Source organism: Kitasatospora sp. NPDC006697 (assembly GCF_042869935.1).
GTDB lineage: Bacteria > Actinomycetota > Actinomycetes > Streptomycetales > Streptomycetaceae > Kitasatospora.
In genome coordinates this window covers 54,262-111,661 of the sequence record NZ_JBIAGU010000034.1, presented here as the reverse complement: position 1 = coordinate 111,661, position 57,400 = coordinate 54,262, and the positions used below count along the sequence as shown (strand labels likewise).

Sequence of the window (57,400 nt, the reverse complement as noted above, 5' to 3'; positions counted from 1 at the left end):
CCCCGTCACCGAAGTTCCAGCTGTACGTGTACGGGGCCGTGCCGCCGGTGGCCGCACCGGTGAAGTTCTCCGCCAGCGGCGCGTTGCCGGTGCTCGCCGAGCCGGTGGCGCTCGCCGAGAGCGGGGTCGCGCCCTGCACCCAGAAGTCCTCCAGCGGGTCGCCGAGGGCGGACTGGTCGGCGGTGGTCATCGGGAAGGTGGAGGCGCCCAGGTTGTCGTTCGGGTCGATGACGCCGGAGTGCACGTTCTCCATCGTGCGCTCCATCGCCGCCAGCACGTTGGCCGTGTTGTAGGCGACGTGCGAGACGTAGTGCTGCTTGACGTAGGCCGGGTTGCCGATCACCAGCAGCGGCACCCGGTAGGTGTTGCTGACGTGGTCGGAGCCGTTGCTGCCGTTCTGGGTGTCGTCCTCGGTGACGACGATCAGGGTGTTGTCCTTGTACGTCGGGTTCGTCATGATCGAGTTGACGATGTTGTTCGTCGCGGTGTCGTTCCCGGGGACGTCCTGGTAGGTGCCCGGGTGGTCGTTGAACAGCTCGACGTAGTTGTAGGCCGGCATCCCGTTGGTGTTGATGAAGTTCAGGTAGTCGCCGGCGATGGTGCTGTCCGGGAGGCTCTGGTTCAGGCAGGTGTACTCGTTGGTGTGCAGTTCCTCCGGGATGTTGGTGCCCGGGCGGTTCGGCGGGAGGACCTCGGTCTTGCCGTCGGCCGGGTTCTTCCAGTAGCCGCTGCCGCTGTTGAGCATCCAGTAGATGTCACCGTTGATGATCATCGAGTACGGGCTGCTGCCGCTGCTGCTGCCGGAGGGCGTGGTGCAGGCGTTGGTGCCCTCGTCGGTCGGGCCGGCGTCGCTCTGCAGGAACCGGTCGAACTGGGTGCCGTTCGCCGGGTAGGACTGCTGCTGGCTGCTGGACGAGGACTGGCCGGAGAACAGGAACCAGTGGTTGGGGCCGGAGGGCGGCTGGACGCCGGTGCTGTACGAGTCGGACAGCGAGTAGGTCTTGGCCAGCGAGTGCAGGTTGGGCACCGAGCCGATGTGGTTGGTGCTCTGCACCTGGCCGTTGCAGCCCGCGGCGATGGTGGTCGCGCAGTCGCCCAGGTAGTCGTCGAAGGTGTGGTTCTCCCGGTAGATGATCACGAAGTGCTGGAACGGCGGGAAGTACGGCGCCGTCGGGTTCACCGCCGCGGTGGGCTGGGCGGTGAGGGCCTGCTTGCCGTCGGCTCCGGCCTGCATGACGGTCTTGTCGGTGATGTCGAAGTTCTTCGGCTGCGGGAACTTGGTGAACTCCACGCCGGGGGCCGCGAAGGTCGCGCCGGAGCAGTCGAAGTCGTCCGGCTTGTAGGTCATCGGCCGCTGGCCGACCGGAAGGTTCTTCGCGTTGGCCGAGGTGGTCGCCGGGTTGTAGCCCTTCAGCGTGCAGGACCCGACGCCGGTCTTGGGGTGGCCGGCCCCCTGGGCGGTGGCCAGCGAGGCCCCACCCAGGGCCACGGCGGCGAGCAGGGCCACACTCGCCGTTCTCTTCTTCCACTTCCTCATCTTTACATCTCCGCTCGATGACGGTGCATGGTCAGACGACTGCCGCCCGTATGGTTGCGGCGATACTGAAGTGGGGCAAGTAGATGCGCGTAGATTTTTGCCGAACCGGGGTCTTTTTCGTCCCGCATTCGCCGGCTGTTGCCCAGGGGTTCGGCGCTCCATGGGGCCGCACCCGGAATCCTCACCGACACCCCGGAGCGCACTGACACACCGTCAGCCGCAGCGCAACGTGAGCAACGCCTCACCGGAGGTCCGCGGGCCCGCCCCGGGCGGGTCCGGCGGCGGCCCGCCCGCGGGCCCGCCCACAGCGCTGGCTCCGCCGGTCCCAGGGCAGTTGGCCCCTCTCACGCGTCCTTCATCTCCGTACGGTTCGGGTATCCAACTCGAACTGCCGCACGGGTCCTTCGGACACCGGCTTCACAGTCAGCGCTCATGCGGGTCGGATATCGTGGCAAGCCTCGTCTGGGCCGAGGGGCGGTCCGGGCCGTCTCTATCAGGGGGTGCCGTCCCGGTGCGGAATGCTGATCGGCCACACTGGGACAGACCGGACGGGGGGCGGGGCGAGCCGGACAGGACCGGCGGCCCGGGCCGGCACTCCGGGGTCGCGGCAGCCGCCTGCACAGCCGCCGTCTCGCTGCTCGCCTTCGCGCTCCGGCGGCACGGGTTCGGCTTCTCCATGGTGGACATGCTGGTCTACCGGGCCGAGGGCGCCGCCGTGGTGCACCACCAGGACCTGTACGCGATGCGCCTGCCGGGCTGGGACCTGGTCGCCACCTACCCGCCGTTCGCGGCGATCCTCTTCGCGCCGAGCGCCTGGTTCGACGTTCCCGTGCTGCGGGTCGTGGTGACCCTGGTCAACCTGGCGCTGCTGGCGCTGACCGTGCACCTCTCGGTGAAGCTGGCCGGCTGGCCGCGCCGCCGCTTCCACCTCGCCGCCGTGCTGCTCGGCACCGGGCTGGGCGTCTGGCTGGAGCCGGTCTGGACCACCTTCCAGTACGGCCAGATCAACCTGGGCATCGCCTGCCTGGTGCTCTGGGACATGACCCGGTCGGACCGCGACCGGTACAAGGGCGTCGGCATCGGACTGGCCACCGCGATCAAGATCACCCCCGGGCTCTTCGTCGTCTACCTGCTGCTCACCCGCCGGCTGCGGGCCGGCGCGGTGGCGGCCGGCACCTTCCTGGCCGCCGGGCTGGTCGGCGCGGTCGCGCTGCCCAGCGGCTCCTGGGGCTTCTGGACGAACTACCTGTGGGACTCCAAGCGGGTCGGGATCGTCGAACTGGTGGACAACCAGTCGGTGCGCGGCGTGGTGACCCGGCTGATGCACACCCCCGGCCACCCCGGCACCATCGCGGTGGCCGCCGCCGGCCTGGCCGGGCTGCTCGGCCTCGGGGCGGCCGTGCTGGCCGGCCGCTCCACCCGGGAGCTGCGCCGGGCGGAGGCCTGGGGCACCGTCGCCACCGCGCTGACCGGCCTGCTGATCTCGCCGATCAGCTGGACCCACCACTGGGTGTGGTGCGTGCCACTGCTGGTGCTGCTGGCCGCCGAGGCGCGCGGCTGGCGGACCCGTACCCTGTTCGGGGTGGTGCTGGCGGTCTTCCTCAGCTACTCCATGTGGCTGGCGCCGAACCAGGACGGCCAGGGCGTGCCCTGGTACTGGCAGCTGCCGACCGCGGGGTACGCGACGGCGGCCGTGGCGGTGCTGCTCCACCTGGGCCTGAAGCTCCGTCAGGCCCACCGCCGCGCGGCCGACGCGGGGGCCGACGCGGACCTGATCCTCCAGCAGGCCGAGCTGGAGTCGATCCACCGCTGACCGACCGACCACCGCAGGACCAGGACCAGGCAGGGATGAGTTGAGCACGCAAGCAGAGCCCCGGCTCGCCACCGACGGCGCACCGGGCACCGAGGGCGCGGTGCTGCGCCGACTGGCCCGGCTGCCCCGCCCGTCCCGGCGGACCCTGCTGCTGACCCTGCTCTGCTTCGCGGTGACCTTCGGCACCGGCATGCGGGCCTGGTCCTCGGTCGGGCTGGGCGGCTTCGACCTGGGCATCTTCGACCAGGGCGTGCGCGGCTACGCGCACTTCGGGCTGCCGGTCTCCACCCTGAAGTGGTACCACCACGAGTTCCCGCCCGGCTTCTCGCTGCTCGGCGACCACTTCTCTCCGGTTCTGGCGCTGCTCTCCCCGCTCTACTGGATCTGGGACGACCCGCGCTCGCTGCTGCTCGGCCAGGCGCTGCTCTTCGCGGCCGGCGTGCCGCTGATCCGGCGGATCGCCCGGCACAGCTTCGCCCACGCCGACCAGCCGCTGCGCGACCGGGCGGCCGACCTGGCCGGCCTGGTCTACGGGCTGGGCTGGCCGCTGCTGGTCGCCTCCCAGGTGGGCTTCCACGAGGTCGGCTTCGCGGTGCCGCTCACCCTGCTGATGCTGGAGCGCGGCCTGCAGCGGCGGTACGGCGCGGTGCTGGTCGCCGCGGTGCTGCTCTGCTGCACCAAGGAGGACCTGGGCCTGTCGGTCAGCGCCTACGGCGCCGTGCTGCTCTGGCGCAACCGGCGCGACCCGCTGCGGCGCCGGGACCGGCTGGTCGGCGCGGTGCTGGCGGTGCTGGGCGTGACGGCCACCGTGGTCGCCGTGCAGTGGGCGATCCCCGCGATGGGCGGTGAGCCGGGCTACTACTGGAACTACCAGACGCTGGGCCCGAACGCCTCCGGCGCGGTGCGCAACGTGCTGCACGACCCCTGGCTGCTGGTGCACGCCTCGACCGACCACGCGCTGAAGCCGCTGCTGGTGCTCTGGCTCTTCGGCACCCTGGCGGCGCTGCCGCTGCGCTCGGCGACGGTCTGGTGCGCGGTGCCGCTGCTGGCCGAGCGACTGCTCTCCACCAACCCGAACCACTGGTCGGTGGCCCGGCACTACGACGCCTTCCTCTGGCCGGTCCTGCTGACCGCCGCGCTGGAGGTGCTGGGCCGGATCCACGCCCGGGGCCGGCAGAAGCGGGCCCGCCGGCTGGGCGTCTCGCTGGCCGCGGTCAGCCTGCTGGCCTCGATCCCGCTGGGCCTGGTGGAGCTGGCGATCCCGTCCAACTGGACGGCGCAGCACGACGAGAAGTCGCTGATCAAGGCCGCCTCGCTGATCCCGGACGGCGCCTGGGTGGAGGCCGACAACCAGATCGCGCCGCGGCTGACCCCGCGCACCCACGTGGTGCTGGTGGACCAGACGCCGCGCGGCTGCGAGTACGTGCTGATCCGCTCGAAGAACCGCTCCTTCCCGTTCGCCAGTCCGCAGGAGCAGGCCGAGCGGGTGCAGCTGCTGCTGGCCAACGGCTACCAGCAGGTCTGGTCGAGCGCGGACGGCGGGGTGCTGCTGCTGCACCGGGTGGGCGACCAGCCGATCCCGGGCGAGCACGTGCCGGGGCCGGGCAGCCGGCCGATCCAGGACGTCGTGCCGGGCGACGTGGGGCACGACCTGTTCAAGGGCTGAGCCTGCGGTCAGTCGGCGGGGGCGAGGGCTGAGCCCGTGGTCAGTCGACGGGGGCGAGGGCGAGCAGCGCCAGGTCGTCGTCGGCCGGGCCGGTGTGGTGGGCCAGGTCCTCGGTGACGAAGGAGACCAGCTGCTCCGGGCTCACTCCGCTGCGGCTGTGGAACCGGGTGGCCAGCCGGGCGGTCAGCGGATAGAACTCGCCCGCGGCGTCCCGGGCCTCGGTGACGCCGTCGGTGTGCAGCAGCAGGGTCTGGCCGGCGGTGAACGGGATGGCGTGCGGCGCCGGCGCGGGCTGGCCGCGCAGGTGGCCGAGGCCGAGCGGCAGGTCCTCGCGGCAGTGCACCGTCCGCACCCGGCCGTCGTCGAGCAGCACCGGGTCCAGGTGGCCGCGGTTGACCACGGTGAGTTCGCCGCTGCCGGGCCGGTGCTCCACCAGCACGGCGGTGACGAACAGCTCCTCGTCGCCGTACTCCTGCGCGCAGCGGCGTACCTGACGGTCCAGCAGGTCGGCCAGGTCGCCGAGTCCGGCCACCTCGTGGGCGGTGGCGCGGAAGGCGCCGAGCAGGTCGGCAACGGTGCGCACGGCCTCCAGGCCCTTGCCGCGCACGTCGCCGAGCAGGGCCCGGGTGCCGAACCGGGTGCCGGTCAGCTCGTAGAGGTCGCCGCCGATCGCCACCTCGGCCTGTGCGGCCTGGTAGCGCACGGCGGTGCGCAGCCCGCCGACCTGCTCCGGCACCGGGTGCAGCACGGTGCGGCGCAGCGCCTCGGCGACGGTGCCGGCCAGCACCAGGTGGCGGGCCTGCCGGGTGCGCTGCAGCGCGAGCATCACACCGGCCAGCGAGGCGAGCGCGGTGGAGAGGTAGACCCAGAGGTGGTGGTGCTCGTAGAGGTGTCCGGCGTGCGCGGCGAGCAGCAGCTGGAGGAGCAGCGCGCCGACGCCGGAGCCGGCGGTGACCCACGGGCCGGCGCCGAAGGCGACCAGCACGGGCAGCGCGGTGAGCAGGAAGCCGGCGGCGGTGGCCTGCGGGAAGACGACCTCGATCACCAGGTCGGTGAGCACCAGCAGCAGCGGCAGGCCGCGCACCCACTGCGGCGGCGCCCCGGCCTCGTCGGTGCGGCGCGCTTCGGCCGTTCCGGACACGGCGGGACCTCCTCCTCTGGGTGTCCCACCATGGTCGCCGAGCCGGGCTCCGGGCACCCGGGGTCCTTGGCCTCCCGCACCGGGGACCAAGGTCCCGTTTCCGGGGGCGGCGGGCCCTAGGCTGGGGCCATGGAGATCTGGATCAACCCGCGCTGTGGCAAGTGCCGGTTCGCGCTGAAGGAGCTGAACGCGGCCGGGCTGGAGTACACCGTCCGCCGCTACCTGGAGGACCCGCCGACCGCGGCCGAGCTGGAGGCGGTGCTCGGGCGGCTGCACCTGGAGCCGTGGGACATCACCCGGCTCGACGAGGCGCCGGCCAAGGAGCTGGGCATGCGCGGCTGGGAGCGCACCGACGCCGAGCGGGCGCGCTGGATCGCGGCGCTGGCCGAGCACCCGATCCTGGTGCAGCGGCCGATCATCACGGCGGACGACGGTCACGCGGTGGTGGCCCGCTCCGAGGAGGCGCTGCGCTCGGTGCTGCCGTCGTGACCTGGGTGGCGCTGCTGCGGGCGGTGAACGTCGGCGGCCGGACGGTCAGGATGGAGCGGCTGCGCGAGCTGTTCGCGGAAGTCGGCCTGACCGACGTCCGCAGCTACATCCAGAGCGGCAACGTCTTCTTCACCGACCCGGCCGGCCTGGACCGCGCCGAGCTGGCCCGGCGGATCGAGGCCCACCTGGGCGAGGCGCTGGGCTGGGAGGTGCCGGTGATGCTGCGCACCGTCGAGGAGCTGGCGGCGGTGCTGGCGGCGGACCCGTTCCGCGGGATCGAGGTGACGCCGGACGTGCGGCTGATGGTGGCCTTCCTCTCCGAGCCGCCGCCGGAGGGCTTGGCACTGCCGGCCCGGAGCACCCGGGGCGATATCGAGGTGATCGCCGTGACGCCCGGCGAGGCCTTCGCGGTCGGGCGGATCATCGGCGGCCGGCCGGTCGGCAGCCAGTGGCCGGGCCTGGGCAAGGCGTGGCCGGGCCAGGCGACGGTGCGGTTCTTCCACACCACGGCCAAGATCCTGGCCGCCGCGCAGAAGGGCTGACCGCTCAGGCGATCCCCGGCACGGTGGCGGCGAGGCCCGCGACCAGGACGGCGATGCCGCGTTCGAAGCGCTCGTCGAAGCCGGTGAAGAGCCCTTCGCCCGCCCGGGCCGCCAGCGGGTACGCCCCGCCGATCCGCTCGGCGCGGGCGGCCGGGTCGTAGCGTGCGTCCACCTCGCCGGGCAGCGGGTGGACGCACTGCTCCTCGATCACGAAACCCACCGTGTAGGCGGCCCCGGTGGCGTACGCCTGCACCGCCTCGTCCAGCGGGAAGCCGGCCGCGACCAGCGCCGCGAAGACGCGCTCCAGCGTCGCCGCGTGCTCGCTGCCCTGCAGCTGGGTACCGCTGAACACCTTGGCGCCGTCGCGGTAGCGCAGCAGCACCCGCCGCTGGTTGCGACAGGACCCGGCGACCCACTCCCGCCAGCCCGCCTCCGGCGCGGGCCACGGCTCCGCGCTCATCTCCTGGAACAGCTGGGTGGCCATCGCGTCCAGCAGCGCCTGCTTGGAGCCGAAGTGCCAGTACAGCGCCGGGGCCTGGACCTTGAGCTCGGTGGCGATCCGACGCAGCGTCAGGCCCTCCAGGCCGGTCTCGTTGAGCAGGCGCAGGGCGGTTCGGACGACCTCGGCGGGGTCGAGTTTGGGAGGCACGCTTGACAGTTTAACAGCGTTAAGCGCAGACTCCGGGACATGGAACTTAACAGCGTTAAATCAGCTGCCTCCGCCGTCGACGTGCTGATCATCGGCGCGGGCGCCACCGGTCTCACCCTGGCCTGCGACCTCGCCCGCCGGGGCGTCCGCGCCCTGCTGGTCGAGCGGCTGCCCGAGCTCTTCCCGGGCTCCCGTGGCAAGGGCATCCAGCCGCGCACCCAGGAGGTCTTCGACGACCTCGGCGCGATCGACGGACTGCGCGCGGCCGGTGCCGCCTACCCGCGGATGCTCAACTGGACGGCGGACGGGCCCGGCGAGCCCTGGGACCTGGTCGCACCGTTCGACCCGGGGATCGGCGCGCCCTACCCGGTGCCGTGGCTGGTCCCGCAGTACCGCACCCTGCGGGTGCTCCACCAGCGGCTGCTCGAACTCGGCGGCGAGGTCGAGTTCGGTACGTCCTTCCTGGAGTTGACGCAGGACCAGGACTCGCTGAGCGCCGTGCTGCGGGCCGCCGGCGGCACCGTCCGCACCGTCCGCGCCCGCTACCTGGTGGCAGCCGACGGCGGCCGCAGCGCGGTGCGCGCGGCGGTCGGGGTGGCGCTCTCCGGCGAGCGGCTGGACTCCCCGCCGATGCTGGTCGCCGACGTCGAGGTGGCGGGCCTGGACCGCGAGCACTGGCATATCTGGCCGCAGGCCCCGGGCGGGCGGCTGGCGCTCTGCCCGCTGCCGCACTCCACCTTCTTCCAACTGGTGGCCGACCTGCCGCCGGACGCCACCGAGCCCACCGACGAGCAGGTGCGCGAGCTCGTCGCCGCTCGTACTCCGTACCCGGCGACCACGGTCGGCGCGATCCGCTGGCGCTCCCACTACCGCGCCAGCGCCGCCCTCGCCGACCGCTACCGGGTCGGCCGGGTCCTGCTCGCCGGCGACGCGGCCCACATCCACTCCCCCGCCGGCGGCCAGGGCCTCAACACCGGCGTGCAGGACGCCTACAACCTCGGCTGGAAGCTCGGCCGGGTGCTGCGCTCGGGCGCCCCCGACGCCCTGCTGGACACCTACGAGGAGGAGCGCCGCCCGGTCGCGGCGGACGTGCTCGGCCTGAGCAGCCTGCTGCACCGCAATGCCCTGGGAATCCAACGCGGCCGGGACACCGCCCAGTTGGACGTCGGCTACCCCGACAGCCCGCTCAGCGCGGAGCTCCGCGGCGCCCCCGCCCCGGATGCCCTGCTCGCCGGCGACCGGCTCCCCGACCTGCCCCTGCCGGACGGCGCCCGCCTCTTCGACCTGCTGCGCGGCCCGGAGTTCGCGGTCCTCGCGGTGGAGCGGCCGGCACCGGGCCTCGACGCGCACCACCTCCCGCCGCTGCCGGGGCTCCCGGCGGGCGTGTACGTCGTCCGCCCGGACGGCTACCTGGGGTTGGCCGCGGAGGAGGCCGGGGAGGTCGCGAAGTACCTGGCGCAGTTCGGCGAGGGCTGACCCGCTGCTGGGGACGGGGTGGCGGGACACGCGGTGTCCGCCGGCTTCGAGTGCTTTCGCGACCCGTCGTGCCAGGAGAGCGGGAAGCAGAGCACGACGGTGGCCTCCAACGCCTCGGCCTGCGCCGCCCGGTCCGGCACAGCGCGGCGGACCGCCCACGTCGTGGGCGGCCCGCCGCGCTGTGCCGGTCTGTGCGTCAGATGTTGTACCAGCCGGACCACTGGCCGGCGGTGAAGTCGCCGTTGACGCCGTGGACGTTGCCGTCGGTGGCGGAGATGGTCACGTGCACGCCGTTGCCGGAGGGGACGGCGGTGACCTGCTGCACGCCCGAGCCGCCCGGGACATCGCTGAAGCCCGACCAGGTGCCGGCGGAGTAGTCGCCGCTGTCCAGGTGCAGGTTGCCGTTGCTGTCCGCGGCGAACAGGCGCACGGTGGAGCCGGTCTGCGCGGCGGCGATCTGCTTCACCCCGGTGCCACCCGCGATGTCGTACCAGCCGGACCAGGCCCCGGCACTGAAGTCGCCGTTGTCACCGTGCACGTTGCCGTTGGTGTCCAGCGCGAACAGGTGCACGCTGTTGCCGTCCGGCACGGCGGCGATCTGCTGGATGCCCGTGGCGCCCGCGATGTCGTTCCAGCCGGACCAGCTGCCGGCCACGAAGTCGCCGTTGTCGATGTGCACGTTCCCGTTGGCGTCCAGACCGAACAGGTGGACCGTGCCGCCGATCTGAGCTGCCGTCACCTGCTTGATGCCCGAGGCGCCGGGAACGTCCGACCAGCCGGACCAGGCGTGCGAGTCCCAGTTGCCGGTGTCGATGTGCACGTTGCCGTTGTTGTCCACCGCGAACAGGTGCGCGCTGTTCAGGTCCGGCACGGCCGCGATCTGCTTGATGTTGGTGCCGCCGGCGATGTTGTTCCAGCCGGTCCAGGTGCTCGCGCTGAAGTCACCGTCGTTGATCTGGATCTGGCCAGAAGTGTTGATCTTGAAGGCGTGCTCCACCGAGCCGATCTGCGCGGCGGCCACCGGGAGCGACGGGGGCGGCGGGGTGGTGGGCGTGGGGGTCGGAGTGGGGGTGGGGGTGGGGTAGGGGTTGATGCCGTCGTTGGTCAGGCCGGCCTTGGGCCCGCAGACCGGCCAGGCGCCGGGGCCCTGGGAGGCGAGGACCTTCTCGGCGATCAGGATCTGCTGCTGTTCGGTGGCCTGGTTGGGGTAGGCGGCGTACTGCTGGCCGCCGAACGACTGCCAGGTGCTCAGCGAGAACTGCAGGCCGCCGTAGTAGCCGTTGCCGGTGTTGATGCTCCAGTTGCCGGAGCTCTCGCAGTTGGCGACCTTCTCCCAGGTGGCGACGGTGGCGGCGCTGGCGGGGCCGGCGGACAGGGCGGCGGCCGAGCAGGCGAGCGCGGCGGTGGCGGCGACGGCGACGGCGGACTTCTTCCAAGCGGACATGGACCTGCTGCTCCTCGGTATCGGTTTGGTGGTGGGGGCGGGCCGCCCGTGGTGGGCGGCCCGACCCGGTGGCGCCATGTGCTCGGAAGGTCAGATGTTGTACCAGCCGGACCAGGTACCGGCCGTGAAGTCGCCGTTGATGCCGTGGATGTTGCCGTCGGTGGCGGAGATGGTCACGTGCACGCTGTTGCCGGAGGGGACGGCGGTGACCTGCTGGATGCCCATGCCGCCCGGCACGTCGCTCCAGCCCGACCAGGTGCCGGCGGAGTAGTCGCCGCTGTCCAGGTGCAGGTTGCCGTTGTTGTCCACCACGAACAGGCGGGCGGTCGAACCGGTCTGCGCGGCGGAGATCTGCTTCACACCGTTCCCACCGGCGATGTCGTACCAGCCGGACCAGGTGCCGGCGGTGAAGTCGCCGTTGTCACCGTGCACGTTGCCGTTGGTGTCCAGCGCGAACAGGTGCACGCTGTTGCCGTCCGGCACGGCGGCGATCTGCTGGATGCCGGTGGCACCGGGGACGTCGTTCCAGCCGGACCAGGTGCCGGCCACGAAGTCGCCGTTGTCGATGTGCACGTTCCCGTTGGTGTCCACACCGAACAGGTGGACCGTGCCACCGATCTGAGCCGCCGTCACCTGCTTGATGCCCGAGGCACCCGGCACGTCCGACCAGCCCGACCAGGCGTGCGAGTCCCAGTTGCCCGTGTCGATGTGCACGTTGCCGTTGGTGTCCACCGCGAACAGGTGCGCGCTGTTCAGGTCCGGCACAGCCGCGATCTGCGCCACGCCCGCGCCGCCGGCGATGTTGTTCCAGCCGTTCCAGGTCCCGGCGTTGAAGTCACCGTCGTCGATCTGGACCTGGCCCGAGGAGTTGATCTGGAAGGCGTGCTCCACCGAGCCGATCTGCACGGCTGCCACCGGAAGCGAGGGCGGCGGCGGAGTGGTGGGGGTCGGCGTCGGGGTCGGGGTCGGGGTCGAGCTGCCGTAGCCGCTCGGAGTGACGTACGCGGTGACGGTCATGCCCACCGCGCTCTGGTAACTGCCCGCCGGAACCTGGGAGGCGGCGATGCTGACGTTGACCACGCGGGAGGTCTCCGCGAAGTAGGCCTCGCCGTTCTTGCTGGTGCCGTGGAAGTCCCCATTGGTCGTCTGGATCGAGCCGTCGCCGTTGACGGCCGTGACGATGCCGACGTGGCTGCTGCCGTAGACGATGGCATCGCCGAGCTGCGGCACGTAGCTGCTGCTCCTGTGCACGGTGCTGCCGTTGGATGAGGCGGCGCTGACGAACGAGGCGGCCGCGGCGTTGATCCCGGTGGTGTTGAGACCGCTGTTCTGCCAGACCCACTTGGCGAAGTCCGCGCACCAGTACTCGGGCACCCCGTTCCAGCCCACGCAGCTGCCGTTGAAGGCGGACCCTCCGAGGCTGTTGTTCGAGGAGTTCACGGTCGAGCAGGAACCGGCGCCCTTGCCGACGTTGGCCAGGGCCAGATTGGCGACATCGCTGGGAGCGGCGGCGGATGCTGCGGTCGAACCGGCAGCGAGCGCGACGGCCGGGGTGAGGATCGCGCCGGCGGCGAGCAGACCGAGGGAGCGACGGAGCGTGTGACGGGACATGGCGAAGCCTCCGATGGCGTGGAAGGAGAAGAGGGGCACTGCGAAGTCATGGGCGCTGTCGCATACGGGACAGCGGGAGCGAGCCGGCTGTGGCTCGGCGGCCGATCAGAGGCTGTACCAGTTGGTCCAGGTGCTGGTGCTGTAGTTGGCGTCCTCGCTGTGGGTGAGGCCGTCGGTGGTGTGGGCGTACAGGTGCACGGTCTGGCCGTCTCCCAGGGCGTTGAGCTGGTCGACCAGGCTGCCGGACTGGGTGGCCCAACCGCTCCACTGGCCATTGCCGGTGGAGTCCACGCTGTGGAACGAGCCGTCGGTGGTACCGGCGTACAGATGGACCGTGGTACCGGTGGTCGCCGCCGCGAGAGTCGAGATCTGGCTGCCGCCCACGTTGTTCCAACCCGACCAGGTACCCGCGTCGTAGTTGCCGTCGTTCTCGTGCAGCAGACCGTCCCCGGTCACCGCGAACAACCGGACGGTGTCCCCCACCGCGGTCCCGACCAGCTGCTTCACACCGCCCCCGGTCAGGTCGTACCAACCAGTGCTCAACGTGTCCGTCGCCGGGTCCAGATCCGCACTGCGCGGAGACCCGTTGGCATCGTTGAGCGTCGCGTACAACCGCACCTTGCCCGCCACCGTCACGGCACTCAACTGCGCCACATTGCTACCGGGCACCACATGCCAACCACCCCAGGTGGCCGTGGTGTAGTCACCGACCGTCTCACGCAGCGTCCCGTCACTCATCACCGCGAACAGGTGCACGGTGTTACCCACAGCCGCAGCGCTCAGGCCGACCACCCCGCTACCGTCCAACGGCACCCACCCACGCCACCCACCACTCGGGTAGTAGCCGTCATTCATCCGGATATGCCCGTCCGACGTCACCTGGAAGATGTGCGCGGTGCCGTTGATCACCACCGACGCCACCTGCCCGTTCGCCACACTCGGCGTCGCGACGGGGGTCGAAGTCGGCGCGGGCGTCGAGCTCGGGTAGGGGTTGACGCCGTCGTTGGTCAGGCCGGCCTTCGGGCCGCAGACCGGCCAGGCGCCCGGGCCCTGCATGGCGAGGACCTTCTCCGCCACCAGGATCTGCTGCTGTTCGGTGGCCTGGTTGGGGTAGGCGGCGTACTGCAGACCGCCGTAGCCCTTCCAGGTGCTCAGCGAGAACTGCAGACCGCCGTAGTAGCCGTTGCCGGTGTCGATGCTCCAGTTACCCGTACTCTCGCACTGGGCCACCGACTCCCAGGTGCTGACGGAAGCCGCCTGGGCGGAGCCGGTCAGGGCTGTGGAGCAGGCGACGGCGGCGAGGGAGGCGCCGGCGACAGCGGTGAGCAGCTTGTTCCGGTACTTCTTGGGCATGGCGAAAGTCCTTGTCCGGGAGGGAAGTCGGGGGGTCACAGCGAGTACCAGCCGTTCCAGGTGAACTGGCCGTAGTCGGCGTCCTCGCTGTGCGTCATGCCGTCCGTGGTGGAGGCGAGGAGGTGCACGTACTGCCGGTCGGCGGAGGCGGCGAGGTGGGCGACCAGGCTGCCTGACTGGTTGGACCAACCGCCCCACTGGGCGGTGGCGCTGGAGTAGTCGCCGTCGGCGCTGTGGAACAGGCCGTCCTGGGTACCGGCGTACAGGTGCACGGTGGTACCGATGGCGGCGGCCGCCAGCGAGCTGACCTGGCTGCCGCCCAGGTCGTTCCAGCCGGTCCAGGTCCCGGCGGTGTAGTTGCCGTCGTCGCTGTGCAGCAGGCCGTCCTGGGTCACCGCGTACAGGTGCACGGTGTTGCCCGTGGTGGCCGCGACCATCTCGGAGATCTGGGTGCCGCCGAGGTCGCGCCAGTCGGTCCAGGCGTTGCTGTCGTAGTTCTGGTCGGCGGTGCGCGGCACGCCGTTCTGCCGCAGCACGGCGTACAGGTGGACGGTGTCCCCGGTGGCCGCGGCGGTGAGGCTCTCGATCTGGCTGCCCGGCAGGTAGCGCCAGCCGTTCCAGCCGCCCCCGGTGGCGTAGTTCCTGTCCGTGGTGTGCAGCATGCCGTCCTGGGTCACGGCGTAGAGGTGCACGGTGCTGCCGGTGGCGACGGCGGTCAGCGACACCACCTGGCTGCCGCCCAGTTGGTTCCAGCCGCTCCAGGTCCTGGCGTCGTAGTCGCCGTCGTTGGTCTGCAACAGGCCGTCGGGGGTGACGCGGTAGACGTGCACGGTGTCGCCGGTCATCGCCGAGGTCAGCAAGGGCCCCTCGGGGAGCGGCGCACCGCCGGTCACCCAGCCCTTGGAGTAGGCCTGGTCGAGCGGAGTGAAGAAGTTCTGCGCCATCCTGGCGTAGCCGAGGTCGTTGGGGTGCAGCCCGTCGGCCATCTCCGGGTTCGGGGCGTTGTACGGCACCAGGGTGGGTGCGTCGACGAAGGTGAAGTGCTTGCCCTGCTGCTGCTCGGTCGAGGCCAGTGCACTCAATTGGTTGTTGTAGGACGCTATCTGGCTTGTCGTCAGCTGGTTGTTCAGGCCGGGCGAGGTCGGCACGATGCCCTGCATGATGACGGTGATGCCGGGCCGGTCGGCGAAGATCTGGTTGATCAGCGCGGTGGCCCGGTCGCCCGCACCGGCCTGCACGCCGTGGTCCAGGTCGTTTGCGCCGATGTGCAGCAGTACGACGTCCGGCCGGTCCATCGCCAGCCAGCGGTCGACGCCGGCCTGGAGCGAGGCGATGCTGTAGCCGCTGTGGCCTTCGTTCTGCGAGTCGCTCATGCTGCCGTCGCGCATGGTGCCGACGAAGTCCACGGTGTAGCGGGACTGTCCGCCGACCAGGTCGGCGAGTGGGCCGCGGTAGCCGTTGCCGGTGGCACTGCCCACGCCCCAGGTGATCGAGTCGCCCAGCGGCATGACCCGGATGACCGGCGTGGTGGCGGCGGTCGCGGACCCGGCGGCCGGTCCGGCGGTGGCACCGATCGCGGCCAGCAGGCAGGTGGCTGCGAGGGTGGCGAGGCGCTTCACTGCTTCTCCTTCAGGGCGTGGCGGGGCCTCGGGACGGCCCGGTCCGGTGGGCCGGGCCGTCCCGATCAGGGCAAGGTGGCAGGACTGAACTGGGTTAGAGGCTGTACCAGTTGGTCCAGGTGCTGGTGCTGTAGTTGGCGTCCTCGCTGTGGGTGAGGCCGTCGGTGGTGTGGGCGTACAGGTGCACGGTCTGGCCGTCTCCCAGGGCGTTGAGCTGGTCGACCAGGCTGCCGGACTGGGTGGCCCAACCGCTCCACTGGCCATTGCCGGTGGAGTCCACGCTGTGGAACGAGCCGTCGGTGGTACCGGCGTACAGATGGACCGTGGTACCGGTGGTCGCCGCCGCGAGAGTCGAGATCTGGCTGCCGCCCACGTTGTTCCAACCCGACCAGGTACCCGCGTCGTAGTTGCCGTCGTTCTCGTGCAGCAGACCGTCCCCGGTCACCGCGAACAACCGGACGGTGTCCCCCACCGCGGTCCCGACCAGCTGCTTCACACCGCCCCCGGTCAGGTCGTACCAACCAGTGCTCAACGTGTCCGTCGCCGGGTCCAGATCCGCACTGCGCGGAGACCCGTTGGCATCGTTGAGCGTCGCGTACAACCGCACCTTGCCCGCCACCGTCACGGCACTCAACTGCGCCACATTGCTACCGGGCACCACATGCCAACCACCCCAGGTGGCCGTGGTGTAGTCACCGACCGTCTCACGCAGCGTCCCGTCACTCATCACCGCGAACAGGTGCACGGTGTTACCCACAGCCGCAGCGCTCAGGCCGACCACCCCGCTACCGTCCAACGGCACCCACCCACGCCACCCACCACTCGGGTAGTAGCCGTCATTCATCCGGATATGCCCGTCCGACGTCACCTGGAAGATGTGCGCGGTGCCGTTGATCACCACCGACGCCACCTGCCCGTTCGCCACACTCGGCGTCGGTGTCGGGGGCGGAGTCGGGGCGGAGTAGCCACTGGGTGTGACGTACGCGGTGATGGTCATGTCCGAACCCACGGCGGTCTGGAGTGTGCCGACCGGGACCTGGGAGGCGGGGATGCTGACGTTGACCACGCGGGACGTCACCGAGAAGTGAGCCTCGCTGATGCCGGATTCGCCGGAGAAGTCTCCGTTGGTCGTCTGGATCGACCCGTCGCTGTTGACGGCCGTGACGATGCCGACGTGGTGGGTGCCGTAGACCGCGGCGTCGCCGAGCTGCGGCACGTAGCTCCTGCTGGTGTGCACGGTGCTGCCGTTGGACGAGGCGGCGCTGACGAAGGAGGCCGCGGCGGCGTCGATCCCGGTGGTGTTGAGGCCGCTGTTCTGCCAGACCCACTTGGCGAAGTCGGCGCACCAGTACTCCGGCACACAGCTGCCGTTGAAGGCGGTGCCGCCGAGGCTGTTGTTCGAGGAGTTCACGGTCGAGCAGGAACCGGCGCCCTTTCCGACGTTGGCCAGGGCCAGGCTGGCGACATCGCTCGGGGTGGCGGCGGACGCCGCGGTGGAGCCGGCGACGAGCGCCAGGACCGGGGTGAGCAGAGCACCGGCAGTGACCAGGCCGAGAGTGCGACGGAGCGTGTGGCGGGACACGGTGAAGCCTCCAGCGGAGAAGAAGGGAAGGTGAGCGAGAAGTCGTGTGCGGCGGCGAAACGGGCGCGGCTCAGCGCGCGGCGAGCCCGACGGGCGTGGAGCTCAGCGCCAGCTCGCGGTGGGCGGCGGTGTCGATGGCGTAGAGCATCGCGAACGCCTTTCCCGTAGCGTTGTGGTCGGTGAGAGCGAGCCGGTAGTGGAAGGTGGCGCTCCCGTGGGCCGGGATCGCCGTCCCGGAGCCGGCGGCGTTGTCAGGGGAATCGCCGTCGCCCTCCGGCATGGTGACGGCGCGCCAGGTTCCGGTGGCGGGGTCGAGTTCCTGGAGCGTGCCGTCGGCGCAGTTGCAGGGGTCGGCGACGACCTGGAAGACCGGGGCGACCGACGGGTAGTCGGTGGCGGTGGGGTTGGTGATGACGGCAGTGAACTCCGTCGGCTGTCCGCTGATCGTCAGGGTGCTCGGGAAGCCGGTCAGGGCGGCGTTGAGGACCTGGGTCTGCGGCTGTCCGGGGACCGGGGGCGGAGGCGGCGCGCTGCTCCGGCCGGGGGCGGCCGGAGCGGACGCCCGCGGTGGCGCGGCGGCCCCGGGAGCGGTGGACTGCGGAGCGCCGGGGCTCGGCGCGGCCGGCGTCGCGGCGACGCCCGCCGGGGCGGAGAGGGTCGGAGCGGAGAGGGTCGGAGCGGCCGGGGCCGGGGCCGAAGGCACGCCGGCCGGGGTGCCCTGCGCGGCGGGCGTGGCGACTGCGGCCTGCGCAGGAGCGCTGCTGCCCGGGGGGCTTGCGTCCGAACTGGCCGTGGCCGTGGCTGCGACCCGGTCCGGCGCCGACGTCCCCGCGGCGACCGCCTGCGGGCCGGTGGCAGCCCCGAGGGTCAGTACGGCGGCGGCCGCGGCGATGGCGGTGGCTGTGGCGGCGGTGACGAGCGTGACCTTCCTGATCAGCACGGAACTCTCCTTCTCGGGCGGCCGAGGTGGGCATGGGTGGTCGGCGTGGGGCTGGGGAACGGCGGCGGCACCGGCTGAGGGCCGCGGAAGACCGTCGGGCGCTTGGCGCCCGGGAGGAGGCGATCCGGCTCCGCCGAGCGGCGAGCGGATCAGCGGATGATCTGCATTCCCGCGCTGGGCACGGGCGGCAGGAAACGGCGCTGCAGGAGCGGAGACGCTTCGTAACTGCGATTCAGGTGGAACCAGACCTGCTTCTCGGACCCGTGCAGGACGCCTGCGGCGTCGTCGACGGTCTGGAGGAAGAACAGCAGGTCGACTCGGTCGTACTCGCTGCGTGCGGAGACGTGGGCGAGCCGGTCAGGCTCGGTGGCGTGCGCCCAGAGCACGGCGGTGATCTCGGCGGACTCCCCCGGGTACTCCGGGAAGCTGCCCGGGCGACGGTCCAGGCTCGTGTAGATGAGGTCCACTCAACCTCAGCCCCACTGGAGGTCAGCGGGAGAGACGACGGCGGAGGCGACCGGCTGCGCCGTGTCGGCGACGGCGGCACCGGAGCCCAGGGCGAAGGTGGAGAGGACGAGGGCGGCGACCGCGGTGGCCTGGGCGAATCGGATGCGGATCATGACGGCTCTCCTGATGGTGGTTGCTATGGGAAGGGGCTGTGCGATCGGATCTGCGTCCCGCGGTTGACGCTGTCTCCGGTTGCCGTCCGGGCTGTTTCCCTGCCGGCGATCACTACTCTTCCGGTCGCCGGTCGTCCCGAGAAGACCTTCCGGCTGTCCCCAATCGGACAGTCCGACTCCAGACATCGCGACGCGTACATGACAACTCTGCCCCGAGATACTCGCGCCGCATGTACGTGGGATGCAAAGGATCCTTGGCATAAAAGACAGAATTCGACCAAATCAACCAAATAGATCTTGAAGCCTCCGGATATCGCTGAGAATATAAACAGACCAGGCGCGACACCGGGGGGGAGTCGCGCCATCAGGAGAATGGGTCCGTCTTGTTGGAATCGCTCGGCCTGAGCACCGTCTCGGTTGCCGTCTACCAGGCCATGCTCGAGTTTCCGAGCTTCGGCGTCGAACAACTCTCAGCTGCAACTCAGTTCACCCCCAGTCAGATTCACGATGGACTGGAGGAACTGGGGCAATTGATGCTGGTCCGGTCCTCCGCCGAGCACCCCGGCCAACTGCGAGCCGTCAGCCCCGACCTCGGCCTGGCCGACCTGCTGGCCCGCCAGGAGGCGGACCTGGCCGCCCGCCAAGCCCGGATCGCCGCCTCGCGCGCGGCCGTGGCCGAGATCGTCGCCCAACGGGCCGACCTCCGCCCGGCCAACGGCGAGCGCCTGCTCGGCATCGACGCCATCCAGGACAGGCTTGAGCAAATGGGACGCGGCGCCCGCACCGAGGTCCTCGGCGTTCACCCCGGCGCCAGCCAGCGTCCCGAGGACCTTGCCGCCGCCCGCATGGCAGACGAACCCGTGCTGGCCCGCGGCGTCGTGATCCGGACACTCCTCCAGGAGGCCACCAGGAACGACCCGCACACCTCCCACCACGCCAACTGGCTGCTCGGCCGGGGCGGGCAGGTCCGTACCGCGCACGTGCTGCCGCAGCGGCTCGTCATCGTCGACCGCGCCCAGGCCTTGGTCCCGATCGACCCCGCCGACAGCCGCAAGGGCGCGCTGCACATCACCGAACCAGGCCTGCTGATCGCCCTGCTCAACCTGTTCGAGCAGACTTGGCAGACCGCGGTACCACTGGGCGCCACCCGACCGGAGGACCCCGAGAGCGGACTCACCGACACCGAGCGCGAACTCCTGCGCCTGCTCGGCAACGGACTCACCGACGACGCGGCCGGTCAGCGGCTCGGCGTCTCCTCGCGCACCATCGGTCGCCACATGGCCTCCATCATGGAGCGCCTCGGTGCCGGCAGCCGCTTCGAGGCCGGCATCAAGGCAGCCCAGAACGGCTGGCTGTAGCGGCGTGCGCCAGAAGCTTGTCGGTGCCACGGCCTAGCCTCCGGCCATGACCTTCGCCCTGTCCGACGGCCTGCCCCCCGGGCGCTTCCTCTCCTGGGAGGGCGTGGAGGCCTGGTTCTCCGACGAACTGCCTGCTGATCTCAGCCCGCTCTGGCTGCGGTTGCTGGCGCAGCGTCCGGTGACGGGGCTCTCCCCGCTGCTCTGCTGGCCCGAGCCGCAGGGGCGGCCGCACGACGTGGCCGAGATCGACCTGCTGGCGGTGCTCGCGGTGGACTTCGAGGAGTACCGCGCCAAGTGGCAGGCGATGTGGGACAACCCCGCGCCGGCGGAGGTGCCGGAGGATGTCGAGCCCTGGCCGCACGACCCCGGGCCGCCGTTCCGGAGCTGGCCGGGCCTGGCGAAGGCATCTGATGGGCCGTCAGGGGCCGACACCTCGCTCCGCGGCCTCCTCGACGAGCTGCCCCGCACCCCGTGCCCCGCACCCCGTGGGACCGACTGGCCCTGGTGCCCGCGCGCCGCAGCGCCGACCTGCCCGCCGTCCTGGGCTGGCGCGGGCAGGCGCCGACCGATCTGCTGCACGCCCAACTGCGCAGCTGGGAGGAGCGGTTCGGGGCGGAGCTGGTGGCACTGCGGGGCGGTGAGCTGCACCTCGCGGTGGCGCGGCCGCCGCAGAGCCCGGAGCAGGCCGAACTGCTGGCGCTGGAGCACCGGCTGTCCACCGCGGACAGTGTCACGCTGGTGCCCTTCCCGGAGTACGCCGCCCAGTTGGTGGGCTGCACGCGCTGGGAGCTCTGCTGGGACTGACCCGCCGGTCCGGGTCATCGCCCCGTTCACCCCAGTTCCCGCCCCCGCCCGTAGACCTCGCCGAACACGTTGCGGTCGGCGGAGCGGCGACCGGGGTGGGGGCGCTGCTCGGCCGGGTGTCCGAGCGCCAGCAGCAGGGCGATCGCGAGGTCGTCGCGGCCGTCGATGCCGATGGCCTTCTTCACCTCCACCTCGTCCCAGCCGTTCATCGGCGAGGAGGCGAGCCCGGCCTCGGTGGCGGCGAGCATCATGTACGTGGCCGCGATCACCGCGTCCTTGACGGCGTATTCGCGCAGCAACCCCCTTGCAGCCAGCCCCTGCTGGAAGGCCAGCGACTCGGCGGCGAAGCCCGCGACGAACTCCTCATTCCAGGCGCCGACCTCGCGCGCCTGCTGGTAGATGTCGGTGCGGTCCCCACGCCAGGCCTCGGACTCGGCGACGAAGACCAGCACCACCGGCGCCTCCTGCGGCTGCGGCTGGCCGCCGGCCGCCCGGGCGAGCGCGCCCCGGCCCTCCTCGCTCCGGACGACCACGACCGAGCGGTCCTGGAGGTTCCAGCTGGACGGCGCCTCGACGGCCAGCTCCAGCAGTTCGTCCAGCACGGCGTCGGCGACGGGCTCGGGACGGTAGTGGCGGATGGTGCGGCGGGTGCGGATCGCGTCCGCGACCGAGAGGGTTCGATTCGTCATGCCGGTAACTATCGGAGAGTCAGGCACTTTCAGGAAGACAGCACCTGAAAGTGCCTTAGGCTCCTCTCGTGACCGTTCTCGTGGAATCATCCGGCCTGCCCGCCGACGCCTACTCGGCCAAGTGCCCCACCCGCCTGGTCCTCGACCACATCGCGGGCAAGTGGACGGTGCTGGTCATCGACGCACTGATGGACGGCACCATGCGCCACACCGAACTCCGGCGCCGGATCGAGGGGGTGTCGCAGAAGATGCTCACCCAGACCCTGCGCACCCTGGAGACGGACGGCTTCCTCACCCGCACCGTCCACCCGGTCGTCCCGCCCCGGGTGGACTACGACCTCACCGAGCTCGGGCGCAGCCTCGGCACGCCGATCGCCGCACTGCGCGAGTGGGCGGAGGTGCACATCAACGAGGTCGAGCGCGCCCGCGCGTCGGCGGAGCCGCGGACGGATCAGTAGAAGCTCACCCTGGTCGGCCCCCAGGTGGCGCACGGGGTGCTGGTCAGGCTGGCCGCGGTGCAGAGGGAGATGTTGGCCTGGAACTCGGGGTTCACCGTGTAGTTGATCGCCTTGGTGCCCGGCCCGCAGACGCCGCCGACCACGATCAGGTCGTGGCCGAAGCCACCGAGGTAGTTGTCGACCACCGCCTCGTAGCAGCCCGAGCCGGTGTTGGTCAGGGTCCCGGTCACGACCAGCTGGGCAACCCTGTAGCCGGCACTGTCGATCGTGGTGCTGGACACGCCCGTGCCCGAGGCGGACGCGGTCTGGTAGCTCAGCGTCCACGGGTACGTCGTGCTGGTGTCCGCGGAGGCCGCGGGGGCGAACCCGATCGCGGCCGCCGCGACGGCAGCGGTGACGGTGGCGAGAGTGCGAATACGCATGAGGACTCCGTAGCGGTTGGTTGGGTGGTTACTGGAGGCCTCTCAGCTTGCTCAGAAATCACTTGGCGATCAATGGAGTTGGCGCCAGGGGCAGTCAACTCCCGTCGTTTCAACGTGTCCTGTCAACCGGACGGTTTAGGAACGGAAACAGAGTTCATTCAAGGTGCCGGTCTTGAGACCGGCCAGGAAGGCGGAGAAGGACTGGAGCGGGAAGTCGAGGGCGGGTCCAGCCTTCGGTCCACCCACATTGAAACGCAGGGCGGACTCAAGAAGGGTGACGCGGTACCACGGTGCGCCTTCCCCTCTCAGCGGTTCCTGCCGCCTGAGCCGATTGGCCAGCTTGACGCCCATGGGGGCCTCACCGAGCAGGTTCTCGGACGACTCGAAGAGGACTCGCATGTACTCCTCCGTCTGCAGCAGACCGGGGATGACCATCGAGTACTCCTGTGTGATCACCGCCTCCGCCTGCCGCTTCAGGAACCGCTCCGCGTAGTTCTCGTACGCCGGGTTGCTCACGTGCCGCATCAGGTCCAGCAGCTCACCCCCCCCCGCCCGCAACGCCGCATCGATCAGCGTCAACAGCGGCAGCGGCGCCGGATCCGTCCCCGCCTCGATCTGCGCGATCCGGTTCGCCGAGACGTGCACCAGCTTTCCCAGCTCACTCTGCGTCAACTTCCGCAAGTGGCGGAACGAACGACCCGCACGCCCAGCGCAGCGGCGAGGTTCCGCGTGGGGAACAGATTCTTCTCCGGTGGCGTACCGCACTCCCGTAACCCAAAGGTCGACCTTGACGTCGCACCCCCTTGGCGAGGATAACTGCGCACCGCCACGCTTGATGCACAGACGGTGAATCCCGTCCCCCCATCAGCTACAGAAGGCACCCCACGCACAATGACCAACCGCCTCATCGTCGACCGGAGCCTCCCGCCCTGTCGCTGTCCCGCCGGCTGCGGCGGGCACCCCGAGTTCGACGTGCGCCTCTCCCCCGCCTACCCGGCGCCGCCCACGACCGCGCCCGAACCGCCGGAGTTCCCGCACTCCCCGGTCCGCCGCAACGACATCCTCTTCGACACCCTGAACCAGCGTCACGGCGTGGTCATGGACCTCTGCCGCACCCTCGTCTACCTGCGGCCCGAGCACGGCGGGCACGAGTGGGACGTCGACCAGAAGTGGCTGGTGAAGCAGTGAACTTCCACGCGCACAAGCAGGCCGCCGAAGCCATGGACGAGCTGAACGCCAAGCTCCGCGAAGCCGGGCTCGACTTCGGCGACATCTCCTCCGGCCGGCGGATCGCCCACTCCGGGACGGTCCTCGCCCAGCCGCGGCCCTTCTACCCGATCGAGCTGCTGCGGCTCGCGGCCGCGCTCAAGGTCCCCGGTGGGCCGGAGGAGCCCGGGAAGCACGAGGACGGCGCGTGAACTACCCGCGCGCCCGCCGATCCGCCTGCCTGCTCTCCGCGGCGGCCGCGCTTCCCTTCTCGCTCGTGCTGCTCGCCTGGACAGTGCACTGACGACACGGATCGGCCCGCGCTCCGGAGGGGGAGCGCGGGCCGGTCCGGGTGAGGTCAGACGCCGCCGATCCGGCTGACGGCAGCGGTGCCCAGCGCCAGGGCGTCGGCGGAGAGCGGGACCATCGCCTTCTGCACAGCCGTCTGGTCGGGCTGCGCGGCGGTGGCGGCGGCGACCAGGTCACCGGCGTGCTGGCGCATCGTGGTGAGCATGTCCTCCACGCTCGCGGCCGGCAGACCGGCCCGCTGGAGCGGCCCGCCGAGCTGCACGTGCCCCGGGTCGGCCGGAGCCAGCGGACTGGCCGGCACCGACGGAACGGCCACACCCGACGGCACGGCCACACCGGACGGCACGGCCGCACCCGACGGCACCGCAGCCCCGGCGGGGAGCGCGGCCGGCAGCGCGGTCCGGAGCTTCTTCGTCGCCGCGTCCAGCTGACCGAGCCGGCCCTGGAGCACCGCCGGGTCCGCCTTCGCACCGTTCGCGGGAGCACTGGCCGCGGCGAGGTCGCCGACCGAGTGCAGCACGGCACCGAGGTCGCCGACCGCCTCCAGGGTGCGGGCGGCATCGGGCGCGGCGGCGACGGGGGCGGTCGCGGGGCGGTGGTCGGTGGCGGCGTAACCGGTGGCGATGCCGGTGGCGGCGACGGTGCCGGCCACCGCGGCGGTGATCAGGACCGAGGTCCACTTGCTGTGCATGGGGGAACGCATCCTTTCAGGGTGTGACCAGCCGATAACGGCCTGCTTCCACCTTGGGCGCCCGCCACGCCGCCCCGCCACCGGACCTGACCCGAACGGGCGTCAACTCGGCACGGCGGAGCGGCGGATCACCGTCAGCGGCCAGGACGCCGGGAGAGTCTTCTCCTGCCCCGGCACGGAGACCGCGGACGCTGCGGTCCCGAAAGCACCGATACCGTCGGTCATGGCCGTCGAGAGCGTCGAGCCGCCGGCGCCGGCTACGCGACCACCGCGGCCTCGAAGGCGTCCGGATCCGGTGCGGCCTCGCCGCTCAGGGCCGACTCGTCGTACGGCAGCTCTCCGGCGAGGACGAGGCCCATGCGCTCGCGGTCGACCTCGCCCGTCCAGTGGCCGATCAGGACGGTGGCGACGGCGTTGCCCGCGAAGTTGGTCAGGGCGCGGGCCTCGGACATGAAGCGGTCGATGCCGACGATCAGGCCGACGCCGTCGACCAGGGCCGGCTTGTGCGACTGCAGGCCGCCCGCCAGGGTGGCCAGGCCCGCGCCCGTCACGCCCGCGGCGCCCTTGCTGGCGATCACCATGAACAGCAGCAGCGAGAGCTGCTCGCCGAGGGACATCGGCTTGTCCATCGCCTGCGCGACGAAGATCGAGGACATGGTCAGGTAGATCGCCGTGCCGTCCAGGTTGAAGCTGTAGCCCGTCGGCACGGTGATGCCGACCACCGGACGGCTGACGCCCAGGTGCTCCATCTTCGCGATCAGCCGCGGCAGCGCGCTCTCCGAGGAGGAGGTGGAGAGGATCAGCAGGAACTCCCGCCCGAGGTAGCGCAGCAGGGCGAAGACGTTCACCCCGGCGACCAGCCGCAGCAGCAGCCCGAGCACCACCAGCACGAACAGCGCGCAGGTCAGGTAGAAGGCGACCATGATCACCGCGAGGCTCTTCAGCGCCGCGACGCCGGTCGCGCCGACCACGGCGGCCATGGCGCCGAACGCGCCGATCGGGGCGACCCACATGATCATCGACATGATCCGGAAGACCAGCGTCTGAAGGTGCCCGATCCCGCGCAGCACGGGCTGCCCGGCCGGACCGAGGCTCTGCAGCGCGAAGCCCACCAGCAGCGCGACCAACAGGGTCTGCAGCACTTGGCCGCCGGTCAGCGCGGACACCAGCGTGGTCGGGACGATGCCGAGCAGGAAGTCGGTGGTGCTCTGCGCCGCGCCTGCCGCCGCCTGGGCGTGGCCGGCCTTGGCCAGCGCCTGGGTCAGGTGCAGGCCGCTGCCCGGCTCGATCAGGTTGCCGACCACCAGGCCGAGGCCGAGCGCGACGGTGGACATCACCAGGAAGTAGCCGAGCGCCAGGCCGCCGACCCGGCCGACCTTGGCGGCCTTGGTCACCGAGCCGATGCCGAGCACGATGGTGGTGAAGATGACCGGGCTGATCATCATCTTGATCAGGTTGACGAAGCCCGTCCCGACCGGCTTGAGCTCGACGGCGAACTTCGGTGCGGCGAAGCCGACCAGGATGCCGGCCAGGACCGCCGCGATGACGGCGAGGTAGAGGTAGTGCGTGCGGTCCGCGGGTCTGTTGCGGACTGTTCCCGTTGTCGTCACCGTGCGGCTCCTTCGCCTGGTCCTGACTGCTACCCCGGGGGGAGGGTTGGTTCACTATGGGCGGCCGGGGTGACGGCGGTCACGCTTGCGTACATTGAGTTCACGCGTTCCCGCCTGCCGCTGTCCGCGGCGGAGCCTGCACACTTGCTGACATGCGCCTCCGTCCGAGCCCCCGCCCAGCCGCCGCCCCCAGGCCGCGGCCGCGCAGCCTGGCCGCGCAGCTGTTCGTCGTGCAGATCGTGATCGTGACCGCCGTCGTCGCGGGCGGCGCGGTGCTCGCGTACCTGTTCACGGCCTCCCGGGCCGAGGCCGCCGCCCGCCGCCAGGTCGAGGCCACCGCCCGCGCCGTCGCCGACGCGCCGACCGTCCGGCAGGCCGCCCTCGGGCCCGACCCCAGTGCGGTGCTCCAGCCGTACGCCGAGCAGGTCAAGGCCGACTCCGGGGTCGACTTCGTCACCGTGATGGACACCGGCGGCCTGCGCTGGACGCACCCGGATCCGGCGCAGATCGGCAAGCCGTTCCTCGGGCACATCGCGCCCGCGCTGGCCGGACGGACCTTCTTCGAGACGTACACCGGCACCCTCGGCCCGTCCGTCCGGGTGGTCACGCCGGTCTACGACGACCAGCACCGGGTGACCGCCCTGGTCAGCGCCGGCATCACGGTCGACTCGATCGGCCGGCAGCTGCGCGACCCGCTGACCGCCCTGGTCGCCGTCGCGGTGGGCGCGCTCGCGCTCGGCGGCCTCGGCACCTACCTGGTCGGCGCCCGGCTGCGCCGGCACACCTACGGCATGGGCGCGGCCGAGCTGAGCCACCTGTACGAGTACCACCAGGCCACCCTGCACTCGGTGCGCGAGGGCCTGGTCCTGCTCGACGCCCGGCACCGGGTGGTGCTCTGCAACGACGCTGCCCGCGAACTACTAGGGCTGAAGGGCGAGTTGGACGGTCGCTCGATCGCCGAGCTGGGCCTGCCGGACTCGTTGGTACGGACCGTGCTCGCCCCGGAAGCGGCCCACGACGAGCTGCACCTGACCGCGGAGCGGGTGGTGGTGCTCAACACCTCACCGATCGGCACCGGGCCGGACCAGGGCATGGGCCAGGTGCTCACCCTGCGCGACCACACCGAACTCCAGGCGCTCACCGGCGAACTGGACACCGTGCGCGGCTTCGCCGACGCGCTCGGCGCCCAGGCGCACGAGGCCGCCAACCGGCTGCACGCGGTGGTTTCGCTGATCGAACTCGGCCGCCACCAGCAGGCGGTGGAGTTCGCCACCGCCGAACTCGCGCTCGCCCAACAGCTCACCGACAAGGTGGTCGCGGCCGTGACCGAACCCGTGCTGGCCGCCCTGCTGCTGGGCAAGGCCGCACAGGCCGCCGAACGCGGCGTCGACCTGGTGCTCACCGAGGACAGCCGGATCGACGACGGTGTCCTGCCCCCCGGGCTCAGCCCGCGCGACCTGGTCACGCTGCTCGGCAACCTGATCGACAACGCGGTCGACGCCGCGATCGAGAACGCCGCCCGGCGCGCCCCCGAAGTCCGGGTGACGGCCCGGATCGACGACGGCGAACTGCTGCTGCGGGTCGCCGACAGCGGCACCGGCATCGAACCGGAGGCCGCCGCCGAGGTGTTCCGGCGCGGCTGGACCACCAAGCAGCACGGCCGCGGCCTCGGCCTCGCCCTGGTCGCGCAGACCGCCCGCCGCAACGGCGGCACGGTCGAGGTCGGCCGCACGGACGGCGCGGTGCTGACGGTCCGCCTGCCGGTGGAGGTGGCGGTCGGATGATCGACGTCCTGGTGGTCGAGGACGACCCGGTGGCGGCCGCCGCCCACACCCTCTACGTCGAGCGCTCCCCCGGCTTCCGGGTGGTCGCCACCGTCCACACCTGTGCCGACGCGCTGCGCGCGCTGGACCGCGCACGGGCCTCGGGCAAGCCGGTCGAGCTGACCCTGCTCGACCTCTACCTGCCCGACGGCCACGGCCTGCGCCTGTGCCGCACGGTGCGCGCGGCGGGCCACGCCACGGACATCATCGCCGTGACCTCCGCCCGCGACCTCGCCATGGTCCGCCAGGCGGTGTCGGCGGGCGTGGTGCAGTACCTGCTCAAGCCGTTCAGCAGCGCCGCCCTGCGCGACCGGCTGGAGAACTACGCCCGGTACCGGCAGACCCTGGACCGGCCCGGCGGCGCCATCGGCCAGGACGAGGTCGACCAGGCCTTCGCCGCGCTGCGCACCCCCGAACGGGCGGCCCTGCCCAAGGGCCTGAGCGCCCCGACCCTGGAGACCGTCGCCACCGTGCTGCGCGGCTCCACCACCGGCCTCTCCGCCGCGGCGGCGGGGGCGGCGGCCGGCGTCTCCCGGATCACCGCCCGCCGCTACCTGGAACACCTGGTGGACTGCGGCCTCGCCGTCCGCGAGCCCCAGTACGGCCAGGTCGGCCGCCCCGAACTCTGCTACCGCTGGCGCACGACGGGCGCCCGGTAGCCCGCAGCCGCCGCCTCGGGGAGTGCCGTCACTCCCCGCTCGGCACCGCCCCCCACAGCTGCGCCGCACACCGCGCGTAGACCGCCTGCCAGTGCGGCCACTGCCGCACCGTCAGGTCGTCGCACTCCGCCAGCAGCGCGTCGATCTGCTCCGGCGCCACGCCCTCCAGCAGCCAGGCCAGCGCGTCCGGGGCGGCGGGGCCGTCCGCCAGCCGTAGCAGGTCCAGGAGTTCGCCCAGGGTGCCGACCCGGGACTGGGGCGTGAAGAGCTGGGCCATCACCGGCATCACCTGCTCCTCCTCGATTCGCAGGTGGGTCTCCAGGCGGGCGGCCAGCTCCTCGACGGCGTAGGCGACGGGCCAGGCGCTGGCGGGGTCGCGGGTGCCGATGCGCATCAGGGTGGTGGTGCGGGTGAAGGAGTGGTCCAGGTTGTGGTGGTCGTCCTCGAGCCAGTTGACCAGCAGGCGCAGCTCGGGGGCGAAGCGGCGCAGCATGGGCCAGATGCGGACGTCCTGCTGTTCGTGGTGGCAGGTGAGCATCGCGGTGAGGAAGTCCCAGTGGCGCAGCAGGGCCTGGCCGGCCGCGTCGTCCTCGGGCTGCAGCAGGCGCAGCGCGGTGGGGATCCGCGCCAGGTCGCGTCGGAGCGCGGCATGCACCAGGCGCAGGCCTGCGAAGCGGACGGGTCGCACGGCTGGGACCGCCTCGTGTGGGCCGCGCTGGGCGGGGACGGAAAGCAGATGCGGCTGCATGGCACTCTTCTCGGGACGGTCAGGCGGGCTCGGGGGGGACCACTCGGCGGCGCCCCCGCGGTGAGTCGGTGGGTGATGCCGTGCGGCCAGCGTGCTCCCACTCGATCAGAGTCGAATCAATACTCGATTGCCGCGCAGGTCAGAGGCCCTGCGGAGACGAGAAGGGCGGTGCTGACAGTTCGTCAGCACCGCCCGGGAGCGAGTCGCGCAAGCCTAGGCGCTCGGGCCCGCCATGTTCTGGGTCAGCCACTGCAGGGTGTCGGGGATCATCTTCTTGAAGTGCGAGGTGAGGTGCTTGCCACCCGGCTGCTCGTAGTAGTCGATCTTGGTGGGTCCGGCCGCCTTGGCGACCCAGGCCTTCACCAGCTTGACCTCGTCCGGGGTGGCGCCGCCCGCCGTCGCCAGCATCCGCACGTCCGCCTTGCCCTGGGCGACCAGCACGTCGGGGCTGTTGGCCAGCCGCTCGGTCTCGTGGCCCTTCCAGAAGGAGGAGTCCGGGTTGAAGTAGCCGTCGATCGGCACGGCGGCCTTGTACTGCTCCGGGTGCTCCAGGGCCATCTTGGCGCTGCAGAAGGCGCCCGTGGAGGCGCCCATCAGGCCCCAGCCGTCCCGGCTCTTCAGGGTGCGGAAGTTGGCGCGGACGAAGTCCGGCACGTCCTGGGACATCCAGGTGTCCATCTTGGGCTGGCCGGGGATGTCGCTGCAGTCCAGGCTCTGGCTCTCGTTGGAGACCAGGTTCTGCACCGGCATCACCATGATGAACGGGTGCGCCTTGCCCTGCTTGACCAGGTCCTCGTCGGCGACCTGGATCGGCAGCTGGTCGTCGGTCCAGGTGTTGTAGCCGTTGCTCTGGCCGCCCGCGTAGAGGGTGAGCACCGGGAAGCCGTAGTTGGCGTACTTGGGGTCGTTGTACTCCGGCGGCAGCCAGATCCAGACCTTCGCCGAGACGCCCGACTTGGGACCGTTCAGGGTGGTCATCATGATCGGGCCGGCGGCGGTGTCCCGGGCCTTGGTCAGCTGGGCGGCCGGGCCGGTCGGCAGCTGCACCTTCCCGCTCGCGGCGCTCGGCGCGGCGCTGGGCGCGGCACTGCTCGGGGCGGCGGCGCTGGACGGGGCGGTGGCGGAAGCCGATCCGCCCGGCGCGGCGTCGGCCGCGGACTTCTTGCCGCCGCCGCCCGAACTGCCGCAGGCCGTCAGGGTGGCGGCGACCGCCACGGCGGCGGTGGCGGAGAGCAGGAGGCGGCGGGGACGGACGGGGCGCGGCTGCACGGTGGGCGGACTTCCGACTGGTGGGTGGCACCCGACCCGATCGGGCCGGGCCGCGCCGGGCCGGGTGGTGGCGGCGCGCGGTGCTGCTGATCCTATGACGTGGCCGCGACCCGCCATGGTTGCAACCGAGCGTCCTGCCACCAAATCTTTGGTACTGCTTTGGCAAAATCGGAGCGCCGCCCGGAAGTCCAGCCGGTCGGCGGGGGTCGCCGGCCGTCCGACCCCGCCGAGCGACGGGTACTACTGACGAGTAGTCAGGCCCATGTGCTCAGGCCCCTGCGCTCAGGCCCCTGTACTCAGGATCCCGCGCAACAGGGGTCCGCCAGCAGCCCGCGCCAGACCGGGACCAGCGACGGGTGGCGCGGGTCGGGCTCGTCGCCCAGCCCGGGGCCGGCCGGGATCGCCAGCCGCCCGTCCGCCACCCGCTCCCCCGCGCGCAGCAGCGAGGCCCGCCAGGGCACCTCGCCGAAGGCGTACTCCAGCGGCTCGGCGCCGGGCAGCACGGCCGCCAGGTGCGCGCTGTGCAGCGTGGCCACCGGCCCGGCCGGGTTGCGCAGCGCCACCCGCGGCACGGGACCGGCGGCACCCGCCGCCAGCTCCAGCACCGCGGCCGGTCCGCCCGCGTGCTTGACGTCGGTCAGCACCAGGTCGAGCAGCCCGGCGGCCGCGGCGAGTTCGCCCGGGCGGGCGGTGAAGCGGCGCACCGCCAGCGGGATCGCGGTGCGGCGGCGCAGCTCGGCCAGCTCGGCGGGGCGGTCGGCGCGGACACCGTCCTCCAGCCGCGCCACCCCGAGCCGGGCGAACGGCTCCAGAAGCCCCGTCAGTTCCCGCAGCGGCAGCCGCCGGTGGCAGTCCACCAGCAGCTCGGCCGCCCCCGCGGCGGCGGCCTGCACCGCGGCCACCCGGGCCAGCCCGAGGTGCGCCAGCCGGTCCCCGCCGGCGCTGTCGAACGGGGCGAAGCGCAGGCTGCGGAAGCCCGCCTCGACGGCCTGCGCCGCGGCCCGGGCAGCGGTGGCCGGGGCGCGGTGGTCGGCGCCGGCGCGGGCGGCGCGGTCGAGCAGCGCGGTGAGCGGCACCGGGCCGGGCAGCTCCCGGCCGCCGAGCCACTGCCAGAGCGGCTGCCCGGCCCGCCGGGCGGCCTGGTCGGCCTGCGCCTGGCGGATCGCGCCGCGCACGGTGCGGCAGGTGAAGGGGTCCGCGTCGCCGTTGTCCAGGGCGCGCAGCACGGCGGGCAGCGGGCCGGCGTCCGAGCACTCGCCCCAGCCGGTCACCCCGTCCGCGTCGGTGAGCTTGAGCAGCAGCCATTCGGTGCGCCCGCCGACCGCGCTGCGGTACAGCTCGGCGTGCTGGGTGAGGGTGGTGTTCGGTGCGACGGCAGTGGTCACAGCAGCCCCAGGGAGGTGAACGGTTCGGTGATGACCCGCTCCAGCACCGGCACCGCCGAGGACCGCACCAGGGTCCGGGCGCCGAACACGGCGGGCACGATGTCGTCGGCCACCGCGGCGCCGCGGTGGCTGCGGGCGGCGACCTCGGCGCGCAGGTCGTCCAGGTACTCCTCGGCCACCAGGATGCCGCCGGCCAGCACCACCCGGCTCGGGTTGAGCAGGTCGACCAGGGTGGCGATGGCCCGGCCGGCCCGGCGGGCCCGGCGGCGCAGCAGCTCCTGGGCCCGCTCGTCGCCGCTGCCGGAGCCGGCCGGGCGGGCGGTGGCGACCAGGCGCTCCAGGTCGAGCGAGCCGCCGGGCCCCTGCGGGGCGTCCGGGTCGAGCAGGCCGGCCGCGTGGGCGTCGGCGACCAGCGCGATGTCGCCGGCCGAGGCACCCAGGCAGCCGACGCCGCAGACCGGACATCGGACCTCGGGGTCGTCGGTGGCGAGCAGGTGCTCGATCGCGCCGGCGGCGGCGCCGGGGCCGCGGTGCACGGTGCGGTCGACCACGATGGCGGCGCCGAGCACGTTGCCGATGAAGACCAGGGCGAAGTCGTCCACCTCGCGGCCGGCGCCGAACCAGAGCTCGGCGCGGGCGATGGCGCGCACCGTCTGCTCCAGCACCAGCGGGCCGGGCAGCCGGTCGGCGAGTTCGGCGAGCAGCGGCACGTTGCGCCAGCCGAGCGGACCGTGCTCGACCACCAGGCCGCGGGCGCCGTCCACCCAGCCGCCGATGCTGACGCCGGTCCCCACCAGGCGGCGGTCGCCGAGCCGCTCGTCGAGGAACCGGGCGACCGCCCCGGCGGCCTGGTCGGCGATCCGGCTCGGGGTGAGCAGCGCCGGGTCGGCGGGGTGCGCCACCTCGCGCTCGGCCAGGATCCGCCCGTCCAGGCCGACCAGGCCGAAGGTGGTGCGCAGCAGGCCGATGTGCACGCCGAGCGCGACGGTGCGCTCCGGGTCCACCCGCAGCGGCACCCGGGGGCGGCCCTGGGTGGGCTCGACGGGGGCGAGTTCGCCGAGCAGTCCGGCCTCGATCAGGCTGCTGGTGAGCTTGGTGACGCTGGGCGCGGAGAGGCCGGTGTGCCGGGCGATCTCGGCCCGCGAGACGGGCCCGTAGGCCAGCACGGCGCGCAGCACCGCGGAGGCGTTGCCCTGCCGCATGTACTCGGCGCGCTGGCCGGGAGTGATCAGGCCCTGGGGCTGCTGCTCGCTGCGAATCGTCACGGTGGTCGCCTCCTCTCCGGCACTCTATCGCTCGGGTACACCGACTAATTTTCAGAAACTTAATTAGTGAACCTAACCATGCCGGACGCCCCTGACAAGCCCCCGTTCCGTGCTCTCCTACCAATGACAGGGGCACGTCCGCCCGACGATCATCGTTTCCATCACCAGCCGCAGGGAGCCCCGCATGTCACAGCAGATCGCCCTCGTCACCGGAGCCGGCACCGGCGTGGGCCGCGCGGTCGCCCTCGAACTCGCCCGCTCCGGCTGGCGGCTCGCGCTGGCCGGCCGCCGGGCCGAGCCGCTGCACGAGACGGCGGCGCTCTCCGGCACCCGGGCCGCCGTGATCCCCACCGACGTGACCGACCCGGCCGCCGTGGACGCCCTCTTCGCCGAGGTCGCCGAGCGCTTCGGCCGGCTCGACCTGCTCTTCAACAACGCCGGCACCTTCGGCGCGCCCGTGCCGCTCGCCGAGCTCTCCTACCAGGACTGGCGCACCGTGGTCGACCTCAACCTGACCGGCGCCTTCCTCTGCGCCCAGGGCGCGTTCCGGCAGATGAAGGGCCAGTCCCCGCAGGGCGGACGGATCATCAACAACGGCTCGGTCTCCGCCCACGCCCCCCGCCCGCACTCCGTCGCCTACACCGCCACCAAGCACGCCGTCACCGGCCTGACCAAGTCGCTCTCGCTGGACGGGCGCCCCTACGCGATCGCCTGCGGCCAGATCGACATCGGCAACGCGGCCACCGACATGACCGCCGCCATGACCGCGGGCGTCCCGCAGGCCGACGGCCGGATCGCCCCCGAGCCGACCATGGACGTCGCCGACGTGGCCCGCACCGTGCGCCACATGGCCGAGCTCCCGCTGGAGGCCAACGTGCAGTTCGCCACGGTGCTGGCGACGGCGATGCCGTACATCGGCCGAGGCTGACGCACTCCTGACGGTCCGTCAGATCGCGTCGGGTCCGCGTTCGCCGGTGCGGACGCGGACCATGGTGTCGAGCGGCACGGCCCAGACCTTGCCGTCGCCGATCTTGCCGGTGCGGGCGGCCCGGACGATGGCCTCGATCACGCGTTCGGCGTCGTCGTCGGCGACCACCGTCTCCAGGCGGACCTTGGGGACCAGGTCGACGCGGTACTCGGCGCCGCGGTAGATCTCGGTGTGGCCGTGCTGGCGGCCGTAGCCGCTGGCCTCGGAGACGGTGAGGCCGTGGACGCCGAGCTCCTGGAGCGCGGTCTTGACGTCGTCCAGCTTGAACGGCTTCAGGATGGCGGTGATCAGCTTCATGCTGCGGATGGTAGGCCGTCCGCACGGCACAACACGGGAAGGGCGTGGGTACGCCCTTCCCGTGTGCGCCGGTCAGTGCTGGACGAAGACCGCCACGGTCCGGGCCGGGACCGTGAAGGTGCCGGTGGCCGGGTCGAAGGCGGACTGCTTGACCACCGGGTCGCTGCCCGAGGCCTGGGCGGGGTGCAGCTGCTGGCTGCTGCCGCGCAGGCTGTCCACCTGCTGGGTCTGGGCGGCCGGGGTGGCGTTGAAGACCACGGTCAGGCCGCGCTCGGCGCCGGGCAGGCCGGTGCCGTCCAGGTGCATGGTGATCACGCCCGGCTGCTCGCCGGCCGTGCCGGAGAGCGGGTAGCTCAGCCGGCGCTGCACCTCGGCGGCGGTGGCCAGCGAGAGCAGCGGCGAGGACTGCTTGACGGCCAGGAACTGCCGGTACTGCTCGGCGGTGGCCTGGATCTGCGCGCAGCCCATGGTGAGCGACGGGTTGTCCAGCAGCGTCTGGTCGGTCGGCCACATCGACTGGTTGTCGGCGGCCGGCGGCAGGCCGTGGTCCCAGCCGTTGCCGTCGGCGCACTGCCAGTGGACGGCGTTGAACCAGTCGCCGGAGTTGAAGGAGTTGCTGTCCAGCGACTTGGAGCGGAGCTGGTCGCTGCCGGCCACCGCGAAGCCCGGTCCCTCGGTGAGCGCGGTGAGCGAGAGCCCGAGGGCCTGCATCCGGGCCCGGTCGGCGGGGCTGGTGGTGGTCGGGAGCTTGAAGGCGAGCGCGTCGAACAGGTCGGTGTTGTCGTGCGCGTCCAGGTACTCGATCGCCTCGCCGGGGTTGGCGGCGTAGCCGGTGGGCGAGCCGCCGTAGTCCACCTGGGAGCCGGTGACGGTCCTGCCGGAGCTGTCGGTGAAGGAGTAGCCGGCCAGGTTGCCGGTCAGACCGACCTTGATCTGGTCCATCTGGTGCAGCAGGTTGGCCTTCTGCTGGTCCGCGGTGCCGTTGGCGGCGTTGCCGTTGGGGTCGGTGTAGAGCCCCGAGGCGAAGCCCTGCTGCGGGGCCGAGGAGAGCATGAAGTTGCCGCCGCGGCCGGCGTCGCGCACCCGGTCGTTGAAGGTGGCGATGCCGGTGCCGGCCATGTTCTGCTGGGTGGCCTGGACGAACCGGGCGTCATTGGCGACCACCCCGAAGTTCCAGCCCTCGCCGTACAGGAACTCGGCCGAGCCGTCCACGCCGTCGTGCTGCGGGGTGAGCTTCTTCAGCGCGGCCTGCACGTCCAGCATGGTCGACTTGGGGTCCAGTCCCATCAGGTCGAACCGGAAGCCGTCCACCTTGTACTGGGTGGCCCAGGTGGTGACGGAGTCCACCACCAGCTTGTTCATCATGGTGTGCTCGGGCGCGGTGTCGGCGCAGCAGCTGTCGGTGGTGACGGCGCCGGTGTCGCTGAGCCGCTGGTAGTAGCCGGGCACGATCCGGTCCAGCACCGACTTCGGGTCCTGGCCGCCGGCGGCGGTGTGGTTGTAGACCACGTCCAGCACCACCCGCAGGCCGGCCTGGTGGATCGCCTGCACCATCTGCCGGAACTGCACGGTGCGCTGCACCCCGGTCGGGTCGGTGGCGTAGGCGCCCTCGGGCACGGTGTAGTGCAGCGGGTCGTAGCCCCAGTTGTAGGCGTCCTGGCCGGCGACGGTGGCGATGCACTCCTGCTGCTCGGAGCCGTCCTTGGGCAGCGAGGCCAGGTCGCAGGGCGGCAGCTTCTGGTCGGCGGCCGGCGGGATCGAGGCGATGTCGAAGGTCGGCAGCAGGTGGATGGTGGTCACCCCGGCCTGGGCCAGCTGCTTCAGGTGCTGCATGCCGGCCGACTGCGACTCGGTGAAGGCCAGGTAGGTGCCGCGCTCGGCGGCGGGCACGGTGCTGTCGGCGGACGAGAAGTCCCGCACGTGCAGCTCCTGGATCTGCTGCTCGGCGGCCGGCACCGGCGCCGGAGCGCGGCTCGCGTCCCAGCCGGCCGGCTTGGCCGCCCGGTCCGTCAGGTCGGCCACCAGGCTGCGCTGGGAGTCCGGCGAGAGGGCGACCGAGTACGGGTCGGTCACCTGGTTGACCACCAGCTGCTGGACGCTCGGCGCCCAGACCCGGACCTGGTACGTGTAGTACTTACCGTTCAGGTCGTGCTGGTCGCCGCTGAGCGACCAGACGCCGGTGGCGTCCTCGCGCTTCATCGGCACGGTCTTCGGCGTGCCGCCGGTCGGCCCGTCGTAGAGCTGCACGGAGACGTCGGCGGCGGTCGGCGCCCAGAGCGCGAGGGTCACCTTGTCGTCCCGGTAGACCGGGCCGAGCTTGGCGGCGGCGGCCTTGGCGCCGTACAGCGCGTCCAGCACGCCCGGCAGTTGGACGCCGGTGGCGGCCAGCACCGCGCCGTTGGGCAGGTGTTCGGTGAAGGCGAGCTGGGAGCGCAGGGCCAGCGGCACCCGGGCGGTGTCGCGCGGGTCCACGGTGAAGGCCCGGTAGCCCGCCAGGTTGGGGTACTTCTGCTTCTGCGCGGCGGTCAGGCCGCCCGTCACCGGGGTGAGCCGCAGCCAGTAGCCCTGCTTGCTCAGCACGCCCTTGTCCACGGTGATGCCGCCGGCCGGGTCGTAGACCAGCTGGGCGCTGGTGCCGCCCTGCAGCGCGGCGTCGCCCGCGCCGTAGCCGGCCGGGACGGCGACGGTGGTCGCGTCCAGCCACTGGGCCTTGGCCGTGGAGAGGTCCAACTGGGCGCTGCTGGCCGTGATCTGCGGCAGCAGGTAGCCCTCCTGGCCGCCGACCACCCAGACCTCGTTGCCGTAGCTGCTGAGGCTCAGCGACTGGTCGTCGGGCAGGTCCTTGCTGTCGCCGTTGTGCAGGATGTAGCTGAGGCTGGTGGCGCCGGCGGCCAGCGGCACCTCGAAGACGTCGCCGAAGGCGTCCTGGCGGGCCGGCGGCAGCGGGTGCGACCAGTCGGTCGGGGTGGCGGCGCCGGTCCAGTCGTGCAGGCCCCAGCCGGTGTAGTTGCCGTCGGCGCGGTGGTAGTGGATCACGGCCGTGCCGGCCGGCGGGGTGGAGGTCGGCCCCGGGTCGCTGGTGTAGACGGCCGGGTCGCCCTGCTTGACCCAGACCTCGCCGGTGCTGCCGACGTCGATGTGGCGGTCGGCAGCCCCGTCCTTGGTGCCGTTGTTCTCCACGACGAAGCCGACGTCGGAAGCGCCCGGGTTCAGCTTCACGTAGGCGAAGGCGCCGTAGCCGTCGCGGCCGATGAAGGGGTGGCCGGCCGGCCAGTTGGTGGCCTCGCCGTCGGCCAGGTCGCCCCAGGCGTAGAGGTTCCAGCCGTCGTAGTCGCCGCCCGGGCGCTGGTAGTGCACCACGGCGTACTGGCGCGAACTCGCGGTCGGCACCGGGGCCGGGGCCGGGGTGCCGGTGGTGAAGCTCGCGGTGGCGGAGCGCAGGTGGCCCGCGTCGTCCTGCACCACGGCCTTGTAGCGGACCACGGTGCCCGGGGCGGTGCCGGTCAGGTCCTGGGTCACCTTGTCCAGGCCGGTGTCCGAGGTGCCGAGCAGCCGCCAGGGGCCGTTGCCGATCTGCGCGGCGTACCCGACCCGGTGGTAACCGCCGCCGTCCACCTGGGCGTTGAGGGTGACCTGGCCGGTCGATCCGTCAGCCGGCGGGGTCAGGGCCAGCCCGGGGGCGGCGGCCGAGGCGGCAAGCTTGCCGGCCGCCCGGTAGACCACCGAGGAGAGCGGCGGCACGGTGACGGTCAACGTCCGGTCGGCGCCGGTGACCTGGTGGCCGCCACCGCTCGGGTAGATCCGGTCGAAGCCCAGCTGCGCCGAGTAGGTGGGCAGTTGGACGGTCTGCGCGGTGGTCGCGTTGTTCACCGCGACCACGTACTCGACCTGCTGCTGCCGGTCGATCCGGGAGAACGCGTACACCCCGGGCCCGTTGGCCGCGTAGCGCTCGATCTGGGCGCCGTCGGCCAGCGCCGGGTTGGCGGCACGCAGCTGGGCGAGGGCGGAGATCGACGTGTAGAGCGGCCCGTCGGTGCCGTAGTGGTCCACCGCGCCGGAGCTGCCGCCGATCACCGGGTCGGCCGCGTAGGAGGCGGTCCGGGTGGCGAACATGTCCTGCCGGGCGTCCTTGTCCCCGCCCGGGCCGGTGAAGCCCTGCTCGTCGCCGTAGTAGACCACGGGCTGACCACGGGTCAGGAACTGCAGCTGGTCGGCCAGTTGGTCCTTGGCCAGCAGGGTGGCCTGGTCGGCGCCGGGGTTGTCGGCCGCCAGGAAGGAGCCGATCCGGCCCATGTCGTGGTTGCCGGTGAAGGTCGGCAGCTCGTAGGCGTTGCTGTCGGCCGAGGTGTAGCGGTAGTCCTGCGCGTACAGCGCGGAGAGCGCCTGGGCGGAGGCGCCCTGCGAGGCGTAGCGGCGGGCCGCGTCCTGGAACGGGAAGTCCAGGGTGGCCTGCAGCTTGCCCTTGGTCACGTACGGCGAGGTGACGCTCGGGTCGGCCGAGTAGACCTCGCCGAACATGAAGAAGTTCTTGTTGCCCTGCTTGGCGGCGAACTGCTTGAGCGCCGGGGCCCACTGCTGCCAGAAGGCCATGTCGACGTTCTTCACGGTGTCGATCCGGAAGCCGTCCACGCCGGTGGTGCGCACCCAGTCCTGGTAGACCTGCTCGAAGCCGCGGACCACCCGGGGGTCCTGGGTGTCCAGGTCGTCCAGGCCGGAGAAGTCGCCCTCGGTGCCGGACTCGCCGGCGAAGGTGGAGTCGCCGCGGTTGTGGTAGAGCGTCGGGTCGTTCAGCCAGTCCGGCTTCTTCGCGCCCGGCTGGGTCACCACGGGGGTGTACGGGAAGGAGTTCGGCGTCAGGTCGGGGTAGCTCGCCGTGTGGTTCGCCGCGTTGGCGTCGGCGGCCGCGGTGGTGTCCACCGGGGCGCCGTTCTTGTCCAGCACCGGGTAGGCGCCGGTGGAGCGGTAGGCGCTGCCGCCCTCCGCGTAGGAGATGACGTCCGCGGTGTGGTTGGTGATGACGTCGAAGAAGACCTTGATCCCGCGCTGGTGCGCCTTGGCGATCAGCTCCTTGAGCTGGTCGTTGGTGCCGAAGTGCGGGTCGACCTGGGTGAAGTCGGTGATCCAGTAGCCGTGGTACCCGGCCGAGGCCGAGTCGCCGGTGCCCTGCACCGGCCTGTTCTTGAAGATCGGCGCCATCCAGATGGCGGTGGTGCCGAGGCCCTTGATGTAGTCGAGCTTGTCGATCACGCCGGCCAGGTCGCCGCCGTGGTAGAAGCCCTTGTCCGTGGGGTCGAACCCGCTGTCCATCCGGGTTCCGGTGATACCCCCGGTGTCGTTGCCGGTGTCGCCGTCGGCGAACCGGTCGGGGAGCACGAAGTAGTACTGCTCGCGGGTCAGGTCGTGGCGGTCGGCCTGGTCCGCGACGGCGCGGTCGGAGGGCGGCGCCGGCGGCGCGGCGGCCATCGAGAGCGGCGGCGAGACCGTGCCCAGGGCGGCCGCCGTGAGCGCCACGGCCAGCAGCACCCCCGTCCGGCTCGGTCTCGTTCGAGTGGTGGTCCTCCAGGGCGGGACTGCGGGCACAGCGGCTCCCTTGCCGGGATCTCGTCGGTGGGGTGGATCCGAGTGGCGAGGACGCTAGTGGCTGAAATACCTTTCAGCAAGATGCTGAAATAACATTCAGCGAACGGCCCGCCAGCCCCAAGGGCCTTGTCCCCTAAGGGACCCGGGAGACCCCCACCTCGCCCCGCCCATTGCGACCGCGTAACAATGGAACGCATGTGTGCTCCTCCGACGCGTCGTGATCGCGCGTACCGCGCCGACGCTCCCCTCACCCGAGGGGGACGTCACCTAGTACCGCGGGAGGACAGCCGGTGACGAATCCACGACCAGAGGATGATCGGACGGCCACGGAACGTCTGGCAGACTCTTCCCCCATGGGGGAATCGACCACTCACGCGCAGGGCGGCGAAGAGGCCGCCCGTACCCGTGGCGATTCCGTTCCCGCGCCCGAGGCGGCACCCGCCCGGGCGGTGGACGGAACCGCAGGCGGCAGCACCGCGGTCAGCTCGCCCGGCTCGCTCCGGCGGCGGATCGCACAGGCCCGCCGCGGCCCGAAGCGGCCCCGGCTCTGGTTCGAGCTCGTGCTGATCGGTGTCAGCTACTGGCTGTACAACATCGTGCGCAACGCCGTGCCGCAACAGGACGCGCTCGCGCAGCAGCACGCCACCTGGGTCTGGCACACCGAGCGGGCCCTCGGCGTCAACGCGGAGCACTCGATCAACCACGCCCTCGACAAGGTGGGCTGGCTGATCACCGGGATGAACTACTACTACGCCACGCTGCACTTCATCGTCACCGTGGTGGTACTGGTCTGGCTCTATCGCAGCCACCCCGGCCGGTACGCGGCGGGCCGGCTGGTGCTCGCCGTCACCACGCTGATCGCCCTGGTCGGCTTCTACTTCTTCCCGCTCGCCCCGCCCCGGCTGATGACGGGCGGCGGCTTCGTGGACACCGTGCTGACCCACCACACCTGGGGCTCGCTGGCCTCCGGCGCGGCGACCAGCGTGACCAACCAGTACGCGGCGATGCCCTCGATGCACATCGGCTGGTCGCTCTGGTGCGGCCTGACCGTCTTCTTCCTGGCCGAACGGGCCTGGGTGCGGGCGCTCGGGCTGGTCTACCCGGCCGCCACCCTGCTGGTGATCATCGCCACCGCCAACCACTTCTGGATGGACGCGGTCGGCGGGGCGCTCTGCCTGGGCATCGGGTTCCTGGTGGCCCGGCTGGTCTACCACCGCTGGGCCTACCAGTTCCCGCAGATCCCCGCTTCCTGGCGGAGCGAGGCCGCGGTGCCCGAGCAGCGGCCGACCCCGGTCGGCGCGCGGCTCGAGCGCTGAGGCCCCGCCCGTAGCGGGCCTCACCCGTAGAAGACCCGCTCCACCACCGCCCGGGCCCGCCGGGTGGTCCGCCGGTACTCCTCCACCAGCTCCCCCGTGTGGCCCGCGCCGTATCCCAGGTAGCGGGCCACACCCGCGAGCTCGCGCGGTTCGCCCGGGAAGCTGTCCCCCGGCCGCCCGCGCACCAGCATCACCGCCGAGCGCACCCGGGAGGCCAGCACCCAGGCCTCGTCCAGCACCCGGGCGTCGGCCGGCGGCAGCAGCCCGGCGTCGGCAGCGGCCAGCAGGGCCGGCCTGGTCCGGGTGGTGCGCAGACCCGGCAGCTCGTGGCCGTGCCGCAGCTGGAGCAGCTGCACCGTCCACTCCACGTCCGCCAGGCCGCCGCGGCCGATCTTGGTGTGGGTGGTCGGGTCGGCGCCGCGCGGCAGCCGCTCGCTCTCGATCCGGGCCTTGATCCGGCGGATCTCCAGCAGGTCCTTCTCCGGGACGCCCGCCGCCGGGTAGCGCAGCGGGTCGATCAGCTCGGTGAACAGCGCGCCCAGCTCCGGATCGCCCGCCACCGGCTCGGCCCGCAGCAGCGCCTGGCTCTCCCAGACCTGCGACCAGCGCTCGTAGTACGCCCGGTAGGAGCCCAGGGTGCGCACCAGCGCGCCCTGCCGGCCCTCCGGGCGCAGGTCGGCGTCGACCAGCAGCGGCGGCTCGGTGGACGGCGCGGCCAGCAGGGTGCGCAGCTCGTTGCAGACCGAGCGGGCCGCCTCGGTGGCGTCCCGGTCGCTGCCCGGCAGCGGCTCGTGCACGAAGAGCACGTCGGCGTCCGAGCCGTAGCCCAGCTCGCGGCCGCCGAACCGGCCCATCGCGATCACCGCGATCCGGGCCGGCAGCGGCTCGCCGTGCTGCTGCTCCCAGCCCGCCGTGCAGGCGGCCAGCGCCCCGGCCAGGGTGGCCGCGTTCAGGTCGGTCAGCGCGCCGGAGGCCCGGTCCAGCGCCTGCGCCGGGTCGTCCCCGTAGCGGCCCAGCAGGTCGGCGGCCGAGGTGCGGAAGAGCTCCCGGCGGCGCACCGCGCGGGCCGCCGCCACCGCCTGGGCCGCGCCCGGCGCCCGGCCGACCGCCGCCCGCACCTCCTGCTCCAGGGCGGCCCGGCCGCGCGGTTCCAGTCCCTGCTCGTCGCCCAGCATCGCCACCGCCTCGGGCGCCCGCAGCAGCAGGTCCGGGGCGAGCCGCCCGGCCGAGAGCACCCGGGCCAGGTTCTCCGCCGCCTCGCTCTCGTCCCGCAGCAGCCGCAGGTACCAGGGGGTGCGGCCGAGCGCGTCGGAGACCTGGCGGAAGGCGAGCAGGCCGGAGTCCGGGTCGGCGGAGTCGCTGAAGCGGGCCAGCAGCACCGGCAGCAGGGTGCGCTGGATCGCCGCCTTCCGGCTCACCCCGCTGGCCAGCGCCTGGAGGTGGCGCAGCGCGGCCGAGGGGTCGGCGAAGCCCAGCGCCTCCAGCCGGGCCCGGGCGGCCTGCGGGGTCATCGCCGAGGTGCCGGGGGTCAGCGCCTCGCCGCCGGACAGGTCGGCGACGGCGCTGAGCAGCGGGCGGTAGAAGAGCTTCTCGTGCAGCCGGCGGACCTCCAGCGCATGCCGCTTCCACTCCCGCTGCAGGGCGGCCACCGGCTCGGCCCGGGTGTCGTCGTTGATCATCGGGGTGAGCGAGCGGGCCAGCCGGCGCAGGTCGGCACCGTCGGTCGGCATCAGGTGGGTGCGGCGCAGCCGGTGCAGCTGGATCCGGTGCTCCAGGGTGCGCAGGAACCGGTAGGCGGTGGCCAGTGAGGCGGCGTCGGCCCGGCCCACGTAGCCGCCGGCCGAGAGCGCGGCCAGCGCCTCCAGGGTGTTGCCGCTGCGCAGCGCGGGGTCGGTGCGGCCGTGCACCAGCTGCAGCAGCTGGACCGAGAACTCCACGTCGCGCAGGCCGCCCGGCCCGAGCTTGAGCTGCCGGTCCAGCTCGCCGGCCGGGATCGCCTCGATCACCCGGCGGCGCATCTGCTGCACGTCGGCGACGAAGTTCTCCCGGCCCGCCGCCTGCCAGACCAGCGGCGAGAGCGCCGCCAGGTAGGCCTCGCCGAGCTCGGCGTCCCCGGCGACCGGGCGGGCCTTGAGCAGTGCCTGGAACTCCCAGGTCTTGGCCCAGCGCTGGTAGTAGGCGAGGTGGCTGGCCAGGGTGCGGACCAGCGGGCCGTTGCGGCCCTCCGGGCGCAGGTTGGCGTCCACCGGCCAGATGGTGCCCTCCCGGGTGGTGTCCGAGCAGAGCCGCATCATCGCGGCGGCCAGCCGGGTGGCGGCCTGCAGCGCCCGGCCCTCGTCCACGCCCTCGCGGGCCTCGGCGACGAAGATCACGTCCACGTCGGAGACGTAGTTCAGCTCCCGGCCGCCGCACTTGCCCATGCCGATCACGGCCAGCTTGCAGGCGTCAGCGGCCTCCGGCAGCTGCTCGGCGGCGATCTCCAGGGCGGTGCGCAGGGTGGCGCCGGCCAGGTCGGCGAGCTCGGCGGCGGTCTGCTCGAAGTCGGCGGTGGCGCTCAGGTCGCGGGCGGCGATGGTGAGCAGGCAGCGGCGGTAGGCGGCGCGCAGCGCATCGGCCGGCTCGGCGGCGGACTCGCGGACCCGGTGCTCCAGCTCGGCGCGGAAGTCGGCGGGGCCGGGGTGCACGTCGCGCAGCTCGAAGGTGACCAGGGCGTGCCAGTCGCGCGGGTGGGTGGCGAGGTGGTCGCCGAGCGCGGCGGAGGCGCCGAGCACGCCGAGCAGGCGGTCGCGCAGCGGCTTGGAGGTGGTCAGGGTGTCGCGCAGGGCGTGCCGGTCGGCCTCCGGCAGCGCCTCCAGCAGCCTCGCCAGGCCGAGCAGCGCCAGGTCGGGGTCGGCGGTGGCACCGAGCGCGTCCAGCAGGATCGGGTCGTCGGCCAGGCCGGTGAGGGCGGGGGCGGCGAGCCGGCGGACGGCCGCCTCGGGATCGGTGAAGCCCCGCCGGACCAGACGGGTCTCCGGACGGCTGAGCCGGTTGCCGGCAGCGGACATGGGCCCTCCCTCGGTTTCCTACGATCATCCCGTAACGGGCACGCGTGTGGGGCCCGACCGGCGTGGTCGGGCCCCAGACTGTCGCGCTCAGGGTGGGGTCACACCCTGGAGGCTCCCGTCACTCAGTGGCGGCGGGCGCGGCGGCGGTTCAGCAGCAGCACGGTGGCGCCGCCGAGGAGCAGCAGTGCCGCGGAGCCGGCCATCAGCACGGTGCCGTCGGCACCGGTGTGGGCCAGCTGGTGGCCGCCCGGGTGGTCACCGTGGTGCTCGTGGTGCTCGTGCCCGGGGGGCGGGGTGGTGTGGTGCGAGGAGGTGGGGGTCGGCGTGGGGGTCGGGGTCGGGGTGGGCGTGGGCGTGGGGGTCGGGGTCGGGGTGGGCGTGGGCGTGGGCGTCGGGGTCGGCGTCGGGGTGGGGCTGCCGCTGGGCAGCTGCACCGGGACGTGGACCTTGCAGCGCGCGTCCGTGGAGCCCTCCTGGCAGTCCGTCGACTTCGCCGAGACGATGGTGTTGTCGAGGAACTGGTCGCCGGTGTACGGGCTGTTGACCTTCACCTGGTAGGTGAACTGGCCGTGCTGACCGCTGGTCAGCTGGCCGGTCCAGGTGATGGTCTTGGCCGCCGCGTCGAAGACGGCGTCCGGGATGGTGGAGTTCAGCGAACCGGCCACGAAGGTCGCGTGCTGCAGCACCTGGCTCAGGTCGTCGGTCAGCACGGGGAGTTCGCCGGCCGGGAACTGGTCGGTGCCGGTGTTGGCGTACTGCACCGTGTAGGTGAGCACGTCACCCGGCTCCGCGGTGGGGTGGTCCACCTGCTTGGAGACGACGAAGTTGGGCTCGTCGGCGTCCACGAAGCAGGCATCGGTCACCGGGTCGACGTCACAGGCGGTGATCTGACCGTTGGCGCCGACCACCTCGTCGTCCCGGCGCCCGCCGGAGCGGGACTTCGGGACGTCCAGCGGCCGGTTGTTGGCCTCGGCGAGGTACTGGTCCTCGCGCGGGCCCTGCGGCGGCAGCGGGTTGCTCAGGTCGGTGCCGCCGTGGTGCGGGTAGAGCGCCCGGACGATGTTCACCAGCTCGGTGTCGCCCGGCTTCAGGCCCTTGGCGGTGATCGACAGGTGGATGTTCACCGTCGCACCGGCCAGCAGGTCGCCGCGCCAGACCACGAAGGACGGCGCCTTGAAGCTCAGGGTGCCGAAGTCCGCGGTGGCGTCGAAGTCGTAGGCGGACTCGCCGACGATCTTCGACATGTCGTCCTCCAGGCCCGCCTGGCGGGCGCCGGAGAAGTCGACGGTGCCGTCGTTGGTGGCCGTGATGGTGTACTTGATGGTGTCACCCGGCTCGACGTCGCTGCGGTCCTCCTTCTTGCTCACCACCCAGTGCGGGGAGCCGAGGTCCAGGTGGCAGCCGTCCTCGGTGCCGGTCGGGCAGTTGCTGAACGACGGGCCGGTGACGGCGTCGCGCAGGTGCTTGGGGCCGAGGTCCGGGTTGTCGGCGGTCACGCTGTAGACGATCTGGGTGCTGTTGCCCGGGTCCAGGCTGCCGACCCAGGTGAGGATCGGCTGCGCGTAGCTCAGGGTGCCGGTGCCGACGGTGGCGTCGTTGTCGTAGACACCGTCCTGCAGGTCGCCGCTCAGGTCGTCGGTGACGACGGCGCCGGTGATCGGCTGGTTGCCGTCGTTGGTGAGGGTGATCGTGTAGGTGACCTTCTCGCCGGGCAGGTAGTGGTCCCGGTCGGCGGTCTTGACGATCTTCAGGTGGCAGAGGTCCTCGTCGTCCCGGCCGGCGTTCTGTTGAACGGGCTGGGACTGCTGCACGGGCTGGGACTGCTGCGGCTGCTGGGCCTGCTGCGGTTGCTGCGACTGCTGCTGCACGGGCGCCGCGGCGGCGTCCTGGCCCGGGTCCGCCACGGGGGCCGACTCGGACGCCTTCGCCGAGGCGGACGCGGAGGTCGACTCCGCCGACTTCTCGGATGCGGCGGCGGAAGCCGACGCTGACTCAGAAGCCTTCGCCGAGGCCGAGGCCGAGGCCGAAGCGGACTCCGAACCCGACACCTCAGGCTTCGCCGACTCCGATGCCGATGCCGACGCCGACTCCGACGCGGAGGCGGACGCGGAGGCGGAGGCGGAGGCCGAGGCGGAGGCGGAGGCCGACTCGGACGCGGACCCCGACGCCTTCGCCGACGGCTCGTCGATCCCGCCCGCCAGCGGACTCACCGCGGCCGGCCGGTCCGCGTGCCCCGGGTCCGCACTGGCCGGCAGCCCGGCGAACATCAGCCCGCCCCCGGCCGTCCCCAGCGCGACCAGCGGCACGATCCAACGACGTACCCCTCTCATCGGCTCACCCACCCGTACCCGCGAGCCGACAGTTGACGAATACTCACAGAGACTCCCTCACGACACTGAGCGAACAGTGACTCAGATCATGAGGAGCAGCCCTGCGTTAATCGGATAAGCACGCCGTGTGTCCGCCAAATAACCTTCAGTATTCACCCGTTCCGCCCACGAACCGGGGCCCCACCAGTAAGAACACCCCCACCATCGGTTCGTCCACGACTCAGCTCGCCAGTAGCCGCCGCCCGACGGGGGACTCGGAATCCCTTGCCGTCAGCTCACTGCAGGATGTTGACCGCCCGGGCGATCACCAGAGCCGCCACAACAAGGCACGACGCCGCCTGAACCATCATCAGCAGCTTCGCCCACCGCTTGATCGCGGACACATCGGTCGGGCTGAACGCGGTGGCCGTCCAGAAAGCCAGCGACAGGTAGTCGGCGAAGGTCGGCACCCAGCCCGGCGGCACGTACGCCGTGTGCTGCATCTCGGGGAAGACGAACACCGGATCCGCGTACGGCCGGTGCGCACGGGCCGCCGCGCCACCGCGGTCCAGATCCCAGTACCAGAGGGCGAAGGCGATCACGTTGGTCGCCCAGACCACGCCGCCCGCCGCCAGCAACCCGCCGGCGTTGTTGGCGAACACCTTGTTGTTGGTCAGGATGTCCACCACCAGTCGAACGCCCGCGAAGACGTTCGCCACCGTGATGAACCCGATCAGCACCTCGGTGACGACTCGCAGCCAGGCCCGCTGACGGTCGATCCGCCCCGGGTCCCCGATCACCAGCACCGCCAGCAGCACCCCGAGCACCACCGGCACCACCCACACCGGGTCGACCCGGTAGTGCGCGGGCAGTGCCACGTGGAGCGTGCCGGCGACCGCGATCGCCAGGGCCACCGGCCACCAGTGCTCGCCGCGTGCGTCGTCCGCTGTTGCCATGGACGATTGTGGACCCGCGAAACGGTGAGCGGGCCCGGCGACTCACCGGACCCGCTCACCCTCGCGCGACTGGTGCCGCCTACAGCACCTGCAGGTTCTTCCGCAGCTCGAACGGCGTGACCTCGGAGCGGTACTCCTGCCACTCCTGGTGCTTGTTGCGCAGGAAGAAGTCGTACACGTGCTCGCCCAGCGTCTCGGCGACCAGCTCGCTCCGCTGCATCAGGTCGATCGCCTCGCCCAGGTTCTGCGGCATCGGCTGGATGCCCATGGCGCGGCGCTCGGCGTCCGACAGCGCCCAGACGTCGTCGTCGGCGCCCGGCGGGAGCTCGTAGCCCTCCTCGATGCCCTTGAGGCCGGCGGCGAGGGTGACGGCGTAGGCGAGGTAGGGGTTGCAGCCGGTGTCCAGGGAGCGGACCTCGACCCGGGTGGAGCCCTGCTTGCCCGGCTTGTACATCGGGACCCGGATCAGCGCGGAGCGGTTGTTGTGGCCCCAGCAGATGTAGGAGGGGGCCTCGCCGCCGGCGCCGGCGGTGCGCTGGGAGCCGCCCCAGATGCGCTTGTAGGAGTTGACCCACTGGTTGGTGACGGCGGCGGTCTCGGCGGCGTGCCGCAGCAGGCCGGCGATGAAGGAGCGGCCGACCTTGGAGAGCTGGAACTCGGCGCCGGACTCGTGGAAGGCGTTGCGGTCGCCCTCGAAGAGCGAGAGGTGGGTGTGCATGCCGGAGCCCGGGTACTCGGAGAACGGCTTCGGCATGAAGCTGGCGTGCACGCCCTGCTCCAGCGCGACCTCCTTCATGACCAGGCGGAAGGTCATGATGTTGTCGGCGGTGGAGAGCGCGTCCGCGTAGCGCAGGTCGATCTCCTGCTGGCCGGGGGCGCCCTCGTGGTGCGAGAACTCGACCGAGATGCCCATCGACTCCAGCATGGTGATGGCCTGTCGGCGGAAGTCGTGGCCGATGCCGCGCGGGGTGTGGTCGAAGTAGCCCGACTGGTCGGCCGGCTCCGGCACGCTGCCGTCGCCCGGGAGGTTCTTCAGCAGGAAGAACTCGATCTCCGGGTGGGTGTAGAAGGTGAAGCCCAGCTGCGAGGCCTTCTCCAGGGTGCGCTTGAGCACGAACCGCGGGTCGGCGTAGGAGGGCGAGCCGTCGGGCATCAGGATGTCGCAGAACATCCGCGCGGTGCCGGGGGTCTCGGAGCGCCAGGGCAGTATCTGGAAGGTGGTCGGGTCCGGCTTGGCGATCATGTCGGACTCGTAGACCCGGGCGAAGCCCTCGATCGCCGAGCCGTCGAAGCCGATGCCCTCCTCGAAGGCCTGCTCCAGCTCGGCCGGCGCCACCGCGACCGACTTCAGGAACCCCAGCACATCGGTGAACCACAGCCGGACGAACCGGATGTCACGCTCTTCGAGCGTACGAAGCACGAACTCCTGCTGCTTGCCCATGGGGACAGTCTCACCTCTGCTCTTTACGTTCGTGTTACGCAAGCGGGTCCGGTCGCGAGCGTGCTCGCCGGCCCTCCGGGCGTCCTGCCCCCATCATCGCGGATACCGGCGCCGCCGGGGAGCCAGGGGCACCCGGCGGATGGCGCGACACCCTCCCCACCCCCCATAGCGTCAGAACGACGATTACACTGGCCGCATGCCGAACTTGCGTGTTGCCCTGGCCCAGACCGATCCCCGTGTCGGTGACATCGCGCGCAACTGCGACGAGGTGGTGCGCTGGTCGAAGGAGGCGGTGGCGGGCGGGGCCCGTCTGGTGGCCTTCCCGGAGCAGGTGCTGACCGGCTACCCGGTGGAGGACCTGGCGCTGCGCGGCTCCTTCGTGGAGGCCTCGCGGGCGGCGCTGGTGGAGCTGGCGGCACGGCTGGCGGACGAGGGGCTGGGCGAGGTGCCGGTGGTGGTCGGCTACCTCGGGCGCAAGCCGGAGACCCGGGCGCCGCAGAACTGCGCGGCCGTGCTGCACCGGGGCGAGGTGGTGCTGCGGTTCGCCAAGCACTTCCTGCCCAACTACGGGGTCTTCGACGAGTACCGCTACTTCGTGCCGGGCGACCAGCTGCCGGTGCTGCGGGTGGACGGCGTGGACGTGGCGCTGGCGATCTGCGAGGACATCTGGCAGGACGGCGGCCGGGTGCGCGCGGCCGGGCAGGCCGGCGCCGGGCTGCTGCTGGTGATCAACGGCTCGCCGTACGAGCGGAACAAGGACGACCAGCGGCTGGAGCTGGTCCAGCGCCGGGCCGCCGAGGCGGGCTGCACGCTGGCCTACCTGAACATGGTCGGCGGCCAGGACGAGCTGGTCTTCGACGGCGACTCGGTGGTGGTCACGGCCGGCGGCGAGGTGCTGGCCCGCGGCCCGCAGTTCGCCGAGCAGTTGCTGACGGTGGACCTGGAGCTGCCGGCCGCGCACAGCACCGACGAGGACGGCACGGTCTACAGCGACGGGCTGCGGCTGCTCCGGGTGGACCTCGGCGGCGCGCCGATCGCCCAGCCGCAGCCGGCCCCGGCCCAGGAGTTCCCCCGGCTGGACGACGAGGCGGAGATCTACGCCGCGCTGGTCACCGGCACCCGGGCGTACGTGCGCAAGAACGGCTTCAGGTCGGTGCTGATCGGCCTCTCCGGCGGCATCGACTCGGCCCTGGTGGCGGCCATCGCCTGCGACGCGATCGGCGCGGAGAACGTGCACTGCGTCTCGATGCCGAGCCGCTACTCCTCCGACCACTCCAAGGACGACGCCGCCGAGCTGGCCCGCCGCACCGGCCTGAACTTCCGCACCGTCTCCATCGCGCCGATGTTCGACGCCTACATGGGCTCGCTCGGCCTGAGCGGCCTGGCCGAGGAGAACCTGCAGTCCCGGCTGCGCGGCACGCTGCTGATGGCGATCTCCAACCAGGAGGGCCACATCGTGCTGGCCCCGGGCAACAAGAGCGAGCTGGCGGTGGGCTACTCCACGCTGTACGGCGACTCGGTGGGCGCCTTCGGTCCGATCAAGGACGTCTACAAGACGCTGATCTTCCGACTGGCCCGCTGGCGCAACGAGCAGGCCCAGCTGCGCGGCGAGACCCCGCCGATCCCGGAGAACACCATCGTGAAGCCGCCGAGCGCCGAGCTGCGCCCGGGCCAGGTGGACACCGACTCGCTGCCCGACTACGACCTGCTGGACACCGTGCTGGACCTCTACATCGAGCACGACCTGGGCCGGGACGCGATCGTGGCCAAGGGCTTCGACGCGGCCGTGGTGGACCGGGTGGTGCGGCTGGTGGACACCGCCGAGTACAAGCGGCGGCAGTACCCGCCGGGCCCGAAGATCTCCGCCAAGGGCTTCGGCCGGGACCGCCGCCTGCCGATCACCAACGGCTGGCGGCGGGGCTGAGCGCCGCTCAGCGGTCGTAGCGGTACTCGGCGGCGATCGCCCGGTGGTCGCTGCCGTCGGCCGGCAGCACCCAGGAGTCGGTGGGCTTCATGCCCCGGCTCATGATCTGGTCGATCCGGGCCATCGGGAACTGCGCCGGCCAGCTGAAGCCGAACCCGGAGCCGGCCGAGCCCTGGGCCGAGCGCAGCTGCGAGGTGACCGGGGCCAGGCTCCGGTCGTTCATGGTGCCGTTGAGGTCGCCGAGCAGCAGCACCTTGCCGAGCGCCTCGCCCTGGATCGCGTCGCCCAGCGCCTGTGCGCTGACGTCGCGCCGACCGGAGGTGAAGCCGCCGTCGAACTCCACCCGGACCGAGGGCAGGTGGGCCACGTAGACGGCGAGCGGGCCCTTCGGGGTGCTGACCTGGGTGCGGAAGGCCCTGGTCCAGCCGATCTTGATGTCCACCACCCGGGTGTCGCCGACCGGGTAGGCGGACCAGAGCCCGACCGTGCCCTCCACCACGTGGTACGGGTACTTGGCGGCCAAGCCCGCGGTGTAGACCGGCAGGGCGGCGGGGGTCAGCTCCTCCAGCGCGACGATCTCGGCGCCGGAGGAGTTGAGCAGCCGCACGGTGCCGGCCGGGTCGGTGTTGTCGGCCGCGACGTTGTGGGTGACCACGGTGAAGTCGCCCCGGCCGCTGCTCTTGTCGGTGAGCAGGCCGCCGAAGAGCAGCAGCCAGACGGTGCAGGGCAGCAGCAGCGCGATCAGCGCGGTGGCCGAGCGCCGCAGCAGGGCGGGCACCAGCAGCACCGGCACGGCCAGGCCGAGCCAGGGCAGGAAGGTCTCCAGCAGGCTGCCGAGGTTGCCGAGTTGGTCCGGCACCGAGCGGTGCCAGGCGAGCAGCGCGGCGACCAGGCCGGCCAGCGCGGCGGTGACCAGCCCGCGCCGCCAGCAGCCGGCGCCCCGGGCGTCCCGCCCCCAGCTGCGCCGCAGCCGGTCCCGCCGCCGCGACCAGCCGGACCGGTCGGCCGCCGCGGCCTCGGGGGCGGGCGGCTCGCCGACCGCCGGCCCGGTCGCCTGGTCGGCCTGGTCGGCCTGGGTCATGCGGTGGCCCCTTCGTCGTCGTCCGCGCCGAGCCGGGATTCGTCCCGAAATGATGGGATCTTCGGCTCAGCCTATGCGGAGACAGACGCCGCGGGGTGCGGCGGAGGTTCCACCGTGATCAGGTGTCACGCCCCGGACCGCGCAGTCCGGCCAGCAGGCTGTCCACGATGGTGGCGGGCAGCTCGGGGTCGTCCAGCGGACGGTCGTCGTAGATCACAGTGCGCATCAGCATCGCGCCGACCAGCAGTTCGGCCTGCAGGCCCGGCTCCAGGTCGGCCCGCAGCTCGCCGTTCTCGATGCCGCGGGTGACCAGCTCGACCAGCGCCCTGCGGCGCGGGTCGATGACGTTGGAGTAGTAGGCGTCCTTGAGCGCGGGCAGCGAGTGCATCTGCTCCAGCGCCACCTTGAGCACCCAGCGGGAGCGCTTGGCCAGGCCGCGCCGGCGCATGTGGTCGAGCACCGTGATCAGGTCGTCCCGGACGCTGGTGCCGGGCAGCGGGGTGGCCGGCTCGTCCAGTCGGACGATCATGTCGATCAGCAGCGCGTCCTTGTTCGGCCAGCGCCGGTAGATGGTGGCCTTGCCGACCCCGGCCGCCTGGGCGATGCCCTCGATGGTCAGGTCGGCCAGGGCGCCGCCGTCGGCCATCAGCTTCTCGACGGCCTGGAGGATCGCCAGCTCCACCGCCTCCGATCGCGGCCGCCCGCGCCGCGGCAGCGCGGCGCACTGCTGCGGCTCGGCGGTCTCGGTGGCCTGCGGGTCCGTCGGCTCCGCGGCGGGCGCGGGCGGCGGAGTCTGGTGATCCGTCCTCATGCGGCTATTCTCCCCGCCCGGTCATTCCATGACGGCGACGACCGGCTCGGCCGCGTCCGCGGGCTGCTGTCCGGCGACCGCGCCGGGGCCGGCGGTGCGGCCGGGCAGGTAGAGCCAGGAGACCAGCGCGCCCACCAGCACCACCGCGACGGTGGTCCCGGCCACCACGTGCATGGCGTTCAGGAAGGCGGTGTCGGCGAACTTGATCAGCTGGGGCTGGTGGAAGACGCCCGCCACCGCGTTGGTGGACTCGATCGACTCGGCGGCCCTGGACCGCACCGCGGGCGGCAGCGAGTCGAGCTTGCCGTTCATGCCGTGCCGGTAGACGGTGGCGAGCAGCGCGCCCAGCACGGCCACCCCGAGCGAGCCGCCGACCTGGCGGAAGGTGTTGTTGACGGCCGAGCCGGCGCCGGCCTTCTCCCGGGGCAGCGAGGCCATGATGGCCACGGTCACCGGCGGCATCACGTGCGCCATGCCGGCGCCCATCACGAAGGCCACCACCTCCAGCACCCAGATCGGGGTGGACCGGCCGATGAAGACGTAGCCGAGGAAGCCGAGCGCGATCAGCACCATGCCCAGCGCACAGGTGGCCCGGGCGCCGATCCGCTCCACCACCAGCCGGGCCCGCGGCGCGAGCAGCATCTGCGCGACGGCCAGCGGCAGCATCAGCAGGCCGGCGTCCAGCGCGCTGTAGCCGCGCACGCTCTGGGTGTAGAAGACGCCGAAGAAGGAGACGCCCATCAGCGCGAAGAAGGTCAGGCCGATCACGCCGACCGAGCTGGAGAAGACCCGGTTGCGGAACCAGGAGATGTCCAGCGCCGGGTACCGGATCCGCCGCTCGTACAGCACGAAGGCGACCAGCGCGAGGATGCCGATCAGGGTCGGCACCCAGGCCTCGGTGGCGGTGACGGAGGCCAGGTCGCCGCCCTTGATGATGCCGTAGATCAGCGCCACCAGGCCGATGATCGACAGCACCACGCCGACCGGGTCGAGCCGGCCCGGCTTGGGGTCGCGGGAGTCCGGCACGATCAGGAACATCAGCACCAGGGCCATGGCCACGATCGGCACGTTCACCAGGAAGACCGAGCCCCACCAGAAGTTCTCGATCAGCAGGCCGCCGGCGATCGGGCCGACCGCGATGGCCACGCCGACCACGGCGGCCCAGATGCCGATCGCCTTGGGCTGCTCGGAGCGCTCGAAGACGTTCATGATGATGGCCAGCGTGGCGGGCATCACGAAGGCGCCGCCGACGCCCATCACGCCGCGGTAGGCGATCAGCTCGGCGGGGCTGCCGGCGAAGGCCGAGAGCAGCGAGCCGATGCCGAACACCAGCATGCCGACCAGCAGGGCCTTCTTGCGGCCGAACCGGTCGCCGAGCAGGCCGGAGGTGAAGAGCAGGCCGGCGAAGGCCAGCGTGTAGGAGTTGAGGGCCCACTCGAGGTCGCTCTGGCTCGCGCCGATGCCGACCGGGGCGGGGGTGGCGATGGTCTTGAGCGCCACGTTGAGGATGGTGCTGTCGATGACGACGACGAGCAGCGCGAGCAGGATCGTGCCGAGGATCGCCCATCGGCGGCGGTGGATGTGCTCCGGCACCCGTGGCGCCGTGGCAGGTGTCGCGGTGGTCATGCGCGGTGAGTCCCGTCCGAACGTAGTGACACGGTCACAGGCTGGACTGCGAGACGGACGCGTCTCGTAAATCCCCCCGAGGAGACTGTACCCGCTTTTTCGATACGAGTCCGTCTCGTATCGAAAAACCTTGGTGACCCGGGACGCGGACCACCCGCCTCTTTGCCTGGACGGGCGGGCGTGCAAGCATGGAGGAGATCCGGGGACGCCACACGGCGCCACGAGACCACAACCCTTCAGGAGCCTGTTCGATGAACGCTTCTCAGCTTCCACCTGCCCAGACGCCCGCCGGGACGCCTGCCGGGCAGCCGGAAACCCACCCGCGCTCCCTCTACGGCGGGGTGGTCAACCGCCGGGTGACGGTGCGTGACCTGGCCGCCGCCAAGCAGCGCGGCGAGCGCTGGGCCATGCTCACCGCCTACGACTCGCTCACCGCCGGCGTCTTCGACGAGGCCGGCATCCCGGTGCTGCTGGTCGGCGACTCGGCCGGCAACTGCGCGCTCGGCTACGAGAGCACCGTGCCGGTCACCATGGACGAGATGACCATGCTCAGCGCCGCCGTGGTCCGCGGCACCAAGCGCGCCATGGTGGTCGGCGACCTGCCGTTCGGCTCCTACCAGGAGTCCCCCGCGCAGGCCCTGCGCAACGCCGCCCGGCTGATGAAGGAGGCCGGGGTCGGCGCCGTCAAGCTGGAGGGCGGCGAGCGCAGCGCCCGCACCATCGAGCTGCTGACCGAGGCCGGCATCCCGGTGATGGCGCACATCGGCCTCACCCCGCAGTCGGTGCACGCGCTCGGCGGCTACCCGGTGCAGGGCCGCGGCGACGAGGCCGCGCACAAGCTGCAGCGCGACGCCAAGGCGGTGCAGCAGGCCGGCGCCTTCGCCGTGGTGCTGGAGGCGGTGCCCGCCGAGCTGGCCGCGCAGGTCACCGGGGCGCTGGCGATCCCGACCGTCGGCATCGGCGCCGGGGCCGACTGCGACGCCCAGGTGCTGGTCTGGACCGACATGGCCGGGATGAACCCCGGCCGGGTGCCGAAGTTCGTCAAGCAGTACGCCGACCTGCGCGCCGTGCTCGGGCAGGCGGCGCGGGAGTACGCGGACGAGGTGCGCGGCGGGACCTTCCCGGACGCGGAGCACTCCTTCAAGTAGCGGCGGGCGCCGCCGTCGGCCGGTGACAGCGGTCTGACAGCGGTGACAGCACCCTGCCCGGGGCCTGACAGCGGCCCCGGGCAGTCTTGTCGCATGACCACACAGACCGCCATCGCCCCGAACGACCAGGGGCAGCCGACCGCGGGACCGGGCAACGCCGTCGAGGCCCGCGGCATCGTCAAGCACTTCGGCAGCACCAAGGCGCTGGACGGCGTCGACCTGACGGTCCGCCAGGGCACCGTGCTCGGTGTGCTCGGCCCCAACGGCGCCGGCAAGACCACCCTGATCCGGGTGCTCTCCACCCTGCTGCGCCCGGACGCCGGCACCGCCTTCGTCGGCGGCTACGACGTGCTGCGCCAGCCCCGCGAGCTGCGCCGCACCATCGGCCTGACCGGCCAGTACGCCTCGGTGGACGAGCTGCTCTCCGGCTCCGAGAACCTCTACCTGATCGGCCGGCTGCTCGACCTCTCCCGCCGCGACGCCAAGGCCCGGGCCGCCGAGCTGCTGGAGCGCTTCTCGCTCACCGAGGCCGCCGGCCGGCCCGCCAAGACCTACTCCGGCGGCATGCGGCGCCGCCTCGACCTGGCCGCCTCGATGATCGGCCGGCCCCGGGTGCTCTACCTGGACGAGCCCACCACCGGCCTGGACCCGCGCACCCGCAACGAGGTCTGGGACGAGGTGCGCCGGATGGTCGCCGAGGGCGCCACCGTGCTGCTCACCACCCAGTACATGGAGGAGGCCGAGCAGCTGGCCAGCGACCTCACCGTGGTGGACCGCGGCCGGGTGATCGCCAACGGCACCGTGGACGGCCTCAAGAGGCAGGTCGGCGGCCAGACCCTGCAGGTCCGCCCGCACCGGCCGGCCGACCTGCCGGAGATGGTCCGCAGCCTGGCCGAGCGCGGCATCGCCGCCCACACCGGCGAGCTCGACGACCTGCTCGCCGTCCCGTTGACGGGCGAGGGCCAGCTCACCGAGGTGATCTCGGTGCTCGGCGGCCGCGGCTTCGGCATCGCCTCCGTGGACACCGTGGTGCCCAGCCTGGACGAGGTCTTCCTCGCCATCACCGGCCAGTCCGCCACCCTCCCCCAGCAGACCCAGGACTCCGAGGAGACCGCCCGATGACCACCGCCGTGCTCACCGCACCCGCCGCCGCCCCGGTCGCCGAGGGCCGGATCCCGCTCTCCTCCCACCTGCGCCACATCGGGGCCCTGACCCGCCGCAACCTGATGCGGATCAAGGCCGACCCGGAGTCGATGTTCGACGCCCTGCTGATGCCGATCATCTTCACCCTGCTCTTCGTCTACGTCTTCGGCGGGGCGATCGCCGGCTCGCAGTCCGGCTACCGGCAGTGGCTGATCCCCGGGCTGCTCGGCACCACCGGGATGAACCTGGCGATGGCCGTCGGAACCGGCCTCTGCAGCGACCTGCAGACCGGCGTGATGGACCGGTTCCGCACCCTGCCGATCGGCCGGGGCTCGGTGCTGGTCGGCAAGATGCTGGCCGAGGCCTGCCGCGGCCTGCTCTCCTACACCATCCTGATCCTCTTCGCGCTGCTGCTCGGGATGCACCTGCCGACCGGGCTGCCCGGGGTGCTGGCGGCGGTCGGCCTCTCGCTGCTGTTCAGCATGTCGCTGGTCTGGGTCTCGATGCTGCTCGGCCTGACCATGCGCAGCCCCCAGGCGGTGCAGGGTGTCGGGA

At 72.1% G+C, this 57,400-nt stretch carries 47 protein-coding genes (2 of these 47 running past the window's edge); 18 read left to right on the top strand and 29 right to left on the bottom strand.

Going from position 1 to position 57,400, the window contains the following annotated elements; translation table 11 throughout:
* On the bottom strand, window positions 1–1,537 hold the 5' portion of the coding sequence (locus tag ACFYNO_RS34320) for a PKD domain-containing protein (protein ID WP_388021448.1). Its footprint begins 1,196 nt before the window's first position; the window shows 1,537 of its 2,733 coding nt (coding positions 1–1,537); the start codon lies at window positions 1,535–1,537; its stop codon lies off the left edge, out of view.
* 511 nt (window positions 1,538–2,048) lie between these two features.
* Between ACFYNO_RS34320 and ACFYNO_RS34315 the strand changes: the two genes are divergently transcribed.
* Both ACFYNO_RS34315 and ACFYNO_RS34310 read left to right on the top strand, forming a co-directional pair.
* Window positions 2,049–3,350, top strand: a complete 1,302-nt coding sequence (locus tag ACFYNO_RS34315; protein WP_388021447.1) for a glycosyltransferase 87 family protein — start codon at window positions 2,049–2,051, stop codon at window positions 3,348–3,350.
* A gap of 40 nt (window positions 3,351–3,390) precedes the next feature.
* Entirely contained in the window at window positions 3,391–5,016 is a 1,626-nt protein-coding gene (locus ACFYNO_RS34310; RefSeq protein ID WP_388021446.1) for a DUF2079 domain-containing protein, read from the top strand.
* Between the two features lie 40 nt (window positions 5,017–5,056).
* On the opposite strand, the gene ACFYNO_RS34305 is transcribed toward ACFYNO_RS34310, so the two are convergent.
* Window positions 5,057–6,157, bottom strand: coding sequence for a PP2C family protein-serine/threonine phosphatase (locus ACFYNO_RS34305; RefSeq protein WP_388021445.1), 1,101 nt, complete (start codon window positions 6,155–6,157; stop codon window positions 5,057–5,059).
* 129 nt (window positions 6,158–6,286) lie between these two features.
* On the opposite strand from ACFYNO_RS34305, the gene ACFYNO_RS34300 reads away from it, so the two are divergent.
* Together ACFYNO_RS34300 and ACFYNO_RS34295 are read left to right on the top strand one after the other, a co-directional pair.
* Window positions 6,287–6,646 carry an arsenate reductase family protein gene (locus tag ACFYNO_RS34300; protein ID WP_388021444.1) on the top strand — a complete coding sequence of 120 codons (360 nt, stop codon included), beginning with the start codon at window positions 6,287–6,289 and terminating at the stop codon, window positions 6,644–6,646.
* Entirely contained in the window at window positions 6,643–7,188 is a 546-nt protein-coding gene (locus tag ACFYNO_RS34295; protein WP_388021443.1) for a DUF1697 domain-containing protein, read from the top strand. The genes ACFYNO_RS34300 and ACFYNO_RS34295 overlap by 4 nt, the downstream gene beginning before the upstream one ends.
* Window positions 7,189–7,192: 4 nt before the next feature.
* Here the strand turns inward: ACFYNO_RS34295 and ACFYNO_RS34290 are convergent, their stop codons facing one another.
* Window positions 7,193–7,837, bottom strand: a complete 645-nt coding sequence (locus tag ACFYNO_RS34290) for a TetR/AcrR family transcriptional regulator C-terminal domain-containing protein (RefSeq protein WP_388021442.1) — start codon at window positions 7,835–7,837, stop codon at window positions 7,193–7,195.
* 39 nt (window positions 7,838–7,876) lie between these two features.
* Here ACFYNO_RS34290 and ACFYNO_RS34285 point away from each other — a divergent pair, with 39 nt between their 5' ends.
* Window positions 7,877–9,313 (top strand): FAD-dependent monooxygenase, encoded by a 1,437-nt coding sequence (locus ACFYNO_RS34285; protein ID WP_388021441.1) that lies wholly within the window; start codon window positions 7,877–7,879, stop codon window positions 9,311–9,313.
* Between the two features lie 196 nt (window positions 9,314–9,509).
* On the opposite strand, the gene ACFYNO_RS34280 is transcribed toward ACFYNO_RS34285, so the two are convergent.
* The 8 genes from ACFYNO_RS34280 to ACFYNO_RS34245 all read right to left on the bottom strand — a co-directional run bounded on the left by ACFYNO_RS34280 (window position 9,510) and on the right by ACFYNO_RS34245 (window position 18,482).
* A complete protein-coding gene (locus tag ACFYNO_RS34280; protein WP_388021440.1) occupies window positions 9,510–10,757 on the bottom strand; it encodes a transglycosylase family protein in 1,248 nt (415 codons plus the stop codon).
* A 90-nt stretch (window positions 10,758–10,847) separates the two neighbouring features.
* The gene (locus ACFYNO_RS34275; protein WP_388021439.1) at window positions 10,848–12,368 is read right to left on the bottom strand and encodes a CHAP domain-containing protein; all 1,521 of its coding nucleotides are present in this window, start codon (window positions 12,366–12,368) and stop codon (window positions 10,848–10,850) included.
* A 105-nt stretch (window positions 12,369–12,473) separates the two neighbouring features.
* Window positions 12,474–13,721, bottom strand: coding sequence for a transglycosylase family protein (locus ACFYNO_RS34270; protein WP_388021438.1), 1,248 nt, complete (start codon window positions 13,719–13,721; stop codon window positions 12,474–12,476).
* Window positions 13,722–13,756: 35 nt separating this feature from the next.
* Entirely contained in the window at window positions 13,757–15,340 is a 1,584-nt protein-coding gene (locus tag ACFYNO_RS34265; protein ID WP_388021437.1) for a GDSL-type esterase/lipase family protein, read from the bottom strand.
* Between the two features lie 94 nt (window positions 15,341–15,434).
* Window positions 15,435–16,922 (bottom strand): CHAP domain-containing protein, encoded by a 1,488-nt coding sequence (locus tag ACFYNO_RS34260; RefSeq protein ID WP_388021436.1) that lies wholly within the window; start codon window positions 16,920–16,922, stop codon window positions 15,435–15,437.
* 70 nt (window positions 16,923–16,992) lie between these two features.
* On the bottom strand, window positions 16,993–17,862 hold the full coding sequence (locus ACFYNO_RS34255) for a hypothetical protein (RefSeq protein WP_388021435.1): 870 nt from the start codon (window positions 17,860–17,862) through the stop codon (window positions 16,993–16,995).
* Window positions 17,863–18,011: 149 nt separating this feature from the next.
* On the bottom strand, window positions 18,012–18,329 hold the full coding sequence (locus ACFYNO_RS34250; protein ID WP_388021434.1) for a hypothetical protein: 318 nt from the start codon (window positions 18,327–18,329) through the stop codon (window positions 18,012–18,014).
* Window positions 18,330–18,335: 6 nt separating this feature from the next.
* Entirely contained in the window at window positions 18,336–18,482 is a 147-nt protein-coding gene (locus tag ACFYNO_RS34245; RefSeq protein ID WP_388021433.1) for a hypothetical protein, read from the bottom strand.
* A gap of 386 nt (window positions 18,483–18,868) precedes the next feature.
* On the opposite strand from ACFYNO_RS34245, the gene ACFYNO_RS34240 reads away from it, so the two are divergent.
* Both ACFYNO_RS34240 and ACFYNO_RS34235 read left to right on the top strand, forming a co-directional pair.
* Window positions 18,869–19,840 carry a LuxR C-terminal-related transcriptional regulator gene (locus ACFYNO_RS34240; protein ID WP_388021432.1) on the top strand — a complete coding sequence of 324 codons (972 nt, stop codon included), beginning with the start codon at window positions 18,869–18,871 and terminating at the stop codon, window positions 19,838–19,840.
* A gap of 471 nt (window positions 19,841–20,311) precedes the next feature.
* A complete protein-coding gene (locus ACFYNO_RS34235; RefSeq protein ID WP_388021431.1) occupies window positions 20,312–20,644 on the top strand; it encodes a DUF4253 domain-containing protein in 333 nt (110 codons plus the stop codon).
* Between the two features lie 26 nt (window positions 20,645–20,670).
* Here ACFYNO_RS34235 and ACFYNO_RS34230 read toward each other — a convergent pair whose 3' ends face one another.
* Entirely contained in the window at window positions 20,671–21,333 is a 663-nt protein-coding gene (locus ACFYNO_RS34230) for a nitroreductase family protein (RefSeq protein ID WP_388021430.1), read from the bottom strand.
* A gap of 68 nt (window positions 21,334–21,401) precedes the next feature.
* Between ACFYNO_RS34230 and ACFYNO_RS34225 the strand changes: the two genes are divergently transcribed.
* Complete coding sequence (locus ACFYNO_RS34225; RefSeq protein ID WP_388021429.1) at window positions 21,402–21,791, top strand: winged helix-turn-helix transcriptional regulator; 390 nt, start codon at window positions 21,402–21,404, stop codon at window positions 21,789–21,791.
* Here ACFYNO_RS34225 and ACFYNO_RS34220 read toward each other — a convergent pair.
* Entirely contained in the window at window positions 21,785–22,213 is a 429-nt protein-coding gene (locus ACFYNO_RS34220) for a hypothetical protein (RefSeq protein ID WP_388021428.1), read from the bottom strand. The two genes, ACFYNO_RS34225 and ACFYNO_RS34220, sit on opposite strands and share 7 nt — an antisense overlap.
* Before the next feature lie 135 nt (window positions 22,214–22,348).
* A complete protein-coding gene (locus ACFYNO_RS34215; RefSeq protein ID WP_388021427.1) occupies window positions 22,349–22,978 on the bottom strand; it encodes a Scr1 family TA system antitoxin-like transcriptional regulator in 630 nt (209 codons plus the stop codon).
* A gap of 126 nt (window positions 22,979–23,104) precedes the next feature.
* Between ACFYNO_RS34215 and ACFYNO_RS34210 the strand changes: the two genes are divergently transcribed.
* Complete coding sequence (locus ACFYNO_RS34210; protein WP_388021426.1) at window positions 23,105–23,401, top strand: hypothetical protein; 297 nt, start codon at window positions 23,105–23,107, stop codon at window positions 23,399–23,401.
* Window positions 23,398–23,631, top strand: coding sequence for a hypothetical protein (locus ACFYNO_RS34205; protein WP_388021425.1), 234 nt, complete (start codon window positions 23,398–23,400; stop codon window positions 23,629–23,631). The genes ACFYNO_RS34210 and ACFYNO_RS34205 overlap by 4 nt, the downstream gene beginning before the upstream one ends.
* A gap of 146 nt (window positions 23,632–23,777) precedes the next feature.
* Here ACFYNO_RS34205 and ACFYNO_RS34200 read toward each other — a convergent pair whose 3' ends face one another.
* Both ACFYNO_RS34200 and ACFYNO_RS34195 read right to left on the bottom strand, forming a co-directional pair.
* Window positions 23,778–24,431 (bottom strand): hypothetical protein, encoded by a 654-nt coding sequence (locus tag ACFYNO_RS34200; RefSeq protein WP_388021424.1) that lies wholly within the window; start codon window positions 24,429–24,431, stop codon window positions 23,778–23,780.
* 245 nt (window positions 24,432–24,676) lie between these two features.
* Window positions 24,677–26,029 (bottom strand): cation:dicarboxylate symporter family transporter, encoded by a 1,353-nt coding sequence (locus tag ACFYNO_RS34195; protein WP_388021423.1) that lies wholly within the window; start codon window positions 26,027–26,029, stop codon window positions 24,677–24,679.
* Between the two features lie 152 nt (window positions 26,030–26,181).
* Here ACFYNO_RS34195 and ACFYNO_RS34190 point away from each other — a divergent pair, with 152 nt between their 5' ends.
* A complete protein-coding gene (locus ACFYNO_RS34190) occupies window positions 26,182–27,813 on the top strand; it encodes an ATP-binding protein (protein ID WP_388021422.1) in 1,632 nt (543 codons plus the stop codon).
* On the top strand, window positions 27,810–28,511 hold the full coding sequence (locus tag ACFYNO_RS34185; RefSeq protein WP_388021421.1) for a response regulator: 702 nt from the start codon (window positions 27,810–27,812) through the stop codon (window positions 28,509–28,511). Before ACFYNO_RS34190 ends, ACFYNO_RS34185 begins: the two co-directional genes overlap by 4 nt.
* Before the next feature lie 28 nt (window positions 28,512–28,539).
* On the opposite strand, the gene ACFYNO_RS34180 is transcribed toward ACFYNO_RS34185, so the two are convergent.
* From ACFYNO_RS34180 to ACFYNO_RS34165, 4 genes are all read right to left on the bottom strand, one after another.
* Window positions 28,540–29,199 (bottom strand): hemerythrin domain-containing protein, encoded by a 660-nt coding sequence (locus tag ACFYNO_RS34180; protein WP_388021420.1) that lies wholly within the window; start codon window positions 29,197–29,199, stop codon window positions 28,540–28,542.
* A gap of 273 nt (window positions 29,200–29,472) precedes the next feature.
* On the bottom strand, window positions 29,473–30,528 hold the full coding sequence (locus ACFYNO_RS34175) for an alpha/beta hydrolase (RefSeq protein WP_388021419.1): 1,056 nt from the start codon (window positions 30,526–30,528) through the stop codon (window positions 29,473–29,475).
* 296 nt (window positions 30,529–30,824) lie between these two features.
* Window positions 30,825–31,913: an enolase C-terminal domain-like protein gene (locus tag ACFYNO_RS34170; protein WP_388021418.1), complete on the bottom strand. Its 1,089-nt coding sequence runs from the start codon at window positions 31,911–31,913 to the stop codon at window positions 30,825–30,827.
* Window positions 31,910–33,178: an ROK family protein gene (locus ACFYNO_RS34165; protein ID WP_388021417.1), complete on the bottom strand. Its 1,269-nt coding sequence runs from the start codon at window positions 33,176–33,178 to the stop codon at window positions 31,910–31,912. Before ACFYNO_RS34165 ends, ACFYNO_RS34170 begins: the two co-directional genes overlap by 4 nt.
* A gap of 184 nt (window positions 33,179–33,362) precedes the next feature.
* Here ACFYNO_RS34165 and ACFYNO_RS34160 point away from each other — a divergent pair, with 184 nt between their 5' ends.
* Window positions 33,363–34,106, top strand: a complete 744-nt coding sequence (locus tag ACFYNO_RS34160) for an SDR family oxidoreductase (protein ID WP_388021416.1) — start codon at window positions 33,363–33,365, stop codon at window positions 34,104–34,106.
* Between the two features lie 18 nt (window positions 34,107–34,124).
* Here the strand turns inward: ACFYNO_RS34160 and ACFYNO_RS34155 are convergent, their stop codons facing one another.
* Both ACFYNO_RS34155 and pulA read right to left on the bottom strand, forming a co-directional pair.
* Window positions 34,125–34,463 (bottom strand): P-II family nitrogen regulator, encoded by a 339-nt coding sequence (locus tag ACFYNO_RS34155; RefSeq protein WP_388021415.1) that lies wholly within the window; start codon window positions 34,461–34,463, stop codon window positions 34,125–34,127.
* Between the two features lie 72 nt (window positions 34,464–34,535).
* A complete protein-coding gene (gene pulA, locus ACFYNO_RS34150) occupies window positions 34,536–39,986 on the bottom strand; it encodes a pullulanase-type alpha-1,6-glucosidase (protein WP_388021414.1) in 5,451 nt (1,816 codons plus the stop codon).
* 410 nt (window positions 39,987–40,396) lie between these two features.
* Between pulA and ACFYNO_RS34145 the strand changes: the two genes are divergently transcribed.
* The gene (locus ACFYNO_RS34145) at window positions 40,397–41,359 is read left to right on the top strand and encodes a phosphatase PAP2 family protein (RefSeq protein WP_388021413.1); all 963 of its coding nucleotides are present in this window, start codon (window positions 40,397–40,399) and stop codon (window positions 41,357–41,359) included.
* A 20-nt stretch (window positions 41,360–41,379) separates the two neighbouring features.
* On the opposite strand, the gene ACFYNO_RS34140 is transcribed toward ACFYNO_RS34145, so the two are convergent.
* From ACFYNO_RS34140 to ACFYNO_RS34125, 4 genes are all read right to left on the bottom strand, one after another.
* Window positions 41,380–44,406: a bifunctional [glutamine synthetase] adenylyltransferase/[glutamine synthetase]-adenylyl-L-tyrosine phosphorylase gene (locus ACFYNO_RS34140; RefSeq protein ID WP_388021412.1), complete on the bottom strand. Its 3,027-nt coding sequence runs from the start codon at window positions 44,404–44,406 to the stop codon at window positions 41,380–41,382.
* Between the two features lie 122 nt (window positions 44,407–44,528).
* Window positions 44,529–46,310: an LPXTG cell wall anchor domain-containing protein gene (locus ACFYNO_RS34135; protein ID WP_388021411.1), complete on the bottom strand. Its 1,782-nt coding sequence runs from the start codon at window positions 46,308–46,310 to the stop codon at window positions 44,529–44,531.
* 701 nt (window positions 46,311–47,011) lie between these two features.
* Window positions 47,012–47,671, bottom strand: coding sequence for a hypothetical protein (locus ACFYNO_RS34130; protein WP_388021410.1), 660 nt, complete (start codon window positions 47,669–47,671; stop codon window positions 47,012–47,014).
* A gap of 79 nt (window positions 47,672–47,750) precedes the next feature.
* Window positions 47,751–49,112, bottom strand: coding sequence for a glutamine synthetase family protein (locus tag ACFYNO_RS34125; protein ID WP_388021409.1), 1,362 nt, complete (start codon window positions 49,110–49,112; stop codon window positions 47,751–47,753).
* Window positions 49,113–49,308: 196 nt separating this feature from the next.
* On the opposite strand from ACFYNO_RS34125, the gene ACFYNO_RS34120 reads away from it, so the two are divergent.
* Entirely contained in the window at window positions 49,309–51,036 is a 1,728-nt protein-coding gene (locus ACFYNO_RS34120) for an NAD+ synthase (protein WP_388021408.1), read from the top strand.
* Between the two features lie 7 nt (window positions 51,037–51,043).
* Here ACFYNO_RS34120 and ACFYNO_RS34115 read toward each other — a convergent pair whose 3' ends face one another.
* The 3 genes from ACFYNO_RS34115 to ACFYNO_RS34105 all read right to left on the bottom strand — a co-directional run bounded on the left by ACFYNO_RS34115 (window position 51,044) and on the right by ACFYNO_RS34105 (window position 54,554).
* The gene (locus tag ACFYNO_RS34115; RefSeq protein ID WP_388021407.1) at window positions 51,044–52,117 is read right to left on the bottom strand and encodes an endonuclease/exonuclease/phosphatase family protein; all 1,074 of its coding nucleotides are present in this window, start codon (window positions 52,115–52,117) and stop codon (window positions 51,044–51,046) included.
* A 118-nt stretch (window positions 52,118–52,235) separates the two neighbouring features.
* On the bottom strand, window positions 52,236–52,928 hold the full coding sequence (locus ACFYNO_RS34110) for a TetR/AcrR family transcriptional regulator (protein ID WP_388021406.1): 693 nt from the start codon (window positions 52,926–52,928) through the stop codon (window positions 52,236–52,238).
* A gap of 21 nt (window positions 52,929–52,949) precedes the next feature.
* Window positions 52,950–54,554, bottom strand: a complete 1,605-nt coding sequence (locus tag ACFYNO_RS34105) for an MFS transporter (protein WP_388021405.1) — start codon at window positions 54,552–54,554, stop codon at window positions 52,950–52,952.
* Between the two features lie 251 nt (window positions 54,555–54,805).
* Between ACFYNO_RS34105 and panB the strand changes: the two genes are divergently transcribed.
* The 3 genes from panB to ACFYNO_RS34090 all read left to right on the top strand — a co-directional run.
* Window positions 54,806–55,702, top strand: a complete 897-nt coding sequence (gene panB / locus ACFYNO_RS34100) for a 3-methyl-2-oxobutanoate hydroxymethyltransferase (protein ID WP_388021404.1) — start codon at window positions 54,806–54,808, stop codon at window positions 55,700–55,702.
* A 93-nt stretch (window positions 55,703–55,795) separates the two neighbouring features.
* Complete coding sequence (locus ACFYNO_RS34095) at window positions 55,796–56,824, top strand: ATP-binding cassette domain-containing protein (protein WP_388021403.1); 1,029 nt, start codon at window positions 55,796–55,798, stop codon at window positions 56,822–56,824.
* Window positions 56,821–57,400: the 5' portion of an ABC transporter permease gene (locus ACFYNO_RS34090; RefSeq protein WP_388021402.1), read on the top strand. 239 nt of this gene lie beyond the right edge of the window; 580 of the gene's 819 nt are visible here — the first part of the coding sequence; it begins with the start codon at window positions 56,821–56,823; its stop codon lies off the right edge, out of view. Before ACFYNO_RS34095 ends, ACFYNO_RS34090 begins: the two co-directional genes overlap by 4 nt.

Bases quoted from the DNA above. Each gene is read 5' to 3' on its own strand.
- ACFYNO_RS34095 (WP_388021403.1), top strand. From the start codon at position 55,796: ATGACCACACAGACCGCCATCGCCCCGAACGACCAGGGGCAGCCGACC.
- ACFYNO_RS34105 (WP_388021405.1), bottom strand. From the start codon at position 54,554: ATGACCACCGCGACACCTGCCACGGCGCCACGGGTGCCGGAGCACATC.
- ACFYNO_RS34130 (WP_388021410.1), bottom strand. From the start codon at position 47,671: ATGGCAACAGCGGACGACGCACGCGGCGAGCACTGGTGGCCGGTGGCC.
- ACFYNO_RS34220 (WP_388021428.1), bottom strand. From the start codon at position 22,213: ATGCGTATTCGCACTCTCGCCACCGTCACCGCTGCCGTCGCGGCGGCC.
- ACFYNO_RS34300 (WP_388021444.1), top strand. From the start codon at position 6,287: ATGGAGATCTGGATCAACCCGCGCTGTGGCAAGTGCCGGTTCGCGCTG.
- ACFYNO_RS34115 (WP_388021407.1), bottom strand. From the start codon at position 52,117: ATGACCCAGGCCGACCAGGCCGACCAGGCGACCGGGCCGGCGGTCGGC.
- ACFYNO_RS34125 (WP_388021409.1), bottom strand. From the start codon at position 49,112: ATGGGCAAGCAGCAGGAGTTCGTGCTTCGTACGCTCGAAGAGCGTGAC.
- ACFYNO_RS34245 (WP_388021433.1), bottom strand. From the start codon at position 18,482: ATGATCCGCATCCGATTCGCCCAGGCCACCGCGGTCGCCGCCCTCGTC.
- ACFYNO_RS34230 (WP_388021430.1), bottom strand. From the start codon at position 21,333: ATGACGAATCGAACCCTCTCGGTCGCGGACGCGATCCGCACCCGCCGC.
- ACFYNO_RS34285 (WP_388021441.1), top strand. From the start codon at position 7,877: ATGGAACTTAACAGCGTTAAATCAGCTGCCTCCGCCGTCGACGTGCTG.
- ACFYNO_RS34140 (WP_388021412.1), bottom strand. From the start codon at position 44,406: ATGTCCGCTGCCGGCAACCGGCTCAGCCGTCCGGAGACCCGTCTGGTC.
- ACFYNO_RS34110 (WP_388021406.1), bottom strand. From the start codon at position 52,928: ATGAGGACGGATCACCAGACTCCGCCGCCCGCGCCCGCCGCGGAGCCG.
- ACFYNO_RS34200 (WP_388021424.1), bottom strand. From the start codon at position 24,431: ATGCGTTCCCCCATGCACAGCAAGTGGACCTCGGTCCTGATCACCGCC.
- ACFYNO_RS34160 (WP_388021416.1), top strand. From the start codon at position 33,363: ATGTCACAGCAGATCGCCCTCGTCACCGGAGCCGGCACCGGCGTGGGC.
- ACFYNO_RS34190 (WP_388021422.1), top strand. From the start codon at position 26,182: ATGCGCCTCCGTCCGAGCCCCCGCCCAGCCGCCGCCCCCAGGCCGCGG.
- ACFYNO_RS34275 (WP_388021439.1), bottom strand. From the start codon at position 12,368: ATGTCCCGTCACACGCTCCGTCGCTCCCTCGGTCTGCTCGCCGCCGGC.
- ACFYNO_RS34210 (WP_388021426.1), top strand. From the start codon at position 23,105: ATGACCAACCGCCTCATCGTCGACCGGAGCCTCCCGCCCTGTCGCTGT.
- ACFYNO_RS34270 (WP_388021438.1), bottom strand. From the start codon at position 13,721: ATGCCCAAGAAGTACCGGAACAAGCTGCTCACCGCTGTCGCCGGCGCC.
- ACFYNO_RS34185 (WP_388021421.1), top strand. From the start codon at position 27,810: ATGATCGACGTCCTGGTGGTCGAGGACGACCCGGTGGCGGCCGCCGCC.
- ACFYNO_RS34120 (WP_388021408.1), top strand. From the start codon at position 49,309: ATGCCGAACTTGCGTGTTGCCCTGGCCCAGACCGATCCCCGTGTCGGT.
- ACFYNO_RS34145 (WP_388021413.1), top strand. From the start codon at position 40,397: ATGGGGGAATCGACCACTCACGCGCAGGGCGGCGAAGAGGCCGCCCGT.
- ACFYNO_RS34155 (WP_388021415.1), bottom strand. From the start codon at position 34,463: ATGAAGCTGATCACCGCCATCCTGAAGCCGTTCAAGCTGGACGACGTC.
- panB (WP_388021404.1), top strand. From the start codon at position 54,806: ATGAACGCTTCTCAGCTTCCACCTGCCCAGACGCCCGCCGGGACGCCT.
- ACFYNO_RS34280 (WP_388021440.1), bottom strand. From the start codon at position 10,757: ATGTCCGCTTGGAAGAAGTCCGCCGTCGCCGTCGCCGCCACCGCCGCG.